The following is a 57,133-nucleotide window of genomic DNA, read 5'->3' on the forward strand; positions in this document are numbered from 1 at the left end:
GTGCAGCGGCCGACGTATCGAGCGTGAAGCTGAACGACGTAGCCGACGAGGTGTTGCCTGCGATATCGGTTTGCCGAACCTGTACGTCGTTCACACCTTCAACGGCGTTGAAGCTGGTGTTCCAGGTATGACCGCCATCGATCGAATATTCGACCGTGGCGCCGGTTTCGACACCGGTGAGATTCAACGTGCCGACATTGGTGATGTGGTCGGTCGCGTTGCTACCGGAGTCGGTCGTGAGCGCGACACCGGGCGCAGCGGCCGACGTATCGAGTGTGAAACTGATCGACGTAGCCGACGACGTATTGCCTGCGACATCGACCTGTCGAACCTGCACGTCGTTCACGCCTTCAACGGCGCTGAAACTGGTGTTCCAGGTATGACCGCCATCGATCGAATATTCGACCGTGGCGCCGGTTTCGACACCGGTGAGATTCAACGTACCGACATTGGTGACGTGATCGGTCGCGTTGCTACCGGAGTCGGTCGTCAGCCCAACACCGGGCGCAGCGGCCGACGTATCGAGCGTGAAGCTGAACGACGTAGCCGACGACGTATTACCTGCAACATCGACCTGGCGAACCTGCACGTTGTTCAGTCCTTCGACGGCGCTGAAGCTCGTGTTCCAATGCGAACCTCCGTCGATGCTGTACTGCACGGTCGCACCTGCCTCGACACCGGTCACATTGAGCGTCCCGACATTGGTGACATGATCGGTAGCGCTACTACCGGAGTCGGTCACGAGCGCAACACCGGGCGCCGCAGCCGACGTATCGAGTGTGAAACCGAACGACGTAGCCGACGACGTATTGCCCGCGACATCGATCTGGCGGACTTGCACGTTGTTCAGTCCTTCGACCGCGCTGAAGCTCGTGTTCCAATGCGATCCGCCATCGACGCTGTACTGCACCGTGGCACCCGTTTCGACGCCAGTGACATTGAGCGTCCCGACATTGCTGACGTGATCGGTAGCGCTACTACCGGAGTCGGTCACGAGCGCAACACCGGGCGCCGCAGCCGACGTATCGAGCGTGAAACTGATCGACGTAGCCGACGACGTATTGCCTGCGACATCGACCTGCCGGACCTGCACGTTGTTCAACCCTTCGACCGCGCTGAAGCTCGTGTTCCAATGCGAACCGCCATCGACGCTGTACTGCACCGTGGCACCCGTTTCGACGCCAGTGACATTCAAGGTGCCGACGTTGGTGATGTGATCGCTGACACTGCTGCCCGAATCGACCGCCAGCGCCACCCCAGGTGCTGTCCCGGCCGTCGTATCCAGCGTGAACGAGCACGAACACACGCACGACGCGTTGCCGGTCACATCGATCTGCCGCACCAGCACGGTATTCGTTCCTTCGACCGCGCTGAAACTCGTGTTCCAGTGCGCGCCGTTGTCGGTGCTGTACTGAACGGTCGCGCCGTGCGCCACCCCGCCGACCGACAGCGTACCGTCCGATGTGATGCCGTCGGTGGCCGAGATCCCCATGTCGTGCGCCAGCGCGACGACAGGGGCGGGCGGCGCAATATCGACATAGGCCGTTGCCCAACTCAGCGTACCGTTGCCCAGCCGGATCGCGTACGTGAAGCTGTCCTGCGCGTAACCGAGCGTATTGAAGCTGTTCGACAGCCACGATGCGTCGAGGTGGCTCGCGTCATACCCGACCTTGCCGTCCGACGTGATCCAGATGTGCGCGCCGTGCGCGCTGAAATCCGCGCTCACCGATTCCGCGCGGCTCGTATCCTGCGTCAGCAACGCGGTTTGTTCGAGCGCGACGGTGGTTTCGGTGCCGGAGTCGAGCGAGTAGAGCGTCTTGGCCGCCCCGCCGAGGTCGTTCGCCATCACGTTCAGGTAAACGGTGGTGAGCGTATTGTCCGTGAGCCCCGTCTGAGCCGACGTAAACACGTCGTTCGTTGCCTGCGGCGTATTGCTCATGGAAACCGCGGTTCCGCTTGAAGTCGTCGCCATGTCGTGCTCCCCGTCCTGTCATGTTTTGATGCGGGCGCTGCGCCACCCGATGCGGCGCATGCCCGATGAACTGCAAATCGGTTCTCGTGTCAGCGCTCGCGCAATGCCATTTCCTTGGTCTTGATGACGGGCTTGAGCAGGTAATGCAGTACGGTCCGGCGTCCGGTGCGGATGTCGACGGTCGCGATCATGCCCGGCACGATCGCGACCGGCTGGCTCCGTCCGCTCGGCTTGCTTTGCCGGGTACGCACCAGTACGCGGTAATAGCTGTCCGGCTTCTCGCCGGGACGGTCCGGCACGATCGTGTCGGCGCTGATGTCCTCGACGACGGCGGGAAAGCCGCCGTAGATCGAGAAGTCATACGCGGACAGCTTGACGGTCGCGTCCTGCCCCGGGTGCAGGAATGCGATGTCCGACGGTCGCACGCGTGCCTCGATCAAAAGCGTGTCGTCGAGTGGCACGATTTCCAGCAGGTCCATCCCCGGCTGGATCACGCCGCCGACGGTATTGATCTTGATCTGCTTGACCATGCCCTTCAGCGGCGCGCGCACCAGCGTGCGCGTGACGCGGTCCTCGAGCGCGACATTGGCCGCACTCAGCGCCGACTGATCGGCACGCGCGAGGTTCAGTTCCTTCATTGCATCGGCGCGAAAATGCGCGGTCGTTTCGTCGATTTTCTGGCGTGCCTCGCGATAGGCGGCTTCCAGCCGCGGCATCGCGAGGCGCGTCGCATCGAGGTCGCCCTTCATGTCGGTCGCCTGCCGCTCGAGCCGCAGCACCTCGACGTCGGATACCGCGCCTTTGGCCACGAGCGGGCTCGTCAACGCCAGCTCCTTCGCGACGAGCCCGTAGCTGCGCTGCAGCTGCGCCTCGCGCGAGCGCTTCTCCGCGAGTTCCTGACGGTGCTGTTCGGCCTGTTGCCGGAGCACGTCGAGATTGGCCTGCAATTCGCGCTGACGGGACTCGAACAGCGAGCGTTCCTCGTCCAGCAGGCCCTGGTTCGTCGGTGCCAGGCGATCGGGCACGACGAAGGCGGTGCCGTTCGCTTCGGCGCTCAGGCGCGCGATACGGGCAAGCAGCGCGGCATCCTTCGCCTGTCCTTCCTTGTATGACGACGTGAACCGCGTATCGTCGATGCGCATCAACGGCTGGCCTTTCTGCACGACCTGGCCGACGCGCACCATGATCTCGGAGACGATCCCGCCCTCGAGGTTCTGCACCACCTGTACGCGACTGGACGGGATCACCTTGCCTTCCCCGACGGTGACTTCATCGACTTCGGCGAACGCGGCCCACAGGAGGGCGACGACGAAGAACGCGAGCGTCGCCCACAGGATCCAATGGGTGAAGTAGCGCGGCCCCTCCAGCGCGGCCGCGCAGCGTTCGCGCATGAACGCGGTATCGTCGGCGCGCGGCTTCAGCGCGGCGCTGATTCGCCCGCGCAGCACGTTGAGCGCGGCGATGCGCGTCGTCGGCGCCGCGCCGGCGCCGTCGGGTTCAGCCAGCAGCGACATGGAGCGTTCTCCCTGCAAGCGCCGCGAGGACCTGGTCCTTCGGGCCGTCGGCGACGACGCGGCCCTGATCCATCACGATCAGGCGGTCGACGAGCGTGAGCAGCGACGGACGGTGCGTGACGAGCAGCAGCGTGCGGCCGGCCAACTGGACCGACAGACGTGCCTTGAACAGCTCTTCGGAGCGGTTGTCCATCGCGCTGCTGGGCTCGTCGAGCAACAGCACCGGCGGCGACAGCAGCATCGCGCGGGCGATCGCGACGGCCTGGCGCTGTCCGCCGGACAGCGCTTCGCCGCGCTCGCCCACCGCGAGATCGAAGCCGTTCGGCAAACGGTTGACGAAGTCCGCGACGCCGGCGACCTGCGCGGCGCGCAGCACGGCGTCGTCGTCCGTGCCCGGTGCGCCCAGCACGATGTTGTCGCGCACGGTGCCGTTGAACAGCATCACGTCCTGCGGCACGTGACCGATCCCGCGTCGCAGCGCGGCAGGGTCGTACTGACGCAGCTCGACGCCGTCGATCAGGACATTGCCGGAAGCCGGCGGGTAGAGGCCGAGGACGAGTTTTTCGATCGTGGTCTTGCCCGAGCCGACGCGCCCGATGATGCCGACGCGCTCGCCCGCGGCGATGCGGAACGACACGCCGTCCAGCGAAACGCCGCTCTGGCCCGGGTAAGCGAAGCTGACGTTGCGGAATTCGATCTCGCCGCGCAGCGCCGGCCGATGGACGAAGCGCTGCTCGGCCGGACGCTCGCCGGGCAGGTTCATCACGCCGTCGATCGACGCCAGCGCGCTGCGCGACTGGTGGTAGCGGGTCAGCAGCGACGCCACCTGGCCCATCGGCGCGAGCGCGCGGCCGGTGAAGATCGTGCAGGCGATCAGTCCACCGGTCGTGAGCCGGTCGTCGCCGATCATGTACACGCCGCACAGGACCACCGCGAGATAGGCCGCCTGCTGCGCGAACATCGCGAAATTGACCGCGCAGCCCGACAGCAGGCGCGACTTGAGCCCGAGCCGGGCGATCTCGCCAAGCTGCTGCTCCCAGCGCGCCTGCATCGGTCCTTCCGCGCCGTTGACCTTGATCGTCTCGAGCCCGACCAGCGTCTCGATCAGCAGGGCCTGGCGCTGGCTCGCGTGGCGCTGGCTGGCCTGCACGGCACGCGCGAGCGGCCCCTGCACGGCGATGCCCGCGCCGATCACGAGCGGCAACGCCAGCAGCGGCAGCCAGCCGAGCCCGCCGCCGACCCAGAACATCGCCGCGACGAACACGATCGAAAACGGCAGGTCGATCAGCGCCGCCGCCGTCGCCGACGTGAGGAACTCCCGCACCGCTTCGAATTCCTGGATCTGCGACGCGAACCCGCCAACGGACGGCGGCCGCGCCGCCATCCGGATGCCGAGCACCTTCTCGTACAGGTTCGCCGACAGGATCACGTCGATCTTCTTGCCCGCCACGTCGATGAAATAGCCGCGCAACGTGCGCATCACCACGTCGAACACGATCACCAGCGCGATGCCGGCCGCCAGCGCCCACAGCGTCTCGAGCGACCGGTTCGGCACGACACGGTCGTAGACGTTCATCGTGAACAGCGGCATCGCCAGCGCGAACAGGTTGATCAGCGTCGACGCGAGCATGACTTCGGCATAGATCGGCCACGATTGCGCGACCACGCCCCAGAACCAGTGGCGCGGGCGCGGCACGACGCTTTCCGTGTCGCGCGCATCGAACCGGTGGGCCGGGCGCGCGAACAGCACATGGCCGGCATGGCGTTGCGCGAGTTCAGTCGCGTCGACGGCTTCTTCGCCGATGCCGGTTTCAGGGAGGATCACCTGCAAGGTGCCGCACGCGTTGCGGCGAACCAGCACGCAGGCTTGGCCGTCGTCGAGCAGCAGCACCGCGGGCAGGACCGCATCCGGGATGTCGCGCAGCGCGCGCCGGGCCAGTTTGGCCGAGAGGCCGGCGCGCGCCGCGGCCCGCACGAACAGTGCCGGCGTCAGGCGCCGGCCGGCGAGCGGCAGCCCGGCCACGAGCGTGTCGATGCCCACCGGCCGGTCGAACAGCCGCGTCAGCACGAGCAGGCAGCCGAGCAGCGGATCGTCTTCGATACCCGATCCGTGTGGCAGATTCCAGCCGTGATCGGCGCACGGCTCCCCGGCCGCGGCAGCGGCTTGCGTGGCGGCGGCCTGCATTACAGCGCGCCGCCAGCCTGATGACGGTCCGACCGCCGCGGCAACTCGCCGCGCGCGCACATGCCGGCCGCCAAGCGCTCCGTCTTGTTCATCGCTCACCCCGATATTATTTTGTGCTGTTGGTCGCTTGGTGCGACTGCTTGTGTTTGCATCGGAGCAACAGCAAGGAGCGGGCCAGATGCGGCGGCGGGTGCGTCTGACGGCGGAAGGAGGCATGCCGTCGGCGGCAGCGGGGCTCGAATGCCGATTTGGTTTCAGGTCTGATACGTTTCGTCTGCGCGAACGCCGCGCGCTTTCGTACCGACGCACCGGCAACGGCGCACTGGAGAAGGCTGCATGCGGCGGCACACGCGGAAAACGCGGCCGGCGCGGTGCCGGATCCGCATGGGAAATGTTTCAGTCGTGAAACGTTCGGGTTTTAGGGGCGTATCGCTCGTGAATACTATCGGTCGACGCGTTGGGTCGCGACGCCGAGTGCAATCTTTGCTCGGAACAATGATGGGTCGAAAGACCGCGTCGATGCCTGGCAGTCGATCGTAGCCGCAGTCAATCCACAATCTTGAACACGCGATTCTTCTCGATCACGCCGGCTTTCGGCAATTTGCCGTCGTCATCGGCCTCGGCGCGCAGATGCCGTTCGTCGAGCGCCGGCCCCGTATACCGGCTGCGCGGCCGGATCACCTTGCCCACGCGCAGCTGCTCGATGCAGTGGGCCAGCAGCCCGACGCTGCGCGCGATCGAGAACAGCCCGAAAGCCGCGTCGCGCGGCAACCGAAGCTGCACCGACAGCATCGCGAGCGCGACGTCGATGGTCGGCCGCTGGCCGGTGAGTGTCGTCACCTTGTCGATGAAGTGCGCCAGTTCCGCCGGCGGATCGAGCCGCGCGAGCAATGCGGCCGCGCGCGGATCGCCATCCGGATAAAGATGATGGCCGAAACCGGGAATCGGGATCGCGGACTTCAGGTGATGATCGACCACGTGCTCGGCGCCGAGCCGCTCCACGTCGTCGAACACCGCGCGCACGCGTCCCGATGCGTCGCCGTGCAGCGGGCCCGAGAGTGTCGCGAGTCCGGTCAGCAGGCAGCCCGCGAGCGACGCGCCGGTCGATGCGGTGATGCGCGCGGCGAACGCCGAGCTCGTGATCTCGTGATCGGCGACCAGCACCATCGCGCGGCGCAGCAGATCCGCGCCATGGTCGTCGAGGCCCCAGCCGGCTGCGAGCCGCTGATGGGTCCAGCGCGGGCCCGCATCGGCGTCGTCATGCGCGCCGAACGCGCGCGAGACGATCGCGACGAGCTGCCCGGCCTCGGCGTGCAGCGCGCTGTCGAGCCGGCCGAGCGTCGAGTGCCCGTGCGCGGCCAGCGTCGCGAGCATCGTGAACGCGCATTGCCGATCGCGCTCGCCGGGCGGCAGCGTAACCGCGGGCGTATCGAACGACACCGGCGTGGTGGCCTGCCACAGCAGCGCGGCCGTTTCCTCGAGCGTGGCGGTGTCCGACAGTTGAATGCTGTCGCGGCCGCGATACCACGCGCGGCCCTTGGCGAACGTGGTGATGCCGCTGTAGATGCAGGGCTCGGCACCGAAGATCGTGCTCGCCGCCAGCGCCGCATGCTTGCGGCCGACCTGTTTCTTGCGGCACAGCGCGACCACGTCCTCGACGCGATACAGGCTCTTGCGCGGATCGTCCGGATCCTGCATCACGGCGATGCTGCCGCGGCTCGCATACGCATAGACGGTTTGCGCTCGCACGCCGAGCCGCCGTGCGGCTTCGGTCAGGGTGATCCAGTTGTGCATGGGGAGTCGTGATGAGGACGCGGCCGGTGCGCGGCCGCTTGCGCCGACTATAGACCGGGTTCAACTGAATGTCATCTCGGCCGGGCGCCGCTCGAGCACCTCGACGAGGATCTCGCCCGGCGCGCGCACGAAACAGCCGCGCACGCCGGCACGGATCTGTGTGACGGGCTGGACGATGTCGGCGCCATGCTCGAGCAGGTGTGCATACGCGGCATCGAGATCGTCGACCAGCACGCCGAAGTGATCGATGCCTTGCACGCGCGCGCCGTCGGGCACGGCGGCCGGTCGTGCGTCGGGCAGGGCCGTGATGAACAGGTTGATGGTGCCGATCCGCAGGTCGACGCGGCCGGGGCGCCGCACGATGTCGGCGTTCAGGCAGCGCGCGAACCACGCGGCGGTGGCCTCGGCGTCAGCCGAGCAGAGTTGCAGGTGATCCCATTTGAATTCGATCATGAGCGCAGACTGGATTGGGTGAAGCCGCAAGAGCGGCAGGTAAGGAGATTCGAACGGGGTCAGAGCTCGATGCGCGACAACTTGCCGAGCAGCACGGAGTACGACAGCGTGCCGACGAGGCAGATCGCGCCCATCAGGTTCAGTGCCCAGAAGAAGCTGCCGGTGTGCTGCGTCACGTAGCCGATCATCAGTGGCGTGGTGACGGCCGCGATATTGGCCGCGAGGCTCGTGATGCTGCTGGTGAGCCCGACATAGCGTTTCGGCGCGATCTCGGATACCGCGGCCCAGGACATCGAGCCGATCCCCTGCGCGAAGAACGCGACGGTCAGGATCGCGATCACCAGCGCGTTCGAGTGCACGAAATTGACGAGCACGATCGACGCGCCGAGGAAGGTGCCGATCACGAGCGGGGCCTTGCGGGACGACGACATCGACACGCCGCGCCGGATGCAGAGATCGGACAGGTAGCCGGCGATCAGGATCCCGAGCGTCGCGCCGATGAACGGCATCGCCTGGAAGAAGCCGACCTTGATCATCGACATGTGCCGTTCCTCGACCAGGTAGGTCATGAACCAGGTCGTGAAGAACACCAGCAGCGTGTTGTTGCAGAACTTGCCGAGACAGATCGCGAGGATCTGCCGGTAACCGAGCAGGCGCAGCGCCATGCGCCAGTCGAAACGCTCGCGCGCGGTCACGACCGGGCGCCCTTCGGTGATGTACTGCAGCTCGGCCGCATTGACGCTGCGATGCCGCGACGGATCGCGATAGAGCCGGTACCAGACGATGCTGAACAGGATGCCGAAGCCGCCGGTCGCAAAGAACACGGCGCGCCAGCCGAATGCCGACGAGATCCACAGCAGCAGCCCGGTGAAGAGCGGCGTGCCGATGTATTGCCCCATCACGTAGACGCTGGTCGCGAAGCCGCGCTCCTGCACCGGGAACCACATCGTCACCGCGCGGGCATTCGACGGAAAGGCCGGCGCTTCCAGCGCGCCCATCGCGGCCCGCGAGCCGAGCAGCATGTGGTAGCCGTGCGCGAGCCCTTGTGTCAGCGTCGCCAGCGACCAGCCGACCAGCGACAGCGCATAGGCGACGCGCGAGCCGAGCATGTCGGCAAGCACGCCCGCCGGCAGCAGCGCGAGCGAGTATGCAAGGCCGAACACGGCGAACAGCTCGCCCATCTGGACGCGGGTGAGTGCGAGGTCCTTCGACAGCGCCGGTGCGACGATGCCGAGTGCCGAGCGGTCGACGTAGTTGAGGATGGTCGCCACCAGCAGCATCGACAGCACGCCGTAGCGCACGCGCGATCTTCTGGTGACGCCCGCGTGCGAGTCGAACTCGCGCATGACCGAAACCTGTTCTTCTGCGGTTTTCAATATCATCTCCTGTCTCCTGATGGGTGGGCCGGCGCGTGGTTGTCGTGTGCGCCGGCGAGCGTCCGGTCAGCCGCGCCCGACGAAGGGCATCGCGGTCGCCATGATCGTCATGTTCAGAATGTTGGCCTCGAGCGGCAGGCTCGCCATCTGCACGATGGCGTGCGCAACGTGCGCGACGTCGACGCGCGGCTCGGGCGCGACGCGACCGTCGGCCTGCGGCACGCCGCTGTTCATGCGCTCGGTGAGCGACGTGGCGGCATTGCCGATGTCGATCTGGCCGCACGCGATGTTGAACGGCCGGCCGTCGAGCGCGAGCGAGCGCGTGATGCCGAGGACGGCATGCTTGGTGGCCGTGTACGCGATCGTGTTCGGGCGCGGCGTATGCGCGGAGATCGAACCGTTGTTGATGATGCGGCCGCCTTGCGGCGTCTGGCGCTTCATCTGGCGCCACGCGGCGCGTGCGCACAGGAAGACGCCCGTCAGGTTGGTCGCGACCACGTCGTTCCAGAATTCGAGCGAGTAGTCGTCGAGCGGCACGGCGCCCGCGTTGCGGCCGGCGTTGTTGAACAGCACGTCGAGGTGTCCGAACTCGCGCTCGATTCGTGCGAAGCCCGCGTCCACCGATGCCTCGTCGGCGACGTCGGTCGGGATTGCCGCGGCCACGCCGCCGGCCTGCTCGATGATCTCCTTTGTCGCGAGCAGCGGCTCGATGCGCCTGCCGAGCAACGCCACGCCGAATCCGGCTTGCGCCAGCGCGACGGCCGCGGCCTGGCCGATTCCGGTGCCGGCGCCCGTCACTGCCGCGATTTTTTTTCGTTCCTGCATTTTCACGACCTCGTCTTCAGTCCGTTGAACATGCAAAAAGCATTGCGCGGTGACGATTCCCCAGCAATCTTGATTCTTTCAATCAATATCAACTGTCCCGTCGCGACGGGGCAGCGTCAGGGTTTTCCTGAGTTCGCGGGCACGTCGTTCACCGGGCCTTCATGGCGTGGTACGCATCGGGCGGCGCAATCGAACCGGCCCTGCAGGCGCGCGGCCAATGCCGCGCCGACACGTTGATTGAATCAATCAATATTGACCCGCGCCGAGTGCGCTTCGTAGGCTGTGCTCCGTTTTCCGACCCAAGGACGAGACCATGCCTGATAACAATCGCCCCCGCCTGCTGGTAGCGCGACGGGTTCCCGCGGCCGTGGCCGCACGTGCCGAAGCCGAATTCCATGCGTACGTGACGGACGCCGACATGGATGCGCGGTCCGTCGTCGAGTTCTGCAACCGTTACGAAACACCGGCGGTGCTGATCGGCAAGAAATCGGGGCTGCAGGCCGAGCACATCGCGGCATTGCCGCCGAGCGTGAAGATCATCGCGAACGCGAGCGCCGGCTACGACCACATGGATGTGGGCGCCGCGCGCGCACGCGGGATCGTGGTCAGCAATGCGCCCGACGCGCTGACCGATTGCACGGCCGATTTCACGATGCTGCTCATTCTGGCCGCGTGCCGGCGTGCATCGGAATACGAGCGCATCGTGCGCGCGGGGTGGGGCAAGTCGTTCGGCATGACCGACATGCTCGGCACGCGCGTGAACGGCAAGACGCTCGGGATCGTCGGCTTCGGCCGGATCGGCCGCGCGGTTGCGCAGCGTGCGCGTGGGTTCGGGATGCGGATCGTCTATACCGACCGGCGGCCGGCTCCGCCCGAGATCGAGGCGGGCGCGCGCTATTGCGCGGATCTCGACACGCTGCTGCCGCAGTGCGACATCCTCACGCTGCACGTGCCGGGCGGCGGCACGCCGTTGATGACGCGGCGCGAGTTCGGTTTGATGCGCGATAGTGCGGTGTTCGTCAACGCGGCGCGTGGAAGTCTCGTCGACGAGGATGCGCTGTACGATGCGTTGGCGTCGCGGCGGCTGTTTGGCGCGGGGCTCGACGTCTATCGCAACGAGCCCAACATCGATCCGCGCTTCGCCACGCTCGACAATGTGTTTCTGTCGCCGCACATGGCCAGCGCGACGATCGAGACGCGCGACCAGATGGGGTTTACCGCGCTCGATAACGTCGCGGCGGTGCTGGACGGGAGGGCGGCGCCGAACGCGCTGTGACGGGCAACGCAAGGGCGTGTTCGGCCGAGACGATCCGCCGCCGCGCGTGATGAACGCGTGTCATCCGCCGAGCGGCGGCGTCGATGCCAAAGCCGCTCGGCGACCGTATGAGGGGCGCGAATGAACGCGTGTTCTCGACGACGATCGGCATCGTCGGGGCAAGCGCACCTGCATGCGATTACTGATGCAACCGGGATTTCGAAAAACGCTCGGCGAAGCACGGACGGCTTCGCGTCTATCATGTGTATGGCGGCTCACGGCGTGCATAGGGTATGTCCTATTCCGCGGGCCGCCTGAATCTGTAGCCCTCGAATTTTGAATGCAGTACAGTCTTCGGCGAGGCTTTCGAGCCCGGTTGTCACAAAGCACGCGCCCCCTGGAGACTTCAAGTTGTCTACGCCCCGCAAGCGGTTGCCGCCGCTCAATACCATTTCAGCTTTCGAGGCATCGGCGCGGTTGATGAGCTTCACGAAGGCGGCGGAGGAGCTCCATCTTTCGCAGGGGGCGGTGAGCCGGCAGATTCAGGTGCTCGAGGAACGGATGGGCGTGCCGCTCTTCACTCGGCGGCACAAGGAGATCCAGCTCACGCGTGCGGGCCTCATTTTCCAGCAGGCCATCGCGCAGAGCCTTAATACGATTCGCCGGGCCGTGACGATGATCGAAGCGCTCGATACCAGTACGGTCACCATCGCCGCGAGCAATGCGATGGCCAACTTCTGGTTGATGCCCGCCATATTCGAGTTCCGCACGCAGCACCCGAACATCGACATCCGGGTGCTCGCCAGCAATTCGCCGGTCGACCCGTGGCACGAACCGGTCGACCTCGCCATCCGATATGGCGATGGACACTGGCCAAACCTTGCCAAGGTCAAGCTGTTCGAGGAAGAGATCTTTCCGGTCTGCGCGCCGTCGTATCAGAAAGAGCACGAGCTCAAGACCGTGCAGGATCTGATGGACTGCGAATTGATCGAATACGACTCGGACAGCGCGGATTCCAATTCATGGGACACGTGGCTGGCGCGCGCCGGCGTCCAGCATGGCGCGGTGAGAAAGAACCTGACGCTCTCGAACTATGACCTGGTCTATCGCGCGGCCTGCAGCGGCAAGGGTGTCGCGCTGGCCTGGGCATACGGCGTTCCGGAAGAAGACCGGGGCGCGCTGCTTGTCCGGCCGCTCGATGTATCCGTCAAGACGGGATTGTGCGAATACATCGTTTATGCGGACACCGAGGAACTCAGCGCACCCGCGAAAATCTTCCTGGGCTGGTTGATCGACTTCGCGAACCAGAGCCTTTGGGCGTAGCCGCTTGCGTGCCTAGAACTCGATGGTGACGTCCGATAGCGGCACGGAGCAGCACGGCAGGATGCAGCCTTCGTCGATCTCTTCATCGGTGATGCCGCCGTTGTGATTCATCTCGACCCGTCCGTCCAGCTTGCGGAGTTTGCACGTTCCGCACACACCCGAACGACATGCATTGGGGATCCTGGGGCCGTTCGGCAGCGCGTGGAGCGCATCGAGAATGGTCGTTCCGGGCGCGCAGTCCAGCTCGACGAGCGACTGCGACAACCGGAGCCGCGATACGCGGACCGTGCTTGGCACGTGCGCGGGTGCCTGCTCCGGCAGTTGAAACCGCTCCTGGTGGAAGCGGGATTCGGTGCCGCCGTTCTCCAGAAACAGCGTGCGCATGACCGACATGAACGGATCCGGTCCGCAGCACAGCACCTGTCGCGCGGTCCAGTCGGGCGTCGAGCGGTCAAGCACCGCTTTCGACAGCACCCCGGACGGAAAGTCCTCGCTCGCTTCGTCGGACGTGTAGAAGTGCGGGGTGATGCCGCAGGCCGCGTGCCCCATTTGCAACAGCTCGTCACGAAAGAGCATGTCGGCGGGCGTCCGAACGAACTGCAGGAACTGGATGTCCGCGCGTTCGCCGCGGGCGTACACGGCGCGCGCCATCGCCATCAGCGGGGTGATGCCAACGCCGCCCGCAACGAACAGCAACGGCTCCGCAGGGTTGGCCGGCAAGACGAAGTCTCCGGCGGGCCGGGACACCTGGAGGCGATCGCCGACAGCGAGCCGATCGTGAAGCCAGGTCGACACGGCGCCGGAAGGCGAGCGCTTGACCGTGATCTCGAACGTCGCGCTGCCGTGCGCCTCCGGTGCCGACGAGACGGTGTAGCACCGGTAGAGGGTGTCGCTCCCGGTATCCACGCTCAACGTCACGTACTGCCCGGGCTCGAACGCAGTCCGCGCCTGAGGTTGCGCAAGCGAAAACCGGAAGGTCTTGACGTTCCAGTTCTCGCGCGCAATAGCCACGCAGACTACCTCGGTGAAAGCGCCGCCGTTCATCATGCAATACACTCCACGGGAATGGTCTTCGGTACGCCGGCCAGCTCCGACTTCAGCGTGGCCAGATACCAGTCGATGAACTCCGTGACGCCGCGCTCGACGAGCGGAGAGTAGGGGCCTGGTTGATATCCCTTCGAGTTGATGCCTTGCTGATTGGCTTCGACGAGTCGCTGGTCCTGGGCGTTCGTGGCATTCCAGACGGCAGTGAGATTGTCGAGGTCGTAGTCTTCGCCTTCGACGGCAGCCTCGTTCACGAGCCACCACGTCGTCACCTGGGTCTCCGTGGCACTCAGCGGCAGCAGCCGGAACGCGATGGCGTGATCGGACAGCACGTGGTTCCACGTATTCGGGAAGCGCAGCAGGCGCAATGAGCCGACGTCCGCATCCTGGTTGGTGCCCAGCAGCTTCCTGCACGCAAGCTCGCCATTCATCGTGAAGGAGAGGCCGCGCTCCATCGCCGCGCGCACCATCCGGTAGCCGTCGGACGTCTCGATGGGCTTGAACGGCAATCCGGCGGCGGTCCAGCGTGCTTCGTCCTTCTCGCACTTTTCCGCATAGTCGCCGCCGAATCGCGGGTCCGTCGGGCCGTCGAATTCCGAAATCGTGCGCAACAGCTCGGGGTGGCTTCCGGAGCAGTGATAGCACTCGCGATTGTTCTCGAGGACGAGCTTCCAGTTGCCCTTCTCGACGATGGTCGATTCGAACGCGACCTTGGCATTGTCGAGCCCGTGCGGCCGGATATATGGCGACACCTGGTTGCGGAATTCGTCGAACGGGCTCGGCGTGACGGCAAGCGAGATGAAGATGTAGCCCTCGACCGATTCGCAGTGCACCGGCTTGAGCGCGTATTGCGACGCGTCGAATTCCGCGCCCATTTCCCTGGCGAACATCAGTTTGCCGTCCAGACCGTAGGTCCATTGGTGGTACGGGCACACGAGCGTGCCGGACGAGCCCTTGTCACCGGCACAGATTCGCGAACCGCGGTGACGGCACGTGTTGTAGAACGCGCGGATCGCTTTGCTCCGGTCCCGGATCACGACGATCGAACTGGCGCCCACCTCGAGCGTGAACCAGTTGCCCGGCTGCGGAATCTGGGCCGACACGCCGGCGAAGATCCATTGGCGTTCCCAGATCAGTTCGAGGTCGCGTTCGTACACCGCCGGGTCGGTGTAGAACGGCTGCGGCAGTGACCGGCCGGCCACGCGAGACTCGATGAGCGAGTGGAGTTGACTGTTCGACAGCATGGTGGTGTTCGGTTCGGGTTCGAATGCGGGAAGGAATGAATGCATGGTCCGATTTGACCTGCTTGGTAACGTGCCTGCAAGCCATGAAAACTGATGCCATGCATGAATTTTTAATGGCTATGCGCAGAACGGAGAACCGGGATCGGATTCGGTTGTTCATTGACAGACGGTTACAGGGAGGAAGATTGACGTGCTAGATCGAAATCGGCGTCATTCAAAATTTCATCCATCTCACGGGCAGCAATGCGCCAGGGTTCGCAATGCAAGGCGCCACCCGATGAATGCAAATCTGCATGCGATAGATCAGAAAAACTGCTTTGACGGTTGATTTTGCGGCTCCGATGATGCGGGACATCGCTCGTATCGCATTGCTTTCGCAACGCTGGAAATCGGGACTGCCGTCACGAAGCCGGCGCCCGATTTCCAGCGACAACTAAAAACCGGAGACGTCATGTCAGGAAATCGTGGAGTGGTTTATGTCGGGCCCGGGAAGGTCGAGGTGCGCAATATCGCCTTCCCCGAGCTTTCCGATCCGTCGGGTCGCAAGGCCAGTCACGGCGTCATCCTTCGGGTCATCGCGACCAACATCTGCGGTTCCGACCAGCATATGGTGCGCGGCAGGACCACGGCACCGGCGGGGCTCGTGCTGGGCCACGAAATCACGGGTGAAGTGATCGAAGTCGGCTCGGACGTGCTGACGCTCAGGAAGGGCGATCTCGTGTCGGTACCCTTCAACGTTGCGTGCGGACGCTGTCCGATGTGCAAGGCGCAGAACACCGGCGTATGCCTGAGCGTGAATCCGGCGCGCGCCGGCGGTGCGTATGGCTACGTGGACATGGGCGGCTGGATCGGCGGGCAGGCGGAGTTCGTGATGGTGCCGTATGCCGACTTCAACCTGCTCAAGTTTCCCGACCGCGATCGGGCCATGACCAAGATTCGCGATCTCACCTGCCTATCCGACATTCTGCCGACCGGATACCACGGTGCCGTGACCGCCAGCGTCGGGCCGGGCACCACGGTCTACATCGCGGGTGCCGGCCCGGTCGGCCTGGCCGCGGCAGCCTCGGCACGCCTCCTGGGTGCGGCGGTCACGATCGTCGGCGACGTGAATCCGAAGCGGCTGGAGCACGCCCGCCGCGTCGGTTTCGAGACGGTCGATCTGTCCCAGGACGCGTCGCTCGCCGACCAGATCGCCAACTTGCTCGGCGAGCCGGAAGTCGATTGTGCGATCGATTGCGTCGGCTTCGAAGCGCGGGGCCACGGGCACGCCGGTTCACGGACCGAAGCGCCGGCGACCGTGCTGAACTCGCTGATGGAAGTCACGCGCGTCGCCGGCAAGATCGGCATTCCCGGTTTGTACGTGACCGACGATCCGGGGGCGGACGATGCGGCGGCACAGAAGGGCAGTCTGTCGGTCCGGTTCGGGCTCGGCTGGGCGAAGTCCCATTCGTTCTTCACCGGACAGACGCCGGTGATGAAGTACAACCGAAGCCTGATGCAGGCGATTCTCTGGGACCGCCTGGATATCGCGAATGTCGTGAACGTCAACGTGATCGATCTGGACCAGGCGCCGGCCGGTTATGCGGAATTCGACGCCGGCGTGCCCAAGAAATTCGTGATCGATCCGCACGGCACGTTCAAGTCGGCTGCGTGATCCGTTCGATCCGGAGCAGATAAAGGCAGGGACGGCGGCGCCGATCACGTCACGAACCGGGCCGACGGCATTTCAAGCAATCAGGAGTACACAATGGGATGTCCATTCTCGGGACATGAGCCGGCAACGGAATCCGCTGCCGACGGAGGCTGGCACGACGCGCAGCTGGACTTCGCCAGGTCGATGAGTTACGGCGACTACCTTCACCTCGACGCCATCCTCGGCGCGCAGCATCCGCTGTCACCCGACCACAACGAGATGCTGTTCGTCGTTCAACATCAGACATCCGAGTTGTGGATGCAACTCATGTTGCACGAACTGCGCGCGTCCAGAACCGGCGTTCGCAACGATGAACTCCAGCCGGTGTTCAAGATGCTCGCACGCGTGTCGCGCATCATGGACCAGCTCGTTCAGGCGTGGAGCGTGCTCGCGACGATGACGCCGCCGGAGTACACGGCGATGCGGCCTTACCTTGGCCTGTCGTCGGGCTTCCAGTCCAGCCAGTACCGGGAGATCGAATTCATCCTGGGCAACAAGAACGCGACGATGCTGCGACCGCACGAGCATCGGCCGGAAAGCGAGGCGCTGTTGCGCGATGCGCTTGAGACGCCGTCCCTGTATGACGAAAGCGTCAGGCTGCTGGCCCGCACCGGCTTGCCCGTCGACGCAGACCGCCTCGACGCGGACTGGACGCAGCCGACCCGGTACAACGCGTCCGTTGCCGCCGCTTGGCTGCAGGTGTACCGCGATCCGCAGACATTCTGGAGCCTCTACCAGCTGGCCGAAAAGCTCGTGGATATCGAGGATTCGTTCCGGCAATGGCGTTTTCGCCATCTGACGACGGTCGAGCGCGTGATCGGGTTCAAGCGCGGTACGGGCGGGACGGAAGGTGTCGGCTACCTCCGGAAGATGCTCGACGTCGTGTTGTTCCCCGAACTTTGGCAGATCCGGACGGAACTCTGATTCGGGTTCATCTAGCGGCTTCGGCAGATTCAAGAAACTCATTCAGGATGACTGTAAATGTTTAGAAACGTAGAAGCCTTTCCCGGCGACCCGATTCTCTCGCTGATGGAAGCGTTCCTGTCCGACCCGCGCCCCGAGAAGACCAACCTCGGTATCGGGCTCTACTACGACGAAGCCGGGAAGATCCCGGTTCTGGAGTCCGTCAGGCGGGCGGCGACGCTGATCCGCGACGCGGCCCGGCCGCACACCTACCTGCCGATGGAAGGCGACGTGGCATATCGTACGGCGGTCCAGCACATCGTCTTCGGCAGCGATTCCGAAGCCGTGGCGTCCGGACGGATCGCCACGATCCAGTCGATCGGCGGCTCGGGGGCGATTCACATCGCGGCGCGCTTGCTGAAAGCCAGCCTGCCCGACAGCGGTATCTGGATCAGCAACCCCACGTGGGACAACCACCGCGTGCTGCTCGAGTCGGCCGGTCTGGCGGTCAATACCTACCCGTACTTCGATGCCCGGACGAACGGCGTCGACTTCGACGGGATGATCTCGACGCTCGACACGTTGGCCGAGCGCAGCATCGTGCTGTTGCAGCCGTCATGTCACAACCCGACCGGGGCGGATTTGTCGGCGGAACAGTTCGCGCAGGTCATCGACGTGCTGAAGCAGCGCAACCTGTTGCCGTTCGTCGATATGGCGTACCAGGGCTTCGGCGACGGACTCGACGAAGACGCGGCCCCGATCCGCCGCATGGTCGACGCTGGGCTGCAGGTCGTCGTGACGAACTCGTTCTCGAAGAACTTCTCGCTGTATGGCGAACGGGTCGGTGCGCTGTCGATCGTCTGTCCCGACGCGGAAACGGCGGCGCGCGTGCAGGGGCAGTTGAAAGCGGCAGTCAGGAAGGTGTATTCGAGCCCGCCGGCGTTCGGTTCGCAACTGGTCAGCGCGATCTTGACTGATCAGACGCTGTCGCAGCAGTGGCAGCGCGAAGTCGGAAAGATGCAGCAACGCATGAAGGCGATGCGGCACACGCTGCGTTCGGCGCTCGAAGCCATGGCGCCGGAGGTCGACGCGCGCTATCTGACGGATCAGCGCGGCATGTTCAGCTATACGGGATTGACCGCGGCCGAAGTCGACGCGCTGCGTGAGCACAAGTCGATCTACCTCGTTCAGTCCGGCCGGATGTGTGTTGCCGGGCTGAACGACGGCAACGTTGCCTACGTCGGGGAAGCGATTGCCGACGTGATCAGGCAGCGAACGGCCGTATTGAGCTGATTGCAGCGGGCCGGGGCAGTCCGGTCCGTCCTTCAAGACCTTCATTCACTTGCCATGATTCGCGAAACAATCGATACCGGCCTTCCCGCGCTGAACCAACCATTCTCCTGGGCCACCCGGGCCGGCGGGCTGCTTTTCACCGCGCACGGGCCGGTGACGATGGACGGGAAGATCTGCAGCGAACCGATCGAGGCGCAGGCGCGCCTGACCTTCTCGAATCTGCAGCGGGCAGTGGCCGCGGCAGGGGGCGTCATGCCGGATGTGGCGCAAGTGCTGATTTATATGAAGGATGCCGGCCATATGGTGACGATCGACCGCGTATACCGGGAATTCTTCGATGAACCTTACCCGAATCGATCGAGCGTGGTCGTCAGCGGCTTCGTCCATCCGGAGATGCTGATCGAGATCGTCGCTTACGTCGCGCTCGATTCGCATGCCGGATCCCGGTAACGCGGCCGGCACCGACTCAGCGGCGGACCGCCGTGTCGAAGCGTGTTCGTGGACGTCCCGTTCCACCCGTTTCCGCATGCTTTGCATGTGATATTTCGGCTTTCGACATGCGGTACCGCCTTCCTAGAATTGTGATTCAAACGGCTCTCTCCACGATTTGCATATGACCGATTCTGCAACGACGGCGCTGACGCGTGCCGAGGATGCTGTGTGGGAAATCCGTAGCGGCGCGGAAGACGGCGGTGGCGGCATCGCCTGGGCCGTGCGCTCAACCGGTAACTCGCTTGCGTCCGGTTTCGGCCGGTTGATGGCGGGCGAGACGCCCGCCAAGACGCTCGACTACGACGAGGTGATTCACGTGCTCGCCGGGACGCTCGGCGTGACCTGCGACGGCAGACAGCGGGTTGCCCGGGCCGGCGACGTGCTGTCGCTCAGCCGCGGCTCGGTCGTCACGTATTCCGGCCGCGACGCCGAATTCTTCTTTGTCGTCACGGCCGCCTGATGCCCTCGCGCGTACCCTCGAAACGGATTGCAGCATGAACGCTTCAGCATCTTCAGAGAAATGGCTTCCCGCCGACGACAACACGAACGGCTGGTCGGCGATCCTGCCGCCGCGCGTTCCCCGTGAACCGGCGCGGCAGTCGGCGAGCTTCGACTGGCTGGTGGTCGGTGCCGGCTATGCGGGCCTGTCGGCCGCCCGACGGCTGGCGATCCTGAACCCGTCCCACACCATCGCACTCGTCGACGCACAGGCAGTCGGGGAGGGCGCGCATGGCCGGAACGCCGGGTTCGCGATCGACCTTCCGCACAACAATGACCACGATCCCGGCAACACGGAGAAGGGGCATCGACACATGCGGTTGAGCCGCTACGGGATCGATACGCTCGACGAGCTGGTCCGTGTGCACGGGATCGATTGCCAGTGGAGCAAACGAGGACGATACGACTGCGCGGTGTCCCCCGACATCTCCCGCACGCTGCTGGGCGCAACGGCCGCCGAGCTCGATGCGCTGGGCGAGCCCTACGAAATCCTGCGCGGGGACGCACTTCACGCGCGGCTGGGAACGCGCTACTACGATTCCGCGATCTACACCCCGGGCACCCGTCTGCTGAATCCGGCCGCGCTGTCGCGCGGGCTGGCCGATTCGCTGCCGGCGAACGTGCAGCTGTTCGAGCATTCGCCGGTGCTCGACATCGAGTCCGGGTCGTCCGTCGTGGCGACCTTGCGCAATGGCAAACGGCTGACCGCACGAACCGTGGTGCTCACCAACAACGCGTTCATCAATCGCTTCGGGTATTTCGACAGGCAGCTGTTGCCGTTCGTCCTGTTTGCGAGCCTGTCGCGGCCGCTGACGCCGGAAGAACGAGCCCGGCTCGGCGGCACGCTCGACTGGGGCATTACGCCGGCGCACGGGATCGCGGGCGCCACGTTGAGGTATACGCAGGACTTCCGCATCCTGTTCCGGTACGGGTTCCAGTTTGCGCCAACCTTGCGCTGCCCGGCATCGCTGCGCGAGCGCATGCAGCGCACGCACCAGGTCCTGTTCAAGACCCGTTTTCCGATGCTGGAGCACGTGTCGCTCGAGCATTTTTGGGCAGGTTACCTTTCGTTGAGCCAGAACGGCGCGCCCGGCTGGGGGCAACTGTCGAACAACGTGTATGCAGCGGTCAACTGCAACGGCGTGGGCATCGCCAAGCAAACGACGGCCGGGGCGCTCGTCGCTGAGCTGGCCTGCGATACGGGGCATCCGCTGATTGGCGACATGCTGGCCCTGGGTTCGCCGGACCTGCTGCCGCGGCGGCCGTTCCTGGACGTCGGCGTGAGGAGTTACCTCGCGGCCCAGAAATGGATGGGCCGCAGCGAGAAGTAGCAGACCCGAGAACGAGACAATCAGACAGACATGAAGAGCGAGACACAGTATCAAGCAGCACCGACCACAAGCGAAGCGAGCGCCACGAAATGGTGGGTGCTGTTTCTGCTTACGCTGGTCTATACGGTCAACATTGCGGACCGTTATGTGGTGTCGACCCTGATCGAACCCATCAAGCATGAATTCGGGCTGAGCGACAGCGAAGTCGGTTTCATGACCGGCACGGCCATCGCGCTGTTCTACGTGACGCTGAGCCTGCCGCTCGGCTTGCTCGCGGACCGCGTCAATCGCAAGCGGATGATCAGCGTTGCGCTGGCGGTCTGGTCGGGCTTCACGGTCTTGTGCGGCGCGAGCAGCACAGCGCTCACGTTCTTCCTGTCGCGGATCGGCGTCGGGATTGGCGAGGCCGGCTGCATGCCCTGCGCGGTCTCGCTGCTGGCGGACAAGTTCTCTCCGTCGATGCGCGGGACGGCCATGAGCCTCTTTTCCGTCGGGGCGGCAGTGGGCGCGCTGATGGGGTCCGCGGGCGGCGGCTGGATCGCCGAGCAGCACGGGTGGCGCGCCGTCCTGCTGGTCTTCGGGTGCCTCGGGCTCCCGCTGGCCGCGGTCCTGATGCTCGGCTTCCGCGAGCCGCGGCGCGGCGTGTTCGACAAGCCGGAAAGCGCGGCGAACCGCGCGGGTCTCCGGGAAACCTTGCGTCATATCCGCGACTGCAAGGCGCTGTTCCACGCCATCGCCGGGACGACCGTTCTGACCTTCTGGGGCTGGGGGCTCGTCTGGTGGACGCCGTCGTTCCTCGTCCGCAGTTTTCATCTCGGTGTCGGCGATGCCGGCGAGATCCTCGGCGCGATCCACGGTATCGGCGGTGGTCTCGCAATGCTCGGCACCGCGCTGGTGTTGAGCCGGCCGCGCGCGGCGTCGAGCTTTGCGCAGGCGCGGCTCGTCGCGCTCGTGACCGCGCTGGCAACCGTACCTTCGTTCATCGCGTACGCGTCGTCGTCGCTTCATCTGACCCATCTGATGCTGTGGGTGTTCGTCCCGACGATCTACGTGTATATCGGCCCGTCCGCGTCGATGGCCCAGAATCTCACGCCAGCGGCGATGCGCGGCCAGGTCGTCGGGATCATCGTGTTCGTCACGAACGTCGCGAATCTCGTCATTGCGCCGCAAGCGGTCGGGTTTCTTTCGGATGCGATTGCGCCGCATGTCTCGAACCCCGCCGAGTCGCTTCGGTATGTCCTCGTGCTGGTATCGCTGACCGGCCTCTGGGCGGCGTGGCACTTCTATCTGGCGGCGCGCCACATGCGCGCCGGCGAGGCCGACCGGTCTGCCGAGACGGTCCAGGGCGCGTCCGTGCGCGGTTCCTGATTCCTGATTCGTCGAGTCCGACATACCTCGGGCTCGCACCCGGCACCTGGCCGGGTTCCCGCGGGGCATGCGCACGGGCTTGCTCGTTCGCCCGCTACGACGCCTTGCGCGGCGCATGTTCCACGGGCGCTTCCATTTCCCGCCACGCGACGCGATTCCATTTGGAGTCCCGTCGCGTTTTGCTTCGTGCGCAGCGAATGGCGCGCGATTTCGCATCCGGCGCAGACCGGTGTGCAGGCCATTCCCTTCGTGATCGTGCATCGACCCGCAAGCATCCTGTTCCCGCGATGCATTCAACGACATGCGTGGTCGTCTGACTCCGCGCGGCCGACTCCCTGTAACACACCTCCGTCACGCAGCATTTCGCCATTGATGTCGCAGCGCATGCATCGCTCGCGACGCGCCGGTTCGCCGATATCCGATCGAGAAATGCGTCGCCAGCCGCTGGCGATCGATGAACGTGCGGGTTAAAAAGCGGCATCGCAGTTTAAGGACTAACACCTACGCGGTGTCATCGTCCGCCATCGACAGGTGCAGCGCTGTTCAAGCGTTTTCCTTGATGCAAAAGGCTCTGCGTGGTCTGACGATATTTGCATGTGAATTGTCATGCATCGAACCAGAAATAGTGATTTGTCGAGTCGTTTATGTCGTCATGAAATCACCTCGACGACACACCGGTGTCGCCGTGTCGCCGGCAACGGCGACACGCAACGACTGAAGCACGGGACGTTCAATGTTCGATTCAATGAAGCTCAAATCGCAGCTGGCGGCATGTGTGCCCGGTCGCCCGCTACCGCAGGCATTTTACAAGGATGACGAACTGTTCGCCGCCGACATGGCGTTGATCTGGGAGCGCCACTGGTTGTTCGCCGGCTTGTCGTGCGAGATCAAGCGCCCGGGCGACTGGTTCACGCTGATGGTCGGCGAAACGTCGATCGTCGTCGTGCGTGACCGCGACGGTGCGATCCGCGCGTTCTACAACACTTGCCGGCATCGCGGCTCGCGCATCTGCGCGGGAGAGCGCGGATCCTCGCGGATGCTCACCTGCTCGTATCACCAGTGGACCTACGGACTCGACGGCCGGCTTGCGTTCGCCGGCAACATGGGCGAATCGTTCGACGCGTCCCGGCATGCGTTGAAGCCCGTCGCGTGCGAGCTCGTGGCCGGCTACATCTTCATCAGCCTCGCCGAGCAGCCGCACGACTTTTCGTCGTTCAGCCGGCGCGTCACGCCGTATCTTGCGCCGCACGGCCTCGATCATGCCAAGGTCGCGTTCGAATCGACCATCGTCGAGAAGGGCAACTGGAAACTCGTGATCGAGAACAACCGAGAGTGCTATCACTGCGCCGCGAACCACCCGGAGCTGCTGCGGACGATTTCCGAGTACGACGGGCCGACCGATCCGCGCTACGGAAGCGACGGCGTCGTGTTTGCCGAGAAGACCGCACGCGACGAAGCGCGCTGGGCGGCGGCCGGATTGCCCTATGCGCCCGTCGAGGAGGCGCCCGAATACCGGTTGATCCGGGCGGCAATGGAGCGCGGCCTGTCGTTCACGATGTCGGGCGAACCGGCGAGCGCCCGGGTGATGGGCACGCTCCCCGAGCAGGACGTCGGCTCGCTGCGTTTGCTGCGGTTCCCGAATACGTGGAATCACGCGCTCGGCGATCACGCGATCGCATTCCGGCTGTTGCCGCTGGGGCCGCGCGAGACGCAGGTCACGACGAAATGGCTCGTGCACGAAGACGCGGTCGAAGGCGTCGACTACGACCTCGACACGCTGACGAAAGTATGGAAAGCGACCAACGCCCAGGATCAGCGACTGGTCGAGACGAACCAGCTCGGCATCAATTCCCGCGGTTACGAGCCGGGCCAGTATTCGCCGCTCGTCGAGAGTGGCGTGGTGGCCTTCATCGACTGGTATCTCGATGCGATGCGCGACGGTCTCGCACGGTCGCGCCCGACGTTTCCGGTCCAGGCCGCGTGAGGTCGACGGTGAATTTGTCGATCCGCCTCGAGCGGCGCTAGACAACCAGCAGTGAGCGTTTCCCGGCCGCGCCGCTGGCGGTATCGCGAAGCCGGTCATCCAGATCAATCATCGTGCGGAGTGAGACATGTTCAAACGAATTTTCCAGATCAACGCGGTACGTACGCTTGCCGCATGCAGCGTCAGTGCAGCAGCATGGCTGTGCGCGCCCGCGCATGCAGCCGACACGACGCAGTCGTCATGGTGCTCGGCAGCCAAACCGGTCAAGTTCGCGGAAATGGGATGGGACAGCGCGAAATTCATGACCGAAGTGGTTCGCTATGTGCTCGAGAAGGGCTACGGCTGCAAGACGGAGCTGATGACGGCCACGAACGCGATCGCGTTGCAGGCCATCACGACGGGCGACCTGAACGTGATGGTCGAGTACTGGGCCGGACGTACGCCGGCGTACGAGAAGGCAGTACAGGACGGGCGGGTCAGGATCGTGGGCTCGCTCGTCAACGGCGGCAGCGTCGAGGGCTACTACGTGCCGGAGTATGTGATCAAGGGCGACCCCGCGCGAGGAATCAAGCCGCTTGCGCCCGACCTGAAGAGCGTCGCGGATTTGCCGCGGTACAAATCGGTATTCGCCGATCCGGAAGATCCGTCGCGCGGCCGCTTGTACAACTGCCCGATCGGCTGGCAGTGCGAGTCCGATACCGAACAGAAAATGAAGGCCTACAAGATCGGTGCCGCCTACACGGATTTCCATCCCGGCTCCGGTCCGGCGCTCGACGCCGCGGTCGAATCGGCCTTTACGCGCGGCAAGCCGATCCTGTTCTACTACTGGGAACCGTCGACCATCCTCGGCCGTTTCCGTGCGGTCAAGCTCGACGAGCCTGCCTACAACGCTGCCTGCTGGAAGACCATCAACGGCAGCAAGGATCCGAATCCGTGCGGCTCCGCGTCGCCGCCGACCTCGCTGCGCGTCGTCGTGTCGAATTCGGTGGCCGATTCCGACCCGGCGTTGATGTCGCTCTTCGAGAAGGTGCAGTTTTCGACCGGCGCGTTGAACACCACCATTGCCCGCATGGCGACCGAGAAGGTGCAGCCGCGCCAGGCCGCGGTGGACTTCCTGAAGGCCAACCCGTCGCTTGTCGCCCAATGGGTGCCGGCCGCGGCCGCGCAGAAGGTCGCAGCCAGCCTGAAGTGAAGCACAGCGCCGCTGCGATGTGCGATACGGCGTAGTTGAACTCCGCCCGGGGACAGTCGTGGCGACGCGTGCACGACGCCCCGACCGCTGCCCGTCCGTGGGCCAAGTCTGAAACGTAAAGGAACTGCAGTGAACGGCATCTTTTATTCGCTCGACCTGGGCGATGCGATCAACCAGTTTTTTACCGGGGTCGTCGCGCGTTACGGCGACGTGTTTCATCACGTCAGTGCGGTATTGCTGCTGTACGCACTGAATCCGGTGGAAGCGCTTCTCAAGGCGACGCCGCCGCTCGCGGTCATCGCCGCCATCGGCGTGATTGCCTGGATCGGCGCCCGCCGGATCGGTCTGGCGGTGCTGCTGATGGCAATGACCTACGTGATCGGCTGTCTCGGGCTGTGGGACAAGCTGATGGCAACCTGCGCGGTCATGTTGACGGCGCTGATCCTGACGACGATCGTCGGCATTCCGTCGGGCATCGCGATTTCGCGCAGCCCGTTCCTCGCACGGGTGTTCAATCCCGTGCTCGACATGATGCAGACGCTTCCGTCGTTCGTGTACCTGATTCCGGTCGTGATGCTGTTCGGGCTCGGTCGCGTGCCGGCGATCTTCGCCACGATGATCTACGCGCTCCCGCCGCTGATCCGGCTGACCGACCTGGGCCTGCGTCAGGTTCCGGAGGATGTCGTCGAAGCGGCGCGTTCCTTCGGCGCGACCTCGTGGCAGCAGCTCGTCGCGGTCGAATTGCCGCTCGCGATGCCGTCGATCATGGCGGGCGTCAACCAGGCCGTGATGATGTCGCTCGCGATGGTCGTGATCGCGTCGATGATCGGCGCCCGCGGGCTCGGCGAGGACGTGCTTTCCGGTATCAACAATCTCGACATGGGGCAGGGCATCCTGGCCGGCGCCGCCATCGTCATTCTCGCGATCGTGTTCGACCGCATTACCCAGTCTTTCGGCGTGGGCAAGCGCGCCCGCCGCCATGCACGGACCTGATCAAATGAAACCTTCCACGCTTTGCAATACGGGTACGTCGCTCGACGCGGAATCGGGTGGTGTCTCCACCGGGCTCCGGTCGAAGCGGCACGAACCTGAAACCTCCCCGGTTACTGTCGGCGGGGCAGCCGATGTGCCGATTCTCGAGTTGCGTCACCTGTACAAGGTGTTCAGCCCTCACCGGCGCCGCGTCGACGAGGCGCTTGCCATGGCCCGGACCGGCATGCCGAAGGACGACATCCTGCACCAGACCGGTTGCAACGTTGCCGTGCGCGACGTGTCGCTGTCGATTCGCGAAGGCGAGATCTTCGTAATCATGGGCTTGTCGGGATCCGGGAAATCGACGCTCGTGCGTCACTTCAACCGCCTGATCGAGCCGAATTCCGGCGAACTGCTGTTTCGCGGCACCGACGTCCTGCGGCTCGGATCACGCGCGCTGCGCGAGATGCGGCGCCATCACATCGGCATGGTGTTCCAGAGCTTCGCATTGCTGCCGCACAAGACCGTGCTCGAGAACGTGGTGTTCGGCCGCTGGATCCGCGGCGACGCGAAAGCGGAGTCCGACAACGTGGCGCGGGACTGGATCAACGGTCGGCTCGGGCTCAAGGGATACGAGCGCAAATACCCGGACGAGCTTTCTGGCGGGATGCGACAACGCGTCGGGCTGGCGAGGGCGCTCGTGTCCGAGCCCGACGTGCTGCTGATGGACGAGGCATTCAGCGCACTCGACCCACTGATTCGCAGCGAAATGCAGGACATCCTGCTGGAGATGCAGGCCGAGCTGAAACGCACGATCGTGTTCATCACGCACGATCTCGACGAAGCGATGAAGATCGGCTCGCGGATCGCGATCATGAAGGACGGTGTGGTCATCCAGGTCGGAACGCCGGACGAGATCCGCAGCGCGCCGGCGAACGACTACGTGCGACGTTTCGTGGAAGCAAGTTGATGTTGCTGCGGTCAAGCGATGCGCAGTCGTTGGCGTATGCGCGGAGGCCTTGAAGACGGTCAAGGCTGAAATCGTATCGGAGGCGGGGTGGCGCTGACGCGTGGCGACAGTGCAGGTGTTCAGCAGGGCGGCGGCCGCGATTGTCGCGACCGCCAGCCGCATTCCGGTGAGTCGACGAGCGTTCTGAAAGTTCGGTTTTATCACTCGACAATAGAGGAGTCCATAATGAAAAAGACGATGCTTGCGGTATCTTCCACTTTGATCTGCGGGGCGGCATGCGCGCAATCGTCCGTCACGCTGTACGGCCTGATCGACGCCGGCGTGACCTACACCAATCACGTCAACGATTCATCCGGAAAAGGGACATCGCTTCAGTTCCAGTCCGGGGTGGCCCAATCGAGCCGATGGGGGATGCGCGGCACCGAAGACCTGGGCGGCGGGACGAAGGCGATCTTTACCCTCGAAAGTTCGTTCGACGTTGGCACCGGCAAGTTGCTGGGCGGAGGCGCGGAGTTCGGCCTGCAATCGTTCGTCGGCTTGACCGGGAACTGGGGCACGGTGACGCTCGGTCGCCAGTACGACTTCATCGGCTACTATTTTCCCGCCTATGCGATCGCCGCCAATACGCCGGCCGGGCTGCTGGGCTGGAGCCTGCCGACGTATGCGTCCAGTGGTTACGCGCTCGATAACCACGTGTGGGGCGATCTGGTCAACAACGCGGTCAAGTACGAGTCGCCCGTTATCGGCGGCTTCACGTTCGGCGCCATGTACGGCTTCGGCAATGTGGCAGGGTCGCTGGGGCAGAACAGCTCCAGCAACTTCTACGTGAGCTATGCCAACGGTCCGCTCAGTGCGGCACTCGCGTACATGTCGATCCACAACGTGACGCCTTCCGCCAATTCCGTCGAATACGCGGCGGGTGCCGCGTACAACATTGGCAAGGCGCGCGTGTTCGGCTATGTCACCGACGTGCGGCTGTCGAGCGGGACCAAGGCCCGTGCGACAACGGTCGAAGGCGGCGCCAGCTATCAGCTGACCCCTGCGTTGTCGCTTGCAGGCGGGTTGCAGTATCAGGCGCGCAACAACGATGTCGGGAGCGCGAACCAGCTCATACTGAGCGCCGATTACTTCCTGTCGAAGCGCACCGACGTTTATCTCGTCGGGACGTTGGCGCACGACCATGGATTCGGTACGCAGGCCGAGGCGGCATTGGGGGCGTCGTCGAACACGAACGTGCAGACCGCGGTACGTGTCGCGATTCGACACAAGTTCTGAGTACGGGAGACCGGGCGCGATCAGACAGCCGATCGCGCCGCTGGATAGCCCGCTGGCGGAGCGCGTTGGCGCGTGTCGAGCGACGCGTGCCCGAGCGCAGCCTCCGTTGCGCCGGTTCGCCGCGCTGCCAGATCGCGTATTTCCGTTACTTCAACGCCCCCTCGGCCACCAGCACCTCATGCGCGGCCTTGAACGCGCTGAGCCCATGCGGGATGCCCGAATAAGCGGTTGCATGCAGCAGCGTCGCCTTGATCTCGTCGACGCTCACGCCGTTGTTCAGCGCACCCTTCACGTGCAGCTTGAGTTCGTTGGTATGGCCGCCGGCGGTCAGCATCGCGAGGTTGAGCAGGCTGCGCGTCTTGCGGTCGAGCGTGTCGTCGCCCCATGCCCAGCCCCACGCCCAGGCCGTGGTCGCGCGCTGGAACGCCATCATGAAGGCGTCGGCTTTCTCCATCGATGCATCGACGTACTCCGGGCCGAGCACTTCCCGGCGGATCGGCAAGCCTTTCTGAAACAGCGCGTCGTCTTCATTCATGATTGATCTCCTTTGTTAATCCAAAGCCCCGGCGCCCGCCGGACACCGGCCGCGCGAGCGCGCACCGTCCTTCGATGCGAACAGGTAGCACGCCAGCGCGGTGGCGACGAGGCCCACCATCCACGACACGTCCGCGCCACCGAGAATCGACGCCCACGGGCCGTGGAAGAAGCTTTCTTCCATGAACGGCACCTGGACCGCGATGCCGAACACGTAGATCGCGATCGCCTTGACGTTGAACGACCCGTAAGCGCCGCCATTGTTGCTGATGATTTCCGCGACGCGGTAGTGCCGGTTGTTGATGAGGTAGAAGTCGATCAGGTTGATCGCGATCCACGGCGCCAGCACGATGCGCAACGCGAAGATCGCGCCGAGGAAGATCGAGATGAAGTTGCTCGACGCCCATAACGCGGTCGCGGTCGACGCCACCAGCAGCACCGCCGACACGACGACGCGCACGTTGCGCCCGGGCACCCAGCGCGGGCGGAACGTCTGCGCGGCGGTGATGAACGACAGCACCGCGCCATACAGGTTCATCCCGTTGTGGCCGATGATGTTGACGAGGAACAGGAAGATCAGCACGTAGCCGAACGCGCCGGTCTGCTCGCGGATCGCCTGCATCGCGTCGGTCGAATGCCCGGTGCTGACGGCGAGCACGCCGAACAGGAACGCGAAGATCGTGCCGAGCGACGTGCCGAAATACGTGTACGCGAAGGTCTTGCCGAATCCGGTGGAGGCCGGCAGGTAGCGCGAATAATCGGACGTATAGGGCGCGAAGCTGATCTGCCACACCGCGCACAGCCCGAACATCGCGAACCAGTTCGCGAGATCGAAATGACCCTGCTGGAAGATCCGTGCATCGAGGCCCGGCGCCATCAGCGCGATGCCGATCAGCAGCGCGCCGCCCATGAACCACGCGCCGACCTTGTTGAAGCGATGAATGAAGTGGCAGCCGATCACGCCGACCAGCGTCGCGAGCACCGCGCCGATGACGGTCGCGACCGGCACGGGCACCGCGGGCGCTGCCGTGTGCAGCGTCTTGCCCGCGAGAATGATGTTCGACACGAAGAAGCCGAGGTAGATCAGCGTGGTGAACCCCACCACCAGCAGCGACCCGTACCGGCCGAACTGCGCGCGGCTCTGGATCATCTGCGGCACGCCGACGAGCGGCCCCTGCGCGGAGGTGAGCGCGTGGAAGATCGCGCCGAAGCATTGCCCGGCCGCGATCGCGAGAATCGCGCTCACCAGGTCGAGGTGGAACACCAGCACCGACGTGGCGCCCGAGATCACGGCAAGCGGTGCGACGTTGGTGCAGAACCACAGGGTGAAGAGGTCGGCCGGCTTGCCGTGCCGCGCCTCCGGGGCAACATACTCGATCGAGTTGCTTTCGATGGCGAGAACGCTGCCGTCGCTTTCCTGCTTTGTCATGCTGTCTCCATTTTTATTGCCGGGGCCATGCCGCGCCGCACGGGCTCGCTGGCGCGGCGCGGCATGGCACGACATGGCTTCTGCGGCTTTGAATCGATACTGCAGGCGAATGCGTTTTCGCTCAACGCATCACGAACGGGTCGCTGATCGGCTCGTCCGACGTACGCAGCCACACGGACTTGGTCGTCGTGTATTCGAGCGCGGCGCTCAGGCCGCCTTCACGGCCGTGCCCGGACAGGCCGAAGCCGCCGAACGGCACGAGCGGCGACACGGCCCGATAGGTGTTGATCCACACGATGCCCGAGCGCACGCGCTTCGACACGCGGTGGGCGCGCGTGAGGTTGGTCGTGAAGATGCCGGCGGCGAGACCGTAGGCCGTGCTGTTGGCTTTTTCGATCGCTTCCTGCTCGGATTCGAACGTGTCGACCGACAGCACCGGGCCGAACAGTTCCGTCGTGATGCTGTCGGCATGCTCGACGCCGGTGCAGTCGAGGATCGTCGGCGCGTAGTAATAGCCGTCGCGCGCCAGCTGCTTTCCGCCCGTGAGTACCTTTGCGCCCTGGCGCACCGAGCGCTCGACGACCGCCTCGATGTTGCGAAGCTGGCGCTCGGTGCACAGCGGGCCGTACTCCGTTTCCCGCTCGTTGGGCAACCCCACGCGAATGCGCGACACGCGCTCGACCAGCAGGGAAAGGAATTGCTCCTTGACGGAAGCCTCGATCAGCAAGCGCGAACCCGCGACGCAGCTCTGGCCGCTCGCCGCGAAGATCGCGGCGACCTGTGCATTCACCGCGCTCTGGATGTCGGTATCGGCGAACACGATGAACGGCGACTTTCCGCCGAGCTCCAGCGACACCTTCGCGAGATTGCCGGCCGTGTTCCGCACGATGTGGCGCGCGGTCTCGGGGCCGCCGGTGAACGCGACCTTGTCCACGCCCGGATGGCCGCTCAGCACCGCGCCGCATTCCGGGCCGAAGCCGGTGATGACGTTGACGACGCCCGGCGGGAATCCCGCCTCGTGCACGAGCCGCGCGAACGCCAGCAACGGCCCCGGCGCTTCCTCGGACGCCTTGAGCACCACCGTGCAGCCGGCCGCGAGGGCCGGGCCGACCTTGACCGCGGACAGGAACAGCTGGCTGTTCCAGGGTACGATCGCGGCGACCACGCCGACGGGCTGACGCTCGAGCCACACCTGCATGTCGGGCTTGTCGACGGGGATGCTGCTGCCTTCGAGCTTGTCGGCGATGCCGGCGTAGTACCGGTAGTACTCCGCGACATAGGCGATCTGGCTCGACGTTTCCCGGATGATCTTGCCGGTGTCGCTGGTTTCGATTTCAGCGAGTCGCGGCGCGGCTCGTTCGACGAGATCGGCGAGCCTGTACAGCAGCTTGCCGCGCGCTGATGCAGACAGTCCCGCCCAGGCCGGATCGGTCAATGCGCGGCCGGCCGCCGCCACCGCGCGGTTGACCTCGTCGGTGCGCGCTTCCGGCATCTGCGCCCATACGGCGCCGGTTGCCGGATTGATGCTGCCGAAAGTCGCGGCACCGGGTTCGAACTGCCCGTCGATATACAGCTGAAAAGGCACGGTCATGGCATCAGCACCTCATTGAAACGCGGGCATCACGTCGTGGATCATCCGCTCGAGCGAAGCTTTCTTGCGCTCGAAGCTCATGCCGGTATCGATCCAGAACGAGTATTCGTCGAAGCCGAGCGCCTCGTACGTCTTCAGGCGCGCAATGACTTCCGCGGGCGTGCCGATGACGTTGTTCCTGCGCATGGCTTCCGGCGTGTAGAACGGGTGCGCGGCGATTTCGTCGCGGCTCAGCGGCTTGATCATCCCGCGGCTGACCGGGCGCTCGTTCTTGAACCACGCGCCGAAGTAGTTGTAGAACACGTTGACTTCGTCGGCGGCTACTTGCGCGTCGTCCTCGCTGCTCGCCACGTAGGTGTGACGCAGCAGCATGATCTTCGGGCGCGGCAAGTCGCTGAATTTCTCGCACGCGGCGTTGAAGTGGCCGACCAGCTTTTCGACTTCCTCGTCGCCGAGGTGCAGCGGCGTGACCTGCACGTTGCAGCCGTTCGCGACCGCGAACTCGTGGCTGTTCGGATCGCGCGCGGCCACCCAGATCGGCGGATGCGGTTGCTGCAGCGGCAGCGGCGACGACGTCGTTGCCGGGAATTGCCAGAACTCGCCGTCGTGCGCGTAATCGCCTTCCCACAGCTTCTTCACCGCGGGAATGAGTTCGCGCATGCGCTGGCCCGCACCCCATGCGTCGAGGCCCGGCATCAGGCGCTCGTATTCGAACGAGTATGCGCCGCGCGCGATCCCGAGTTCCAGGCGGCCGCCCGAGATGATGTCGGTCATCGCGGCTTCGCCGGCCAGCTTGATCGGGTGCCAGAACGGCGCGACGACCGTGCCGGTGCCCAGCCGCACGCGCTTCGTCTTGTTGGCCAGATCGGCGAGGTTGATGAACGGGTTCGGCGCGATCGTGAAGTCCATGCCGTGGTGCTCGCCGGTCCAGACGGCGTGCATGCCGCCGCGATCGGCGATCTGGCAGAGCTCGACCATCTCGTCGTACAGCTGCTTTTGGCTGGTCTGGTCGGAGACGCGCTCCATGTGGACGAAAAGCGAAAAACGCATGATGTGACCTTTCAGGAAAGAAGCGGGCGGACGGTGCCGGTGCTGTGATCGCCGAAGTACAGGCCGTAACTCTTCAACTGGCTCTCCCTGCGATAGCGTTCGAGCATGCTGGCGAGTGCGCTGTCCTGGAACGCGCCGGCCTCGATGTGCTCGAGGCTCACGAATTCGCCGGCGACCGCCGCTTCGTCCGGTGCGCTGCAGAGGAACGAGATGTACTGGTAGTGCGTCTCGGTATTGTTGTAGACCGAATAGATGAAGCTTGCCGATGCGTCCGGCTGGTACTGCCGGAAGAGTTCGGCGAGCGCCTTGTCGGCGCCTTCGTTGCCGATCTCCTTCGTCGGCAGCGCCCACTTGCCGTCGGCCGTCTTCACCAGGAGCACCTTGTCGTCGCGCGTGATGATCGCGCTCACGATCACCTTCGGGCCGGCGATCACTTCGGCCGACAGCTTCGCCGGCGTGAAATAGCCGCCGCGGTAATAGCCGAGCCCCGCGTAGCCGGCGGAATGGAACGCCTCGACCTTGCCGATGATGAGCGCGTGATCGCCCGCATCGATCACCGCGTGCGTCGTGCAGTCGAACCACGCGCTGACGTCGTCGATCAGCGGGTTGCGATGCGCGCTCAGGTGCCAGCCGACCTGCGCGAAGCGATCGTCGCTCGGCCGCGCGAAGGTGTTCGACAGGTCCTTTTGCCCTTCCGCGAGGATGTTGATCGCGAAGTGGCCCGTGGTGGAAAACGTCTGGAAATTGCTCGACGTCTTCGCGATGCTGACGAGCAGCAGCGCGGGGTCGAGCGACACGGACGAGAACGAGTTCGCGGTGAAGCCGAGCGGCTGGCCGTCGTCGCGCGCGGTGGTGACGATCGTCACGCCGGTCATGAACGCGCCGAACGCATCGCGCAGCTCGCGGGTGTTGATCGTCGGGACTTCCTGGCGGGTTGCTTGGCTCATGTCACACTTCCGATTTCAGGGTTTCCGCCTGCGGCACGGCTTGCAACCAGGCACGCAGCGCGCGATTGACTTGCTCGGGCGCGGTCAGGTTCACCATGTGGCGCTCGTTCTCGATCACGACGGCCCGGCCGTCATGCGCGGCCTGCGCCATCTGCCGGGCCATCTCGGGCGTCGAATTCGGGTCGTCCGATCCGGTCAGCACGAGCGCCGGGCAGGCGATCCGGTGCCAGCCGTCGGCATACACGTCGTCGCCCTTCGCGAACGCGGTGTACGCGGTGGCGTAGCCGGCCAGGTCGACGGATTGCAGCCATGCTTGCACCTTCCGCGCGGCGGCCTGCTGCGCTTCCTCCGCGTTGAACCAGCGCCGCAGCGGCGTATCGACGTCGATGGTGCCCGAGCGCAGTTCGGCGGCGCGTTGCAGGACGGCTTCACGCGCCTCTTCGGTGCGGCGGTACACCCCGTTCAGGACTGCCACGCGCTTGACCAGATCGGGCCGCGTCACCGCGACGCCGGCGGCGATCAGCGAGCCCATCGAGTGGCCGGCCAGGTTGACCGGGCCGACCTGCAGCGCCTCGATGAATTCGATCGCCCATTGCACGAACTGCTGCAGGTCGGCGCCGGTGTCGAGCGCATCGCTCATGCCGTGGCCCGGCATGTCGACGGAGATCACGCGGAAATCGCGCGACAGGTCGTCGATCTGCGGATACCACGCGCTCGCCTGCATGCCGACGCCGTGAATCAGCACCAGCGGTTCGCCGGCGCCCTGGTCGAGATAGTGGGCGACGCGCTTATTTGACAGCGGCAGGGTTCTTGACGTCATTTCCGAGCTCTGCGAGATCTTTGTAGCGGTCGCCGATGCGGTGATGCGGACGGCCGGCGGTGGCGGCGCCGATGGCGATGACCAGTTCGTCGGCGGCCGGTGCGTCCGGAATCGCGAACTGGAGCGTCAGGTAGTGCGAGCGGCGGCCTTCGTCGTTCTTGTCCATCATCGGAATGAGGAGCGGCGCATTGGCCGGGCCGCGCGTGTTGTTGAACGCGAGGTACGACTTGGCGCCCACCGCCGTGCGATAGGTGTTGCCGAAGTGCAGCGTGTGGATCAGCGCGGATGCATGCTCGATTTCACCGTCGAGGCCGACGATCGCGCTCTTGCCGAACGCCTCGACCGCGTCGCCGGAGCCGGCTTCGTCGAGGATCATCTTCGTCAGGTGTTCGCTGAGCTGCGGCGCCAGCGCGCGGATCTCCGGCGACAGATCCTCCACGTACCCGCGGCCTGCCCACGGGTTCTTGATCACGGCGACCGCCCCGATCATCTTCAGCGGTTTGGCAGCGACCTTGTCACCATCCACATAGAGCGTCTCGACATGGAGGACGGATTTCCGAATCAGGCTCATGGCACCTTCCTTTCGTGCGTTGATTGTGGGATTCATTGTGGTATACCATGTTACGGCATGCCATGAGTGTTAACCCGTGTCCGGGAATTTCCCGAATCTGGAGGCGAAAAATGAGTGCGTACTGGATTGCCCACGTGCAGGTGCTGGACCCTGTGAGATACAAGGACTACACGGACCTCGCGCCGCAGGCGTTCAAGAAGTTCGGCGCGGTGTTCCTGGCGCGCGGTGGCGCATCGGAGGTGCTGGAGGGGGAATCGTTCGAGCGCCACGTCGTGATCCGCTTCCCGGATATGCGGACGGCGCTCGCGTGCTATCACTCGCCCGAATACCAGGCGGCGAAGGCGAAACGCGATGGACATTGCCGCGCGCAGATATCGATCGTCGAGGGCCTGGAGGGCTGAACGCGCGGTTGACGGCGGGTGTGCGGCGGGCGGGATGGAAAGCCCGCTGACAGTTCGGTCATAATATGGCATTCCATGTCTGTGCCCGGCGCATCGCCGGGTGCAGGCCGCCCACCCGTTTTCAGAGTGCCACCCATGCAAGACCTCAAAATCGACCGCAATGCCAAGACTTTGCGCGAACTGACGCTGGACAAACTGCGCGGTGCGATCGTGCAGGGCTATTTCCGTCCCGGCGCGCGGCTCGTCGAGCGCACGCTGTGCGATGAACTCGGCGTCAGCCGCACGGTGGTGCGCGAGGTGCTCCGACATCTGGAGACCGAAGGGCTGGTCGAGACCGTGTCGCGGCAAGGGCCGGTGGTCGCGCGGCTCGATCCGGCGCAAGTCGGCGAGATCTACGAATTGCGCGGCCTGCTCGAAGCCAATGCCGCGCGTGCCTGCGCCGAGGGCGCGACACCCGAAGTCGTGCAGCAGCTGCGCGAGATCCGCGCGACGATCGAAGATGCGTTCGAGAAGCAGGAACTGCCGCGTGTGCTCGAGTACACCGAGCGCTTCTATGAAGCGCTGTTCGAAGCCGCCGGGAAGCAGGTGTCGCTGACGGTCGTCAAGACGCTCAACGCGCGCATCAACCGGTTGCGCGCGTTGACCATCGCGATGCCGGGCCGCGGCGGCGACTCGAACACCGAGATGAACCGCCTGCTCGACGCGATCGAGCGGCGTGACGGCGATGCGGCTTCGGCGGCGTCCGCCGCGCACATCAAGCGGGTTTCCGAGCTGGCGCTGTCGGCGCTCGCGCAGCAACAGGACGAGGCGGTCACCGACAACTGACGGAATTCCGGGCGCGGGATCGAAACGCACGATTGAACAGCAAAGGCCGCCGGCATCACACCGGCGGCCTTTTGTTTTGTCTGTCGATTCGACGGGTTCAACTCATGGTATTCCATAATACGATGTTCATTGTTGTAGTCCATAAGATGGCATACCATAATCTCATCGAGTAACGCAGTGACCACGGGAGCACGCCATGACTGAGTCGATGACCGGACCAACCGCGCGGCAACAGGTATTCGACACGCTCGGATTCCGCCGCGCGCAGGTGGGCGCGATTCTCGAACATCGCGACGGGCTCGTGCTCGTCGATACGCCGCAAGGCCTGCGCTTGCCGACCGGCATCCGGCTCGATCCGGCGAGCGACGCGGCGAGCCTGCGCGGCGTGCTCGCGAAGCTCGGCCTCAACGCGCATCTCGACTTCCTGTTCGCCGTATTCGAATCGGCCGGCGAGCGCGAGCCGGGCGTCCATATCTATTACCGCGGCCGCGTGATTCCCACCGGTTCGCCATGGTTCGACAGCAGCATCCGCATCGTGCCGCTCTGGCAGGTGCCGTGGGACGAGATCGCCGACACCGCCGTGCGCGCGATGCTCGAACGCTACGTGCGCGAACGCCGGCAGGACGCGTACGGCATCTATGTCGGCGATACGGAAGCCGGCACGGTGCAGCCGCTCGCGCTCGCGCACTGACGGCGCCGGACAAAACCGACGTGCCGCGCGGGTTGCCCCCGTGCCATCGCGATCGCGGCACAGCGACGAACAACAAGATCGAGAAGCCGGCGCGGCGGGCGCTGCCGGCCTGAACACGCGTATTCGAATGGCTGCCGCCCCGGTGGCCGCGAGCCGCAACCGTTTCCCCCTGGAGAGAGACCATGAGCAGCAGAAGCATCCCGCGTTTCGCAGCATCGCGCCTCGCCTGTATCGCCCCGTTGGTCGCGCTGTGCGCCGCGCCCGCGCTGGCCGCGGACCCGATCGTGTTCACGAGCTGGGGCGGCACGACCCAGTCGTCGCAACAGAAGGACTGGGCGCAGCCGTTCACGCAGGCGAGCGGCATCAACGTGCTGATGGACGGGCCGACCGATTACGGCAAGCTCAAGGCGATGGTCGACAGCGGCAACGTGAGCTGGGACGTGGTCGACGTCGAAGGCGACTTTGCCTACGCCGCGGAAAAGGCCGGGCTGATCGAGCCGATCGACTATTCGGTGGTGAAGAAGGCCGAGCTCGACCCGCGCTTCGCGACGCCTTCCGCGGTCGGCAGCTTCTATTACTCGTTCGTGCTCGGCTACAACAAGGCGAAGTACACGGGCGCGCAGCCGCAAAACTGGGCGGACCTGTTCGATACCAAGCGCTTCCCGGGCAAGCGCACGTTCTACAAGTGGTCGGCGCCTGGCGTGCTCGAGATCGCGCTGCTCGCCGACGGCGTCGCGCCCAACAAGCTGTATCCGCTCGACCTCGACCGCGCGTTCAGGAAGCTCGACTCGATCAAGGGCGACATCGTCTGGTGGAGCGGCGGCGCGCAGTCGCAGCAGCTGCTCGCGTCGGGCGAAGCGCCGGTCGGCATGTTCTGGAACGGCCGCCTGCATGCGCTCGCGCAGACCGGCGTGCCGGTCGGCATGTCGTGGAACCAGAACCTGACCGCCGCCGACATGCTCGTGATCCCGAAGGGCGCGAAGCATCGCGACGCGGCGATGAAGTTCCTGGCCGCCGCGACGAGCGCGCAGGCCCAGGCGAAATTCGCGGCCGACACCGGCTATGCGCCGATCAACGTGAAGTCTGCCGCGCTGATGCCGCCGGCGATCGCCAAGACGCTGCCCGACCAGTACAAGACCTCGCAGATCAATCTCGACATGAAGTACTGGGCCGAGAACCGCGACGCGATCGCGAAGCGCTGGTACGCGTGGCAGTCGAAGTAAGCAGGCCTGGAAACTGGGTATCGGCACGCGTTCCGTTCAGGATCCCGAACCGGATCCAAACGGTCCGGTTGAGCAACGCATCTGCATGGGGCCAGGGGTAACGGACGCTGAAGCACCGACCCTGGCCGATAAAGGAGACACCATGCCAAACGTATTGAGTACCGTCGCGCATCCGCCCGCGGCGAAAGCGCGCAAGCGGCGCGACTGGCGCAGCATGCGGCTGCTGACGCCCGCGATGCTGCTGCTCGTGATTTTCTTCCTGCTGCCGGTGCTGTCGCTGCTGTTGCGCAGCGTGCTCGAGCCGACGCCCGGGCTGCACAACTACGCGCAGCTGCTCGGCTCGACGACGTATGTGCGCGTGTTCGGCAATACGTTTCTCGTGGCCACGGTCGTGACGCTCGTCACGCTGCTGGTCGGCTTTCCGATGGCGTGGCTGCTCGCCATCGCGCCGCGCAAGCTCAGTGCCGTGCTGTTCGCGATCCTGCTGCTGTCGATGTGGACCAACCTGCTCGCGCGGACGTTCGCATGGATGGTGCTGCTGCAGGGGACCGGGCCGATCAACCGCGCGCTGATGGCGATCGGCGTGATTCACGAGCCGCTGTCGCTCGTGAACAACCTGACCGGCGTGACGATCGGCATGACCTACATCATGCTGCCGTTCCTCGTGATGCCGCTGCACGCCACGCTACGCGGCATCGACCCGTCGACGCTGCGTGCCGCCGCGGTGTGCGGCGCGAGCCGCTGGCAGGCGTTCTGGCGCATCCTCGTGCCGCTCGCGATGCCGGGTGTGGCCTCCGGTGCGCTGATGGTGTTCGTGATGGCGCTCGGCTACTTCGTCACGCCCGCGCTGCTGGGCGGCCCGTCCTACATGATGCTCGCGGAACTGATCGCGCAGCTCGTGCAGGAACTGCTGAACTGGGGCCTCGCCGGCGCCGCGGCCTTCGTGCTGCTCGCCGTGACGCTCGCGCTCTATGCGTTGCAGTTGCGCTTCACCGGCAGCGCGCGCGCCACCACCGGAGGCCGCTGACATGTTGCTCGATTTCGATCGCCTGGGCGCGCTGCGCTGGATCCTCGTGGCCGTGGGCGCGGCCGTTGCACTGTTCCTGCTGTTGCCGATCTTCTTCATCGTCGCGCTGTCGTTCGGCGATTCGCAGTGGCTCATCTTTCCGCCGCCGGGCTGGACGCTCGAATGGTACCGGCAGCTGTTCACCGATGCGGGCTGGATCGACTCGCTGCTGACCAGCGCGAAGCTGGCGGTGATCGTCACGGCGCTGTCCGTCGCGATCGGGTTCCTCGCGTCACTGGCGCTCGTGCGCGGCAGGTTTCGCGGCCGCGAGGCCGTGCGGGGCTTCTTCCTCACGCCGATGGTGCTGCCCGTCGTCGTGCTCGCCGTCGCGCTCTATGCATTCTTTTTGCGCATCGGCCTGAACGGCACGATGACCGGCTTCGTGATCGGCCACCTGATCATCGCGTTGCCGTTCTCGATCATTTCGATCAGCAACTCGCTCGTGAGCTTCGACACGGCGCTGGAAGATGCGGCGCTGATCTGCGGCGCGTCGCCGCTCACGGTGAAGCTGCGCGTCACGCTTCCCGCGATCCGGCTCGGCCTGTTCGCCGCGGCGATCTTCGCGTTCCTCGCGTCGTGGGACGAAGTCGTGGTGTCGATCTTCATGTCGAGCCCGACGCTGCAAACGCTGCCGGTGCGGATCTGGGCGACGCTGCGGCAGGACCTGACACCCGTCGTCGCGGCCGCGTCGTCGCTGCTCGTCGGACTGACGACCGTATTGATGCTGGCGGGCGCCGTCGTGCGCCGCGCACGCGCTAACTGAGGTAACACGCCATGACTGCATTCCTGCAAATCCAGCGCCTGCGCAAGACCTACGACGATGTCGTCGCGATCGACCAGGTGTCGCTCGACGTACGCAAGGGCGAATTCATGACCTTCCTCGGACCGTCGGGTTCGGGCAAGAGCACCACGCTCTATATCGTCGCGGGCTTTCAGGAGCCGACCGACGGCCGCGTGCTGCTCGACGGCAAGTCGCTGCTGTCGGTCGCGCCGAACCAGCGCAACATCGGGATGGTGTTTCAGCGCTATACGCTGTTCCCGCATCTCACCGTGGGCGAGAACGTCGCGTTCCCGCTGCGGGTGCGCCGCCGGCCAGAAGCCGAAATCCGCGCGAAGGTGGAGCAGATGCTGAAACTCGTGCATCTGTCCGAGTGCCGCGACCGAATGCCCGCGCAGCTCTCCGGCGGGCAGCAGCAGCGCGTCGCCATCGCGCGTGCGCTCGCCTACGATCCGCCGGTGCTGCTGATGGACGAGCCGCTCTCCGCGCTCGACAAGAAGCTGCGCGAGGAAATCCAGCTGGAGCTGCGCCGCATTCACCAGGAAACGGGTGTGACGATCCTGTACGTCACGCACGACCAGGAGGAGGCGCTGCGCCTGTCGGACCGCATCGCCGTGTTCAACCAGGGCCGCATCGAGCAGGTCGGCACCGGCGAGGAGCTCTATGCGAACCCGGCGTCGCGCTTCGTCGCGAGCTTCATCGGCAATTCGAATTTTCTGCCGGTCAAGGTGACGAAGCACGGCGATGGCCGCATGGGCGGCGTGTTTCCCAACGGCCTCGAGACGACGTCCGACATGTTCCATCCGACGCTTGCCGCCGGCGACGAAGGCGCGCTGATGATCCGCCCGGAACAGATGCGCATCAGCTCGCTGCAGCGCGCCAGCGGTTCGCATGGATCGAGCGGCACGGCAGGCCTGCCGGTGACCGTGCGCGACGTCACCTATCTCGGCGATGCGATGCACTACGCGGTGGCGACGCCGTGGCAGCAGGAAATCTCGATCCGCATGCCGGCCGCACACCGGCACGACAACGGCATCGTGATCGGTGCGCAGGCGCTCGTCGACTGGGACGCGCGCGACGTGCGCCTGTTCGCGCAAGCCTGACGGCGGCCGCCATGCGTCCCGCACTGCCGTCCCTGAAAGTCCAGCGGCCCACCGCCACGCTGCGCGAGCTCGCGCTCGAGAAAATGCGCAACGCGATCTTGGATGCGCACTTCCAGCCGGGCGAGCGGCTGGTCGAGCGCTCGCTATGCGAGATCCTGGGCGTGAGCCGAACCGTCGTGCGCGAGGTCCTGCGGCATCTGGAAACGGAAGGGCTGGTCGCGTCGATCCCGAACCAGGGGCCGATCGTCGCGATCCTTGATTTCGACACGGCGGCCGAGATCTACGAAATACGTGCGCTGCTGGAAGGCGAGGCGGCGATGGCCTGCGCGCAGCATGCCGACGAGCCGCTCGTCGCCGCTCTGGCCGCGTGCATCGACCAGATCCAGCAAGCGTTCGACGTACAGGATCATGCGGCGGTGAAGGCGCTCACGTCGGCATTCTATGAACGCATGTTCAGCGCCGGGGAAAAGCACGTCGCGTGGGAGATCGTGCAGACGCTGATCGCGCGGATCAATCGATTGCGTGCGCTGACGATCGCTTCCGACGATCGCGGCCACCAGGCGGTCGAGGAAATGCGCGAGATTCTCGCGGGCATCGCGACGGGCAACGGCGCGGCGGCGCGCGAGGCCGCCATCGCACACGTGCACCGGGTGGCGGAGATCGCGCGCAAGCTGCTGGCTCATGGCCACGAAAGTGCGTCGTGGCGTCAGGCGGGGTAGTGCGTCTTGCTTCGCGGCGGCGTTCTTGTCGACGCTGCTTGGCATTGCGAAATGAGAAGCAGGACGGCGAAGAGCGAGACGTGGACGCCTGCGCATTGCGGCTTCGCTGCCGGCCGCCATTTGAAATTTTCGGTATTCGCGGCCCGGGTTGTCACCGGGCCGCCTGATGCATTTTTATCCCGGAAGGAACGAACGTGGAATTGAAAACGCTGTTGAAGGATCCGGCGCTCCTGCGTCATCAGGCTTATATCGACGGGCAATGGTGCGAGGCCGACTCGGGCGGGCAATTGGACGTGCTCGACCCGGCGACGGGCGCAACGCTTGGCAGCGTTCCGCTGATGGGCGCGGCAGAGACGTCGCGCGCGATCGACGCCGCGAATGCGGCATGGCCGGCGTGGCGGGCAACGACGGCGAAGGAGCGCGCGCGTATCCTGCGCCGCTGGTACGCGCTCATGATCGAGCATGCCGACGATCTCGCGCTGATCCTCACGGCCGAGCAGGGCAAGCCGCTTGCCGAGGCGAAGGGAGAAATCGTCTACGGGGCCTCGTTCATCGAATGGTTCGCCGCAGAGGGCAAGCGCGTGGCCGGCGACACGCTCGCGACGCCCGCGTCGGACAAACGGCTCGTGGTCGTCAAGGAGCCCGTGGGCGTGTGCGCGGCGATCACGCCGTGGAATTTCCCGAACGCAATGATCACGCGCAAGGTCGGGCCGGCGCTCGCGGCCGGCTGCCCGATCGTCGTGAAGCCGGCCGAGGCGACGCCGTTCTCGGCGCTCGCGCTGGCGGTGCTTGCCGAGCGCGCCGGGGTGCCGAACGGCGTGCTCAACATCGTCACCGGCGACCCGAAGGCGATCGGCGGCGCGATGACGGGTAGCCCGATCGTGCGCAAGCTGTCGTTTACCGGTTCGACCGGCGTGGGGCGGCTGCTGATGGCGCAAAGCGCGCCCACCGTGAAGAAGGTGACGCTCGAACTCGGCGGGAACGCACCGTTCATCGTGTTCGACGATGCCGATCTCGATGCCGCCGTCGAAGGTGCGATTGCTTCGAAGTATCGCAACAACGGCCAGACCTGCGTGTGCACCAATCGTTTCTACGTGCACGACCGGGTGTACGACGCGTTCGCCGAGAAGCTGGTGGCGGCGGTGCAAGGCCTGAAGGTGGGACACGGCACCGAAGGCGGCGTGACGCTCGGGCCGCTGATCAACGATGCGGCGGTCGGCAAGGTCGAAGCGCATATCGCGGACGCCGTCGGCAAGGGTGCGACGCTCGCCACGGGCGGCAAGCGGCATGCGCTCGGGCACGGCTTCTTCGAGCCTACGGTGCTGCTGAATGCCACCGCGCAGATGGATGTGGCGAGAGAGGAGACGTTCGGGCCGCTCGCGCCGCTATTCCGCTTCTCGAGCGACGACGAGGTGGTGACACTCGCCAACGACACCGAGTTCGGGCTCGCCGCGTACTTCTACAGCCGCGACATCGGGCGTGTCTGGCGGGTGGCCGAGCAGCTCGAATACGGGATGGTCGGCATCAATACGGGCCTCATTTCGAACGAGGTCGCGCCGTTCGGCGGCGTGAAGCAGTCGGGGCTCGGCCGCGAAGGGTCGCACTACGGCATCGATGATTACCTCGTCATCAAGTACCTGTGCATGGCGGTTTGATCGTCGGTTCGTTCGCCTGAGAGGGGCCACGCCGGCATGATGGTCAAGCTGGCGCCGGGGCGCGGGCCGTACGGCGCGGGTACGGCGGTGCTGGTGGGCTACCGGCAGTCACGGAACGAAATCCGGGAGGCGCTGCGCGGGCACGATCCATCAGGTAGGAAGCGGAAGGATCGATCGTTGCAAGGACCATCGTTCTCCGAAGAATCGGGTGAGAGGACGGGGGCGCATGCCGACACTGCGACACTGCCCCCGCGGCCTGGAGAGGCGGTGTCGAGGGCCGTGATTTCCGTGCAATTTCCCGGCCGGATCGATATCGATCTACTTCACGTCCCGGGCCACGCGAAACCCGTTTGCCGAAAAACGGACGCTGCTGTCGTACTTGAAGCGTGTCGAGACCGGCATGTAGGCCGCACCATCCCGCCACGAGCCGCCGCGGATGACGCGCACCTGGCAGTTCGGCTCGTCCCACGAGCGGCCGTCGGCGGGCGCATTCTTGTACGAGCTGTGCCAGCAATCGCTGACCCATTCCCACACGCCGCCAGCCATGTCGTAGAAGCCGAGGGGATTGGCCGCGAACGAGCCGACGTTATCCGGCGCATCGGCATGCCAAGGTGAACCGCAGTCCTTGCAGTTTGCGTTGCCCGGCCGCATCTCGTTGCCCCACCAGTAGCGCGTTGCGGTGCCGCCACGCGCCGCGAATTCCCATTCAGCCTCGGTCGGCAGCCGGTAAGACTTGCCGCTTACTTTCGACAGCCACTTCACGTACAGCTGCGCATCGTCCCAACTCAGGTCGCGCGCAGGCGCGTTCGCGACCGTATTGCTGTCGCTGGGCAGGCGCGGACAGGCGCCCGCGTCGCGGCACGCGTTCCATTGCGCGACAGTCACCACATACTTCGCAAGCGCGAAAGAATGATCGAGCGTCACGCGATGCGACGGTTTTTCCGACGGATCGCCCGAATTGCTGCCCATTGCGAATGTCCCTGGACTCACCGTCAGCATGGCCGGGCATGCAGCGCAATCCCGGATTTCATTGGCGGCCGTCGCGCCACCTTTCTGCGGGGGGGCCGGCGGGGCCGCCACTGCAGCGGGAGGCGGTGCTTTCGGCGGTGAGCCAGGCGCGTGCGCAGGCTGCGCTGAGGTCGATGCGCGCGGCGCAGGAGCCGGCGCCGGAACGGGAGCCGGCGTGGGGCTCGCCGTCTGTGCGGGCGCGGACGCGGCAGGGGCCTTGGGCGCGGCCGCGCGCAATCGTGCGAGACGGGCCTGCGCCAATTGCGCGAAGCGCCCGTTCGGGTAGGTCTTCAGATAGGCCTCGTAATCGCCCGCCTCCTTGCTGTCCTTGATCGATTCCCAGAACGTAATTTCGTACTGTTCGGTGCTGTCCTTCGGCATCACGCCCCGGCTATCGAGCGCTACGACGCCGATGTCGGCCAACACCTCGGATCGTTGCTCCATGCCGCCGGCATGCACCGCGCCGGTTCCCGCACGACGCGCCCCGGTGAGCGCAAACGTCGCTGCCGCATCGGAAAGGGAAGACGCGACCCAGGGAATCTGCCGATGCCCGGTGGCGCTGTCGACCATCGCGCCGGCACGGTCGAAGATCTGGGCGATGTCGAGCCCCGGCGACGCGAGCGTCTGCAGCAGCGCCGCCGTGTAGACACCATGCGTTGCACCGTCGGCCGCGCCTTCGCCAGGCGCTGCCGCGTAGGCGACGAGCGTATGCGGCGGTGGCTTGCGGGCCGCCACGCTGCCGGCACCGGGGGGCGCGATCAGGCAGGAATCCAGAATGATCAGATCAATGCGGTCGCCGTGCGGCCGCGACGTCGCATCGAACACGGTTTGCAGGTCGATACCCGTTCGCGACAGGCGGGCCGGAGAACCGACGTCGGCATCGACCGGCGCGAGCCATGTCGTTCCGCCCACGCTGGCGCCGTGGCCCGCAAAATACACCAGCCCGGTGCCGCTCGCCGCGATGTGGCGCTCGAACGCGGCAAGCCCGTCGAGCATTTGCTGCCGGGTCGCATTGCGCAACGTGATGACGTCGAAGCCGAGCGCCTGGAGCGCATCGCCCATCGCATCGGCGTCACGGACGGGATTGGCGAGCGGATGGTCGCGATAGGCGCCGTTGCCGATCACGAGCGCGACGCGAGGCGGCTCGATCGACCCGGCGCGCGTGGAAGCTGCCGGCGGTGCTGCAGAAGGATGCATGTCCTCGCCGGAGCAGGTGCTCGATGCCACCGAGATCGACGCAAGCAGGCATGCGGGCAAGAGTATTCGCCACATATTCAGCCCCCCAGGGTGCGCCGTCGGACGAGGTGCCGAAGGCGGAGCGCAGCCGTTGCCGGGTGTCCGGTCGCGGCGAGCGCAATGCCGGCTTGCGGCGGGCACGGCCAGGACACATTCAAGATAGCACGTGCGCTCGGCGGCGATCACCGGATCCACCCGCGGGTTTTGCAAAAAACAGACATACGCGTACACGCATCGAGGTGGGCCCGTCACCGTTCGACATCGTTATGTGTGTTCCTGTCGATTACGACCTAAGCTGATAGACACGCTCCACTGTCCGACGCCGCGCGCCACCACCAACGCGAGGAGCAATACGATGCGAAGAAGGGCTACGTTGTTGGCTTTGGCCGCCACCGTCCTGGTGCCGAGGATCGCGTTCGCCGGCGGGCGTACGCCTTCGCCGCCCGGCGCCGAGGCATACATCATCTGGCCGTCGGACGGTGCAACGATCACCGGCGGCAAGTTCTGGGTGCGCATGGGCTTGCGCAACATGGGCATCTGCCCGAAAGGCATCGAGCGGCCCAACGTGGGCCATCATCATCTGCTCATCGATACCGATCTCCCGCCGCTGGACCAGCCGATACCGTCGGACCGGAATCACTTCCATTTCGGCGCCGGTGAAACCGAGGCGCGCATCGAGCTTCCACCCGGCAAGCACACGCTGCAGCTGCTGATGGGGGACCACGACCACGTGCCGCACGATCCGCCGGTGTACTCGAAGAAGATCACGATCACGGTGAAGTAGCGCGCCATGCCGCGCCTGCCGCACGAACCGGGAATTGCCGCCATGAACAAGCTCATTCTCTTCGCCGTTGCCGTGACGCTGCTATGGACGGGGGCGGCGACCGCAGAGACCAGCACGCATCCCCCGAAGGCCATCGTCTACATCGGCTGGCCCAACGACGGCCAGGTGCTGCCGGCCGGACGGCCGTTCCGGGTGTGGTTCGGCTTGCGCGACATGGGTGTCGCGCCGTCGCATGTGCAGTTTCCGAACACGGGCCACCATCACCTGCTGGTCGATACAGACCTGCCGCCGATGGACCAGCCGATTCCGTCCGACCGGAATCACCTGCATTTCGGCGCGGGCGAGACCGAAACCACGCTGGAGCTTCCTCCGGGCAAGCACACGCTGCAGCTCTTGATGGGCGACGCCAATCACGTGCCGCAAAATCCCCCGATCTACTCGAAGAAAATCACGATCTACGTGAAGTGATGTCGCGCGCCGATCCACGCTCGCGTGGCCTGCGCGCGCTCGCGCGTGCGCGCGAGCTTCGGGCGCGAACGTTGTCGCTCATCGCGCGACTGCGGGTGTCTGTGCATTCCCGACATCCCGAGCCGTAACTGTCGGCGACGACCCATCACGCATCCGTGATCCGTGCGCTGCGCACACGTCGCTCCACCCTCCGTCTTCGCCCCCCGGACCCGCGTCGGCAAGCCATCCGGCAAGATTTCCACCGATCCCGCGAGCGGCTGGCACGCCCCATGCAATATGAGACGCGAGCGTGCCACGCTGCAACACGAACACCAACACATCCACCCGATCCCGCATCGTCGCCGCGTTCATCCGAAGGAGTCGATCGTGAACACCCACCCGTCGCCGACTGCCTCGCGCAACTGCCGCGGTCTCCTGCGTTCGCTGGCCCGCGTCGCCGGATCCGCCGGAACATGCGCGGCGTTGCTGTCCGGCTGCATGGACCTGAACATGCCCGTCTACCAACGCCCGGAGATGCCGGCAAAGACCACGTGGGCGCACGCGCACGGGCCTGTATCGGCGTCGGACACGGTCAATTCCGAATGGTGGAAGAGCTTCGACGATCCCTATCTCGACGCGCTCATCGACAAGGCCATCGCAGGCAACGTCGATATCAAGGTGCTGGCGGCTCGCATTGGCGTGGCCGGCGCGCAGGTCGGCGAAGTCCAGGCGGGCGCGCTGCCGAGCGCGGACCTCGGCGCGGGCATGGACTTCGAGAAGAACACGCATCAATCGCCGTCGAGGACCTACAACCTCGGCAGCCAGGTGAACTGGGAAATCGACATCTGGGGCAAGGTCGAGAAGGGCGTGCAGGCGCAGAAGGCCGAATATCACGCGACCGAGGCCGACTGGCGCGCGGGCTACCTGACGCTCGTCGCCGACGTGTCGAGCACCTATTTCGAAATCCTTCAGTTCGACGACCAGATCGAACAGGAGCAGCGCACGCTCGACAAGAACCGGCAGATCCTCGCGATCTACCAGTCGATGTTCGCGAACGGCGTCGCGCCGCAGACGGAAGTGCTGCGGCAGAGCGCGGAGATCAACGGGCTGGCGAACCAGCTGATCGAGCTGCACCGTTCGCGCGACACGGCCGAGAACGCGCTCGCGACGCTGCTGGGCGTGCCGGCCGGCGAATTCAGGATGCCCGCCGGCCATCTCCGGCAGCGCGTCAAGCTGCCGGACGTGCCGATGGGGCTGCCCGCGCAACTGCTCGCGCGCCGGCCGGATGTCGTCGCCGCGCAGTATCGCGTGCTCGAATCGTATGACGAAGTGGGCGCGGCGAAACTGGCGCAACTGCCGTCGATCAGCCTGACGGGGCGTGGCGGCACCGCGGCGTTTGCGCTGTCGGATCTCTTCAAGGCATTCACGTTCAGCTTCCTGCCGAGCATCAACCTGCCGATGTTCGACCCGGGCGTGCGCGCGCACATCAAGACGACCGACGCGCAGACGAAGGTCGCCGAGCAGCAGTACCGGCAGACCGTGTTCACCGCGTTCAAGGAAGTGGAAAACGCGCTCGTCGATCTCGACGCGCACAAGCAGCAGCGCGTGCAGCTTCAGCAGCAGAGCGCGCGTCTGCGCACCGTCGCCGCCCAGGTCGAGGCGCAGCTCAAGGAAGGGCTCGTCTCGCAGCTCGAGGTGCTCGAATCGGAACGCGCGGTGGCATCCGCCGAACTCGCGCTGCTCGCGAATCATCAGCAGATTCTGAGCGACACGGTCACGCTCTACAAGGCGATCGGCGGCGGCTGGCGCGCGGTCGAAATCTCGAATGCAAGCAGCGAGCCGGTCCGGCAAGCGATGCAATGAACACGCCAGCTTTGCGCCACCGCGCGATCGGTGCCAGCCGATTGACTACCGCCATCCGTCGCCTAAACTTTTTTCACGATCGTGCCGCCACGTGCCTTGGCGGCGCGGCTTCACACGGGTGGTTCGAAAGCGCGTCGCGTTTTCTGCGCCGCATGCCCATTGGCGGGCGCATGTCGATCGTTGGGCGAATCATGGTTCCAGACGTCGCTTCGATTGCCGAGAAACAGGCCGCGCTCGACCGGCAGTTCGACATCGTGCTCAAGCCGGTTTCCCATCCTGAACTGAGCGAGATCCGGATCGACAAGGCGCTGTTCGCCGTCGGGCGGACCAACACGCCGTTCGCGTCCGCGCCCCCCGAGCGGGTGGCCGACCTGTCCCGCCGGCATGCGCGCATTTTCTTCGAAGGTGGCGCGGCCTATGTCGCCGATCTCGGCAGCAAGAACGGTACGGCCGTCAACGGAGTCGATGTCGGCGACAAGCCGCACCTGCTGCGCGACGGCGACGAACTGCGATTCGCCGGCGCGCTGGCGTATCGCGTCGCGTTCGTGCCGCGCGCGACGCATCAACCGGCGCGGCCGGCCGTCGTCACGCTGGCGCCGGAGCGCGGCGATCTCGGCCTGCAACCGGTCATCATTACCGCCTTCCCGTTCCTCGTCAGCAAGACCGACGACACGTTCGCCTGCTACCGGAGCGCGTATCCGCATCAGGTCAACTATCTGTCGCGACGTCATGCGCACATCTACGTGCAGGACGGCGAGGTCTTCGTGGAAGACCTCGGCAGCACGAACGGCACGTTCGTCGACGGCCGGCGCCTCGACGAGCATGCGGCGCCGCTCGGCGACGGCGCGATGCTCGCGTTCGGCGGCGATCATTTCGTCTATCGCGTCGCGGTGCAGCGAGAGCCGGGGCCGGACTCCACCGTGACGGCCACGTCGTCGGCCGGAGCCGCGGCGAATGCGGCCGCCGCGGACCCCGACCGGACGACCTTCGTCGATACCGCGCATTCGTTCCTCGACATCTTCTGCACGGTTCCGGCCGTTCAGCAGGACGACGAGATCAACCCGCATGCCGCGCATGGCGCCGTCGAAACCGCGCATGACGCGCGCCGCCGGCGTGGCAGGATCGAAGTCTTCCTGTCGGAGCTGAGCGAGGCGTTCGGCGGCAGCGGGCACGTCAACCTGCACCGGCTCGGCTGGTGGAGCGGCGGGCTGCTCGCGGCGCTCGTCCTGCTGCTCGCGACGCTGTATTTCCAGGACGCGCCGCTGCGCGAGATGCACGCGCTGCTCGCGCGCGGCGACACCGCGCAGGCCGCGCAGCTCGCCGATCGCCATCTCGCGAGCCATCCGGATGACCCGGCGTTCCTCGCGCTGGGTACCGAGGCACTCGTTCGGTCGAAAGTACCGGACTGGATCGCCGCCATGAACGCGCGCGCCTTCGATCGCGCCCGTGCCGTCGTGCAGGACATGCGCACGCTGGCCCGTCATAACGCCGACGCACGGCCGCTCATCGACGAAGTGGCGTGGATCGGCGAGCTGCAGGCGTTCGTTGCCGGTCGCGGCGGGGCGGACGCGCCGATCCGCATCTACCGCGACGAAGCGCCGATCAAGGCATTGACCGGCCGCTGGAACGACGACCCGGGTGCGCATCAGCGGCTGCTCGACCGGATTTCGTCATACGTTCCCGCGTTCGGCGCGCTGTATTCCGACGCACTCAGTCAGTTGCGCCGGCTGCAGAGCGACAACTCCGTCTATGTGGCCGCGCTCGAGCGGCTGCAGCGCGCGATCGCGTCGGCGCTCGACGAAGACCGGCTCGACGGTCTTCCGGCGCTGCTCGCCGATACGGAGCAGCGCTATCCGCGCCTCGGCGGCCTCGACGCCGTACGGTCCGATCTGCAGCAGTACCTGCAGTTCGAAAGCGACGCGCGGGCAGGGCACGGACCGGCCGTACTGGATCGCCTCAAGCAGTTCCGCTTCGCGACGCCGCAATTCGCGGCACATGTCGCGACGCTGGAACGGCTTGCTTCGTCGGGAGGGCACGGTGAAGCTCGACAGTCTCCTTAAGCGCGCGCGGCAGGCAACGCCGCCTGAGCCGCCGCGCTCGCTGGGCGAGGCGCTGGAGGATCACAGCGTCGAAGGCATAGCGATCCTGACGGCGCGGCCATGGCGGCTCACGCAGGCGACCATCATCGCGATGGTCGGGCTCGTCGTGTGCGCGCTGCTGTGGTCGTTCGTCGGCCGCGCCGACGTGATCGTGACCGCGCAGGGTGCGCTCGCGCCGGAGTCCGAGGTGCGCCGCATTTACGCGCCCGTCGACGGCGAGCTGGTGGACATCTATATCGCCGAAGGCCAGCCGGTCGAAAAGAACGACGTGATCGGCCGGATCAACGCGCGCGGCGCGATCGAGGCGGCGACCAACGCGCTCGATGCGCGCCTCAAGCTCGACGACGCGGAGCGCGAATGGAAGCAGTTTCCGGACAAGAAGCAGCTGATGGAGCGCAAGGCCGACGCACTGAAGCAACAGATCGAGGTCGAAGAGCACCTGCACCAGAACCGCATTGCCGAAGGCACCAGCAAGCTCGCGCAATCGCAGCGTGCGCAGATCGACGAAGCGCGCAGCAATATCGACAACGCTCGTCACGCGCTCGATCTCGCGAAGGACGAACAGGACAAGTACGCGCGCCTGTTCGCGCTGCCGGGCGGCGGCGGCGTGTCGCAGAGCCAGGTGGAACAGAAGCGCAGTGTCTACCTGCAGGCCCAGGACAGCTACCGCGTCGCGCAGGCGCGGCTCACGCAGCTCGAGGCGCAGCAGAGCCACGATTTCGCGCAGGCGAAGGCGCAACTCGAAGGCAGCGGCGAGACGCTGGCCGGGCTGCGCATCCAGTACGACGCGACCGTGCGCGACATCGCGAACACCGAAGAGAAGCTGCGTCTGCAGGTGCAGACGGCGCGTCTCGCGGCGGATGCCGCCGCGCGGATCCGCTTCGAGAACATCGACAAGGACAATTTTCTGCTCGTGCTGGCGCCCGTCTCCGGCGTGATCACCGATGTGACCACGACGCAGCCCGGCGACAAGATTCTCGCCAACACGCCGCTCGGCAGCATCGCGCCGTCCGATGCGCGGCCGGTGGTGAAGGTCGCGATCGCGGAGCAGGACCGCGCCTTTCTTCATGAAGGCTTGCCCGTGAAGCTCAAGTTCAATGCGTTTCCGTATCAGCGCTACGGCGTGATCGACGGCACGCTCGAATACATCTCGCCGGCGACGAAGCCGCAGGCGCAGACCAAGGAACCCGTCTACGAGGGCCGCGTGGCGCTGGTGCGCAACGCGTACACGATTGCCGGCACGAAATACCCGCTGCGCTATGGGATGACGGCCACGGCGGAAATCGTCGTGCGCGAGCGCCGCGTGATCGGGTTCGCGCTGGACCCGTTCAGGCAGATCGCGGGCTGATGGGGACTGCCACGGCGCTGGGGCGCGCAGGCAAGCGGTAATGTGAGGCATCGGCGGCGAATCAGGGCGATCGCCGCTGACAGGGATCAAGGGGAACGAGATGACGGCAATAGTGCGTATCGACGACGAGGTGATCGGCACCGACGATTTCATCCGCGTGCTGAAGCTCACCGGGCAATTCGAGGGCCTCGTCGAACAGCAGGTTCGCGACCGGCTGACGGTGATCGCGGCGAGGAAGATGGGCATGCAGGTGACGCCGGAGGAGATCCAGGAGCGTGCCGACCAGTTTCGCCGCGTGCACGGCCTGCACCGCGCCGCGGACATGAACCGCTACCTGGACGTGTTCGGCGTCAGTCTCGACGAGTTCGAGCGATTCATCACCGACACGCTGTACCAGGAAAAGACGCTCGACAAGGTGTGCAGCGATGCGGCCATCGAAGCGTACTTCAAGCTCAATTCGCCGAAATTCGACAGCATCGAGGTCAGCCACATCGTGCTGGATGCGGAAGGCAAGGCACGCGAAATGATGGCGATCCTGGAGGACGACCCGAGCTGCTTCGGCGACATGGCGCGCGAGCATTCGATCGCCGACACGAGCGAGCGGGGCGGCGTGATCGGCAAGGTGCTGCGCGGCTCGCTGAAGACGGATATCGAGGCCAAGGTGTTCAACGCGCGCGTGGGCGACCTGCTCGGCCCGTTCGCGGCGCCCGACGGCTCGTTCTTCGAAATCTTCTCGGTGACCGCGAAACACCCGGCCGCGCTCGACGCCGACGTCGCGTCGGAGGTGCGCCGCCTGCTGCGCGAGGAGTGGCTCGCCGAGCGCGCGCAGGAACACATCATCGAGGCACGTTGATCACGGAGAATCGCATCGATGGACGCACAAGCCCCCGCCCCGGCCAGCACCCCGTCGCTCGCGGAGTTTCTCGCGTCGGTGGAGCCGCTGTCGCTCTTCTCGCACGACGAACTCGACCGCATGGCCGCCCATGCGCAGGTGCGCACCTACGCGTTCGGCGACACCGTCTGCAATCGCGGTGAACCGGCCGAGGGCCTGTACGTGCTGCGATTCGGGTCCGTGCGCCTGATCGCCGACGAGCGCGGCAAGGAAACCAGCGTCGGCGTGCGCAAGGAACGCGAGGTGTTCGGTGAAATGGCGATGCTGCGCGACTACTGGCACGAGGTGTCGGTGCGCGCATCGACGAGGACCGAGGTGCTGTGCATCCCGCGCAGCGCGATCGAGCCGATCCTGCGCGACAATCCCGCCGCGCAGTCGTTCGTGACGAGCTATGTCGCGATCAGCTCGGCGGGCGGTTTCGTGACGCGGCTGTTCGACCTGCGCGGCAAGCTGACGCGCGCCGAACTCGAGGAATACGTGTCGAGCGTCGGCGTGAAGCGCGTGGCGGCCGGCAAGGAGATCGTCCGGCAGGGGCCGGGCGGCGATCTCCGGCTGTATGTCGTGCGCCAGGGCGAGGTGAGCGTCTCGTGCCACGAGGACGGCAACGACTATCCGCTCGCGACGCTCGGCGCAGGCGAGATCTTCGGCGAGCGCGCGTGCCTGCTGCGGCAGGAGCAGGCGGCGACCGTCACCGCCGTCACCGATACGCGCCTGCTCGTCATTCCGGAAAAGACCGTGCACTTCATGCTCGAGCGCAACCCGAAGTTGCGCGAGGTGCTCGAGGAGCGCATCCGCTTCGGCGATCAGGAACTGAAGCGGCAGAAGAAGCTTGCCGAACGGCGCCGCCACCCGCTGCAGATCGATATCGGCGCCGACGCCGCGTTCGGCGAGCGCATGATCAAGCGTTTCGTGCTGGTCGAGCAGGCGGAGGAAATGGATTGCGGGGCGGCGTGCCTCGCGATGATCTGTCGTCACTACGGCGTCGCGATGACGCTCGGCAAGCTGCGCGATCTCGCGAACGTGACGACGCAGGGCGCGACGCTCGACAGTCTCGCGCGCACCGGCGAGGCGGTCGGCTTCGCGACGCGCGGCGTGCAGTGCACGTACGAGGCGCTGCTCGGGTTCGAGCTGCCGTTCATCGTGCACTGGGAGGGATACCACTACGTCGTCGTGTACGGCGTGTCGAAGTCGTGGGTGCGGATCGCCGATCCGGCGCTCGGCTTCAGGAAGCTGAGCGTCGAGGCGTTCGAGCGCGGCTGGAGCGGCACGTGCCTGCTGTTTACCGCGAACGGGCCGGCCGCGGCGTCGGCCGAGTCACGTTCGCCATGGGTGCGCTTCATCGGCTATCTGCGCCCTTACCGGAAGATCCTCGCGCATCTGTTCCTGGCGACGTTCGTGATCCAGGTGCTGGGCGTCATACCGCCGCTCATCATCCAGAGCATCCTCGATGGGGTCGTCGTGCACCAGAACGTCAGCCTGCTGCACCTGTTGATTGCCGGGCTCGTCATCTCGCACGTGTTTACCCAGTTGATGACCACGATCCGCGCGCATCTTTCCAACTTCATGGTGCGCAGTCTCGACTTCGCGATGATGTCGCAGTTCTATAAACACACGATGTCGCTGCCATATTCGTTTTTCGCGCGCCGCAAGAGCGGGGACGTGTTCGCCCGCTTCCAGGAAAACCAGACGATCCGCGCGTTCCTGACGGAGTCCACCGTTACCACCGCGCTCAATCTCCTGATGATATTCATCTACTTCACGATCATGTTTCTATACAACGTGAAGATGACGCTGGTGCTGATCGCCTTCGTGATCCCGATCATGGCGCTCACGGCGCTCGCGACCCCCAAGTTGAAAGGCTATGCGCGCGAGGTGTTTGCCGCGTCCACCGATGCGAAGTCGCTGCTGATGGAGACGCTCGGCGGTGTCGAAACCGTGAAGGGCATGGGCATCGAGCGGTCGGTACGGCTGAAGTGGGAGCGCAAGTATGCGAAGGCGCTCGACGTCCAGTACCGTGCGCAGGCATTCAATATCCTGGTGGCGCTGTGCAGCCAGCTGCTCAATGCGGCGACCACCATCGTGATCCTGTGGGTCGGTGCGAACCTCGTGCTCGCGCATGAGCTCAGCATCGGGCAGCTGATCGCCTTCAATGCGTTCATGGGCAGCGTGCTGGCGCCGCTGATGGGACTCGTCGGCATGTGGAGCCTGATGAACGACGCGGCGGTGGCGATGGAGCGGCTCGGCGACGTCCTCGACATCGAGCCCGAGCAGCAGCCGTCCGAGCTGGCCTCACGCGTGCTGCTGCCCGACCTGCAGGGCGACATCAGCTTCGACGGCGTGTATTTCCGCTATGGCGGCAACGAAACGCCTTACGTGCTCGAGAACATCAACTGCACGATCAAGCGCGGCGAGATGGTGGCCATCGTCGGGCGCAGCGGTTCCGGGAAAACCACGCTGGCGAAGCTGCTCGTGGGATTCTATGCGCCCACGGACGGCAAGATCGCGGTCGACGGGTACGACATGAGCGCGATCGACAAGGCTTGCTACCGTGCGCAGATCGGTTACGTGATGCAGTCCAACCTGGTCTTTTCCGGATCGATTGCCGAGAACATCGCCTGCGGCGACACGAGCCCCGACTGGCGCCGCATGGAGGAGGTCGCACGGATGGCCGACGCGCATGCCTTCATCAGCAAATTGCCGCTCGGCTACGAGCAGGTGGTGGGCGAGCGCGGCGTGGGCCTGTCGGGCGGCCAGATCCAGCGGCTCTGCATCGCGCGCGCGCTGTATCACGACCCGCGCCTGCTCGTGTTCGACGAGGCGACCTCGTCGCTCGACACGCAGTCGGAGAGCAACATTCTCGCGAACATGCACGAAATCCTGCAAGGGCGCACGGCGGTGATCATCGCGCACCGGCTCAGCACCATCATGCGGGCCGACAAGATCCTCGTCCTGTACGAAGGCGCGATCGTCGAACAGGGCTCGCACGACGAGCTGGTCGCGCGCCAGGGCATGTATTACCAGCTCGTGCAGAAACAGCTGGGTGCCGCATGAAACTCTTCGACCCGCACGGATTCGGCAACTCCGCGATCTCGTATGC

46 protein-coding genes and 2 pseudogenes are annotated in these 57,133 nt (G+C 65.4%); 30 read left to right on the plus strand and 18 right to left on the minus strand.

All coding sequences use genetic code 11. The annotated features are described in order from the left end of the window. From DIE15_RS32330 to DIE15_RS32360, 7 genes are all read right to left on the minus strand, one after another. A partial coding sequence (locus tag DIE15_RS32330) for an Ig-like domain-containing protein (protein WP_260428401.1) occupies positions 1-1,939 on the minus strand: 1,939 nt, incomplete at its 3' end. Between the two features lie 122 nt (positions 1,940-2,061). Beyond that, positions 2,062-3,486 carry an HlyD family type I secretion periplasmic adaptor subunit gene (locus tag DIE15_RS32335; protein ID WP_124835421.1) on the minus strand — a complete coding sequence of 475 codons (1,425 nt, stop codon included), beginning with the start codon at positions 3,484-3,486 and terminating at the stop codon, positions 2,062-2,064. Continuing rightward, positions 3,470-5,671, minus strand: a complete 2,202-nt coding sequence (locus DIE15_RS32340) for a type I secretion system permease/ATPase (protein ID WP_057927346.1) — start codon at positions 5,669-5,671, stop codon at positions 3,470-3,472. The genes DIE15_RS32335 and DIE15_RS32340 overlap by 17 nt, the downstream gene beginning before the upstream one ends. Positions 5,672-6,217: 546 nt before the next feature. Beyond that, a complete protein-coding gene (locus tag DIE15_RS32345; RefSeq protein WP_124835422.1) occupies positions 6,218-7,465 on the minus strand; it encodes a citrate/2-methylcitrate synthase in 1,248 nt (415 codons plus the stop codon). 60 nt (positions 7,466-7,525) lie between these two features. Then, positions 7,526-7,918 (minus strand): VOC family protein, encoded by a 393-nt coding sequence (locus DIE15_RS32350; RefSeq protein WP_057927344.1) that lies wholly within the window; start codon positions 7,916-7,918, stop codon positions 7,526-7,528. 59 nt (positions 7,919-7,977) lie between these two features. Next, positions 7,978-9,264: an MFS transporter gene (locus DIE15_RS32355; protein WP_124835447.1), complete on the minus strand. Its 1,287-nt coding sequence runs from the start codon at positions 9,262-9,264 to the stop codon at positions 7,978-7,980. 96 nt (positions 9,265-9,360) lie between these two features. Then, the gene (locus DIE15_RS32360) at positions 9,361-10,119 is read right to left on the minus strand and encodes an SDR family oxidoreductase (protein ID WP_057927342.1); all 759 of its coding nucleotides are present in this window, start codon (positions 10,117-10,119) and stop codon (positions 9,361-9,363) included. Positions 10,120-10,432: 313 nt separating this feature from the next. Here DIE15_RS32360 and DIE15_RS32365 point away from each other — a divergent pair, with 313 nt between their 5' ends. Together DIE15_RS32365 and DIE15_RS32370 are read left to right on the plus strand one after the other, a co-directional pair. Then, the gene (locus DIE15_RS32365; RefSeq protein WP_124835423.1) at positions 10,433-11,395 is read left to right on the plus strand and encodes a D-glycerate dehydrogenase; all 963 of its coding nucleotides are present in this window, start codon (positions 10,433-10,435) and stop codon (positions 11,393-11,395) included. A 390-nt stretch (positions 11,396-11,785) separates the two neighbouring features. Further along, entirely contained in the window at positions 11,786-12,697 is a 912-nt protein-coding gene (locus DIE15_RS32370; RefSeq protein WP_124835424.1) for a LysR substrate-binding domain-containing protein, read from the plus strand. Between the two features lie 12 nt (positions 12,698-12,709). Here the strand turns inward: DIE15_RS32370 and DIE15_RS32375 are convergent, their stop codons facing one another. Together DIE15_RS32375 and DIE15_RS32380 are read right to left on the minus strand one after the other, a co-directional pair. Further along, positions 12,710-13,744, minus strand: a complete 1,035-nt coding sequence (locus DIE15_RS32375) for a flavin reductase family protein (protein WP_124835425.1) — start codon at positions 13,742-13,744, stop codon at positions 12,710-12,712. After that, on the minus strand, positions 13,741-14,985 hold the full coding sequence (locus tag DIE15_RS32380; RefSeq protein ID WP_124835426.1) for an aromatic ring-hydroxylating dioxygenase subunit alpha: 1,245 nt from the start codon (positions 14,983-14,985) through the stop codon (positions 13,741-13,743). The genes DIE15_RS32375 and DIE15_RS32380 overlap by 4 nt, the downstream gene beginning before the upstream one ends. Before the next feature lie 451 nt (positions 14,986-15,436). Here DIE15_RS32380 and fdhA point away from each other — a divergent pair, with 451 nt between their 5' ends. The 12 genes from fdhA (at position 15,437) to DIE15_RS32440 (ending at position 28,956) form a co-directional block, all read left to right on the plus strand. Then, the gene (gene fdhA, locus DIE15_RS32385) at positions 15,437-16,639 is read left to right on the plus strand and encodes a formaldehyde dehydrogenase, glutathione-independent (RefSeq protein WP_124835427.1); all 1,203 of its coding nucleotides are present in this window, start codon (positions 15,437-15,439) and stop codon (positions 16,637-16,639) included. A 93-nt stretch (positions 16,640-16,732) separates the two neighbouring features. Continuing rightward, complete coding sequence (kynA, locus tag DIE15_RS32390) at positions 16,733-17,602, plus strand: tryptophan 2,3-dioxygenase (RefSeq protein ID WP_124835428.1); 870 nt, start codon at positions 16,733-16,735, stop codon at positions 17,600-17,602. A 57-nt stretch (positions 17,603-17,659) separates the two neighbouring features. Further along, positions 17,660-18,874 (plus strand): amino acid aminotransferase, encoded by a 1,215-nt coding sequence (locus tag DIE15_RS32395; RefSeq protein ID WP_124835429.1) that lies wholly within the window; start codon positions 17,660-17,662, stop codon positions 18,872-18,874. Positions 18,875-18,931: 57 nt separating this feature from the next. After that, complete coding sequence (locus DIE15_RS32400) at positions 18,932-19,324, plus strand: RidA family protein (protein WP_124835448.1); 393 nt, start codon at positions 18,932-18,934, stop codon at positions 19,322-19,324. A 163-nt stretch (positions 19,325-19,487) separates the two neighbouring features. Beyond that, positions 19,488-19,826 carry a hypothetical protein gene (locus DIE15_RS32405; RefSeq protein ID WP_124835430.1) on the plus strand — a complete coding sequence of 113 codons (339 nt, stop codon included), beginning with the start codon at positions 19,488-19,490 and terminating at the stop codon, positions 19,824-19,826. Continuing rightward, the gene (locus DIE15_RS32410) at positions 19,807-21,195 is read left to right on the plus strand and encodes an FAD-dependent oxidoreductase (RefSeq protein ID WP_260428402.1); all 1,389 of its coding nucleotides are present in this window, start codon (positions 19,807-19,809) and stop codon (positions 21,193-21,195) included. Before DIE15_RS32405 ends, DIE15_RS32410 begins: the two co-directional genes overlap by 20 nt. 96 nt (positions 21,196-21,291) lie before the next feature. Next, positions 21,292-22,563 carry an MFS transporter gene (locus DIE15_RS32415; RefSeq protein WP_185734584.1) on the plus strand — a complete coding sequence of 424 codons (1,272 nt, stop codon included), beginning with the start codon at positions 21,292-21,294 and terminating at the stop codon, positions 22,561-22,563. A 745-nt stretch (positions 22,564-23,308) separates the two neighbouring features. Further along, positions 23,309-24,547: an aromatic ring-hydroxylating dioxygenase subunit alpha gene (locus DIE15_RS32420; protein ID WP_221624184.1), complete on the plus strand. Its 1,239-nt coding sequence runs from the start codon at positions 23,309-23,311 to the stop codon at positions 24,545-24,547. 127 nt (positions 24,548-24,674) lie between these two features. Next, positions 24,675-25,739 (plus strand): glycine betaine ABC transporter substrate-binding protein, encoded by a 1,065-nt coding sequence (locus tag DIE15_RS32425; protein ID WP_124835433.1) that lies wholly within the window; start codon positions 24,675-24,677, stop codon positions 25,737-25,739. A gap of 129 nt (positions 25,740-25,868) precedes the next feature. Beyond that, positions 25,869-26,732, plus strand: a complete 864-nt coding sequence (locus DIE15_RS32430; RefSeq protein ID WP_124835434.1) for a proline/glycine betaine ABC transporter permease — start codon at positions 25,869-25,871, stop codon at positions 26,730-26,732. A 4-nt stretch (positions 26,733-26,736) separates the two neighbouring features. Then, positions 26,737-27,681, plus strand: coding sequence for a glycine betaine/L-proline ABC transporter ATP-binding protein (locus tag DIE15_RS32435; protein ID WP_124835435.1), 945 nt, complete (start codon positions 26,737-26,739; stop codon positions 27,679-27,681). Positions 27,682-27,906: 225 nt separating this feature from the next. Beyond that, positions 27,907-28,956, plus strand: coding sequence for a porin (locus tag DIE15_RS32440; RefSeq protein ID WP_124835436.1), 1,050 nt, complete (start codon positions 27,907-27,909; stop codon positions 28,954-28,956). A gap of 145 nt (positions 28,957-29,101) precedes the next feature. Here DIE15_RS32440 and DIE15_RS32445 read toward each other — a convergent pair whose 3' ends face one another. The 7 genes from DIE15_RS32445 to DIE15_RS32475 all read right to left on the minus strand — a co-directional run bounded on the left by DIE15_RS32445 (position 29,102) and on the right by DIE15_RS32475 (position 35,898). After that, the gene (locus DIE15_RS32445) at positions 29,102-29,491 is read right to left on the minus strand and encodes a carboxymuconolactone decarboxylase family protein (RefSeq protein ID WP_059516993.1); all 390 of its coding nucleotides are present in this window, start codon (positions 29,489-29,491) and stop codon (positions 29,102-29,104) included. A gap of 15 nt (positions 29,492-29,506) precedes the next feature. Further along, positions 29,507-30,919: a cytosine permease gene (locus DIE15_RS32450; RefSeq protein ID WP_057927339.1), complete on the minus strand. Its 1,413-nt coding sequence runs from the start codon at positions 30,917-30,919 to the stop codon at positions 29,507-29,509. Positions 30,920-31,040: 121 nt separating this feature from the next. Next, positions 31,041-32,510, minus strand: coding sequence for an aldehyde dehydrogenase (locus tag DIE15_RS32455; protein ID WP_124835437.1), 1,470 nt, complete (start codon positions 32,508-32,510; stop codon positions 31,041-31,043). Between the two features lie 12 nt (positions 32,511-32,522). After that, positions 32,523-33,560, minus strand: coding sequence for an LLM class flavin-dependent oxidoreductase (locus DIE15_RS32460; RefSeq protein WP_124835438.1), 1,038 nt, complete (start codon positions 33,558-33,560; stop codon positions 32,523-32,525). An 11-nt stretch (positions 33,561-33,571) separates the two neighbouring features. Next, complete coding sequence (locus DIE15_RS32465) at positions 33,572-34,507, minus strand: flavin reductase (RefSeq protein ID WP_124835439.1); 936 nt, start codon at positions 34,505-34,507, stop codon at positions 33,572-33,574. 1 nt (position 34,508) lies between these two features. After that, a complete protein-coding gene (locus tag DIE15_RS32470) occupies positions 34,509-35,327 on the minus strand; it encodes an alpha/beta fold hydrolase (RefSeq protein ID WP_124835440.1) in 819 nt (272 codons plus the stop codon). Then, positions 35,296-35,898, minus strand: coding sequence for an amino acid synthesis family protein (locus tag DIE15_RS32475; RefSeq protein ID WP_057927334.1), 603 nt, complete (start codon positions 35,896-35,898; stop codon positions 35,296-35,298). The genes DIE15_RS32470 and DIE15_RS32475 overlap by 32 nt, the downstream gene beginning before the upstream one ends. 110 nt (positions 35,899-36,008) lie before the next feature. Between DIE15_RS32475 and DIE15_RS32480 the strand changes: the two genes are divergently transcribed. The 9 genes and pseudogenes from DIE15_RS32480 to DIE15_RS32520 all read left to right on the plus strand — a co-directional run bounded on the left by DIE15_RS32480 (position 36,009) and on the right by DIE15_RS32520 (position 44,359). After that, entirely contained in the window at positions 36,009-36,299 is a 291-nt protein-coding gene (locus tag DIE15_RS32480; protein WP_124835441.1) for a DUF1330 domain-containing protein, read from the plus strand. A 135-nt stretch (positions 36,300-36,434) separates the two neighbouring features. Further along, positions 36,435-37,124, plus strand: coding sequence for a GntR family transcriptional regulator (locus DIE15_RS32485; protein ID WP_124835442.1), 690 nt, complete (start codon positions 36,435-36,437; stop codon positions 37,122-37,124). A 259-nt stretch (positions 37,125-37,383) separates the two neighbouring features. Beyond that, a pseudogene (locus DIE15_RS32490) lies at positions 37,384-37,815 on the plus strand (flavin reductase); the annotation flags it as partial. A gap of 182 nt (positions 37,816-37,997) precedes the next feature. Continuing rightward, entirely contained in the window at positions 37,998-39,038 is a 1,041-nt protein-coding gene (locus DIE15_RS32495) for an ABC transporter substrate-binding protein (protein ID WP_057927331.1), read from the plus strand. 142 nt (positions 39,039-39,180) lie between these two features. Then, positions 39,181-40,065, plus strand: coding sequence for an ABC transporter permease (locus DIE15_RS32500; protein ID WP_057927330.1), 885 nt, complete (start codon positions 39,181-39,183; stop codon positions 40,063-40,065). 1 nt (position 40,066) lies between these two features. Continuing rightward, entirely contained in the window at positions 40,067-40,867 is an 801-nt protein-coding gene (locus tag DIE15_RS32505; RefSeq protein WP_057927329.1) for an ABC transporter permease, read from the plus strand. Between the two features lie 11 nt (positions 40,868-40,878). Continuing rightward, entirely contained in the window at positions 40,879-41,985 is a 1,107-nt protein-coding gene (locus tag DIE15_RS32510; RefSeq protein ID WP_057927328.1) for an ABC transporter ATP-binding protein, read from the plus strand. Between the two features lie 11 nt (positions 41,986-41,996). Continuing rightward, positions 41,997-42,704, plus strand: coding sequence for a GntR family transcriptional regulator (locus DIE15_RS32515; RefSeq protein ID WP_124835443.1), 708 nt, complete (start codon positions 41,997-41,999; stop codon positions 42,702-42,704). Positions 42,705-42,898: 194 nt separating this feature from the next. Continuing rightward, entirely contained in the window at positions 42,899-44,359 is a 1,461-nt protein-coding gene (locus tag DIE15_RS32520) for an NAD-dependent succinate-semialdehyde dehydrogenase (RefSeq protein WP_124835444.1), read from the plus strand. A gap of 318 nt (positions 44,360-44,677) precedes the next feature. Here the strand turns inward: DIE15_RS32520 and DIE15_RS38230 are convergent, their stop codons facing one another. Together DIE15_RS38230 and DIE15_RS38235 are read right to left on the minus strand one after the other, a co-directional pair. Further along, positions 44,678-45,937, minus strand: a complete 1,260-nt coding sequence (locus DIE15_RS38230; RefSeq protein ID WP_409364325.1) for a formylglycine-generating enzyme family protein — start codon at positions 45,935-45,937, stop codon at positions 44,678-44,680. Further along, positions 45,938-46,639 (minus strand): annotated as a pseudogene (locus DIE15_RS38235) (caspase domain-containing protein); the annotation flags it as partial. Between the two features lie 373 nt (positions 46,640-47,012). On the opposite strand from DIE15_RS38235, the gene DIE15_RS32530 reads away from it, so the two are divergent. The 7 genes from DIE15_RS32530 to DIE15_RS32560 all read left to right on the plus strand — a co-directional run bounded on the left by DIE15_RS32530 (position 47,013) and on the right by DIE15_RS32560 (position 57,087). Further along, on the plus strand, positions 47,013-47,387 hold the full coding sequence (locus DIE15_RS32530) for a DUF4399 domain-containing protein (RefSeq protein WP_260428404.1): 375 nt from the start codon (positions 47,013-47,015) through the stop codon (positions 47,385-47,387). A 42-nt stretch (positions 47,388-47,429) separates the two neighbouring features. Beyond that, entirely contained in the window at positions 47,430-47,855 is a 426-nt protein-coding gene (locus tag DIE15_RS32535) for a DUF4399 domain-containing protein (RefSeq protein ID WP_057927431.1), read from the plus strand. A gap of 276 nt (positions 47,856-48,131) precedes the next feature. Beyond that, positions 48,132-49,697: an efflux transporter outer membrane subunit gene (locus tag DIE15_RS32540; RefSeq protein WP_409364324.1), complete on the plus strand. Its 1,566-nt coding sequence runs from the start codon at positions 48,132-48,134 to the stop codon at positions 49,695-49,697. A 191-nt stretch (positions 49,698-49,888) separates the two neighbouring features. Further along, entirely contained in the window at positions 49,889-51,757 is a 1,869-nt protein-coding gene (locus DIE15_RS32545) for an FHA domain-containing protein (RefSeq protein ID WP_124835445.1), read from the plus strand. Further along, positions 51,735-53,144 (plus strand): HlyD family efflux transporter periplasmic adaptor subunit, encoded by a 1,410-nt coding sequence (locus tag DIE15_RS32550; RefSeq protein WP_057927322.1) that lies wholly within the window; start codon positions 51,735-51,737, stop codon positions 53,142-53,144. Before DIE15_RS32545 ends, DIE15_RS32550 begins: the two co-directional genes overlap by 23 nt. Before the next feature lie 100 nt (positions 53,145-53,244). Next, positions 53,245-53,997, plus strand: a complete 753-nt coding sequence (locus tag DIE15_RS32555; RefSeq protein ID WP_057927321.1) for a peptidylprolyl isomerase — start codon at positions 53,245-53,247, stop codon at positions 53,995-53,997. Positions 53,998-54,015: 18 nt separating this feature from the next. Then, complete coding sequence (locus tag DIE15_RS32560; protein ID WP_124835446.1) at positions 54,016-57,087, plus strand: peptidase domain-containing ABC transporter; 3,072 nt, start codon at positions 54,016-54,018, stop codon at positions 57,085-57,087. The last annotated feature ends 46 nt before the right edge of the window (positions 57,088-57,133 follow it).

This window comes from Burkholderia sp. Bp9031 (assembly GCF_003857965.1).
Taxonomy (GTDB): domain Bacteria; phylum Pseudomonadota; class Gammaproteobacteria; order Burkholderiales; family Burkholderiaceae; genus Burkholderia; species Burkholderia ambifaria_A.

Coding starts and splice junctions, on each gene's coding strand:
- DIE15_RS32335 (WP_124835421.1), bottom strand. CDS start 3,486: ATGTCGCTGCTGGCTGAACCCGACGGCGCCGGCGCGGCGCCGACGACG.
- DIE15_RS32340 (WP_057927346.1), bottom strand. CDS start 5,671: ATGCAGGCCGCCGCCACGCAAGCCGCTGCCGCGGCCGGGGAGCCGTGC.
- DIE15_RS32345 (WP_124835422.1), bottom strand. CDS start 7,465: ATGCACAACTGGATCACCCTGACCGAAGCCGCACGGCGGCTCGGCGTG.
- DIE15_RS32350 (WP_057927344.1), bottom strand. CDS start 7,918: ATGATCGAATTCAAATGGGATCACCTGCAACTCTGCTCGGCTGACGCC.
- DIE15_RS32355 (WP_124835447.1), bottom strand. CDS start 9,264: ATGCGCGAGTTCGACTCGCACGCGGGCGTCACCAGAAGATCGCGCGTG.
- DIE15_RS32360 (WP_057927342.1), bottom strand. CDS start 10,119: ATGCAGGAACGAAAAAAAATCGCGGCAGTGACGGGCGCCGGCACCGGA.
- DIE15_RS32365 (WP_124835423.1), top strand. CDS start 10,433: ATGCCTGATAACAATCGCCCCCGCCTGCTGGTAGCGCGACGGGTTCCC.
- DIE15_RS32375 (WP_124835425.1), bottom strand. CDS start 13,744: ATGATGAACGGCGGCGCTTTCACCGAGGTAGTCTGCGTGGCTATTGCG.
- DIE15_RS32380 (WP_124835426.1), bottom strand. CDS start 14,985: ATGCTGTCGAACAGTCAACTCCACTCGCTCATCGAGTCTCGCGTGGCC.
- fdhA (WP_124835427.1), top strand. CDS start 15,437: ATGTCAGGAAATCGTGGAGTGGTTTATGTCGGGCCCGGGAAGGTCGAG.
- kynA (WP_124835428.1), top strand. CDS start 16,733: ATGGGATGTCCATTCTCGGGACATGAGCCGGCAACGGAATCCGCTGCC.
- DIE15_RS32395 (WP_124835429.1), top strand. CDS start 17,660: ATGTTTAGAAACGTAGAAGCCTTTCCCGGCGACCCGATTCTCTCGCTG.
- DIE15_RS32405 (WP_124835430.1), top strand. CDS start 19,488: ATGACCGATTCTGCAACGACGGCGCTGACGCGTGCCGAGGATGCTGTG.
- DIE15_RS32420 (WP_221624184.1), top strand. CDS start 23,309: ATGAAGCTCAAATCGCAGCTGGCGGCATGTGTGCCCGGTCGCCCGCTA.
- DIE15_RS32425 (WP_124835433.1), top strand. CDS start 24,675: ATGTTCAAACGAATTTTCCAGATCAACGCGGTACGTACGCTTGCCGCA.
- DIE15_RS32435 (WP_124835435.1), top strand. CDS start 26,737: ATGAAACCTTCCACGCTTTGCAATACGGGTACGTCGCTCGACGCGGAA.
- DIE15_RS32440 (WP_124835436.1), top strand. CDS start 27,907: ATGAAAAAGACGATGCTTGCGGTATCTTCCACTTTGATCTGCGGGGCG.
- DIE15_RS32445 (WP_059516993.1), bottom strand. CDS start 29,491: ATGAATGAAGACGACGCGCTGTTTCAGAAAGGCTTGCCGATCCGCCGG.
- DIE15_RS32450 (WP_057927339.1), bottom strand. CDS start 30,919: ATGACAAAGCAGGAAAGCGACGGCAGCGTTCTCGCCATCGAAAGCAAC.
- DIE15_RS32455 (WP_124835437.1), bottom strand. CDS start 32,510: ATGACCGTGCCTTTTCAGCTGTATATCGACGGGCAGTTCGAACCCGGT.
- DIE15_RS32460 (WP_124835438.1), bottom strand. CDS start 33,560: ATGCGTTTTTCGCTTTTCGTCCACATGGAGCGCGTCTCCGACCAGACC.
- DIE15_RS32465 (WP_124835439.1), bottom strand. CDS start 34,507: ATGAGCCAAGCAACCCGCCAGGAAGTCCCGACGATCAACACCCGCGAG.
- DIE15_RS32470 (WP_124835440.1), bottom strand. CDS start 35,327: ATGACGTCAAGAACCCTGCCGCTGTCAAATAAGCGCGTCGCCCACTAT.
- DIE15_RS32475 (WP_057927334.1), bottom strand. CDS start 35,898: ATGAGCCTGATTCGGAAATCCGTCCTCCATGTCGAGACGCTCTATGTG.
- DIE15_RS32480 (WP_124835441.1), top strand. CDS start 36,009: ATGAGTGCGTACTGGATTGCCCACGTGCAGGTGCTGGACCCTGTGAGA.
- DIE15_RS32485 (WP_124835442.1), top strand. CDS start 36,435: ATGCAAGACCTCAAAATCGACCGCAATGCCAAGACTTTGCGCGAACTG.
- DIE15_RS32495 (WP_057927331.1), top strand. CDS start 37,998: ATGAGCAGCAGAAGCATCCCGCGTTTCGCAGCATCGCGCCTCGCCTGT.
- DIE15_RS32500 (WP_057927330.1), top strand. CDS start 39,181: ATGCCAAACGTATTGAGTACCGTCGCGCATCCGCCCGCGGCGAAAGCG.
- DIE15_RS32505 (WP_057927329.1), top strand. CDS start 40,067: ATGTTGCTCGATTTCGATCGCCTGGGCGCGCTGCGCTGGATCCTCGTG.
- DIE15_RS32510 (WP_057927328.1), top strand. CDS start 40,879: ATGACTGCATTCCTGCAAATCCAGCGCCTGCGCAAGACCTACGACGAT.
- DIE15_RS32515 (WP_124835443.1), top strand. CDS start 41,997: ATGCGTCCCGCACTGCCGTCCCTGAAAGTCCAGCGGCCCACCGCCACG.
- DIE15_RS38230 (WP_409364325.1), bottom strand. CDS start 45,937: ATGGTCGACAGCGCCACCGGGCATCGGCAGATTCCCTGGGTCGCGTCT.
- DIE15_RS32535 (WP_057927431.1), top strand. CDS start 47,430: ATGAACAAGCTCATTCTCTTCGCCGTTGCCGTGACGCTGCTATGGACG.
- DIE15_RS32540 (WP_409364324.1), top strand. CDS start 48,132: ATGAGACGCGAGCGTGCCACGCTGCAACACGAACACCAACACATCCAC.
- DIE15_RS32545 (WP_124835445.1), top strand. CDS start 49,889: ATGGTTCCAGACGTCGCTTCGATTGCCGAGAAACAGGCCGCGCTCGAC.
- DIE15_RS32555 (WP_057927321.1), top strand. CDS start 53,245: ATGACGGCAATAGTGCGTATCGACGACGAGGTGATCGGCACCGACGAT.
- DIE15_RS32560 (WP_124835446.1), top strand. CDS start 54,016: ATGGACGCACAAGCCCCCGCCCCGGCCAGCACCCCGTCGCTCGCGGAG.